The following is a 57,671-nucleotide window of genomic DNA, read 5'->3' on the forward strand; positions in this document are numbered from 1 at the left end:
TCGTACGGTTTCACAAAGTCACGAGCTTCGCCGTTGTTTTGTAAGTTCCAACCTGCATTCAATACATCGCCCACGGTTGCGGCGTTGTTTGGATTAATGTACTTATCACCATTTTTATCCGTTGTATTTGGTGCTGCCGCATTGGTCGTTGGTGCTTGAGTATTTGCTTTTGCACCATCTAAGTTACCTGCTACATTAGATAATGTTGTTGGTGCTGTTGTACCCTCTGGGCCATTAACAGAAGTAATGACTTTATCTTTTGCAATTTCAGTTCCTTTTCCATCTGGCTCAGAATAATATTTAACTTCTTTACTACCATCTGGTTTTACTACAGTTTTAGGATATACTTTTGTTCCCTCTGCGGTTGTATAACTTACAGGTTGCTCAGGCATTTCTTGAGCCTCTGCTTTCACAGTGATAGTACGAATGCCATTCTCTGTTTTACCAGATACAGTAACGCCACCTTCTCCAACAAACTTCACTTCATCAGCATTTTTTACTTGATCTGTATACGCTTTTGTTAAATCGCCTGTTGTTTTGTCCGAAGATACAACCCAACCCATATTACGTAAATCACCTACAGTAGCCGCTGTAGTATCAGGAACAGCTGGAGTACCTGTAGCTGGTTTACTTAAATTCACAAGGCCGTCTTTTGGTTTTCCTTCTGCATAATTCGTCAAACCAGATGTAACATTTTTAATTGTTTTACCACCATTATCTAAGCCATCTTTTGTCAAAGATACTGGGTTTGCTGGCGCATCTTTTGGAGTGATTGTCATGCCATCACTATTGATTACAGTTTTATCACCAGCTTGGTTTTTAAATTCAGCACTTGTTAAGCCACTTAATACTGGGTTTAGGGAATAGATAAACTCTTTACCAGCTTGTTTAATCGCTAAATTATTGCCTGCTTTGAAAGTTACTTTCTCTCCAGCTTTGATTAACTCTTCAGCGTTACCTTCTACTGTACCAGTGCCATCTTTATCTGCTGTCGCTTTCCAACCCATTTCTGTTAAAGCATTCACCAATTGATCCGCAGTGACCAATTTACCACCAGTTGTATTAGCTGTTGGCACTCCATTTGTTGTTGTAATCGTACCTGTTTTTGGAGTTAATGTGATGGTATCTCCAGATGCAGCTACATCTAACAATGTGCCATCGCTAGATTTAACAGTGAAAGCGATTCCATCTTCTTTATTTAACGCTTGTTTCTTAGTTTCAGTAGCCGTATCAGTGCCATTTTGTCCTTTTAACTGAATTGTATTATTTGCCACTTTATGGAATTGACTACCGTTAATAGCATCTTTAGAGTTTGCAGAAATGTCTCCATCTTTTACATTTGTAATTTTTACAGGTTCTTTACCATCTTTATCAGATACTTTGATAGAACCATCAGTTGCTTTAGCAAATTTAGGCCCTTCGCTACCACCTATTTGTACAGTGTCGAAAGATACATTATCTTTTGTAGCAAATGTAAATTTGCCAGCATTTTGTGTAATCTTGATGTTTTTATCTGCCTCAAAAGTTACTTTGTCACCAGCTTTTACCAATTGGTTAGTAGCTTCTTTACCTAATTCACCAGCAGTTGTTGCTGCTGATGTAGCTGTCCAAGCCGCGTTATTCACAGCATTTACAACCGTATCTACCGTTGCGATTTTACCTGCGTCATCAGTATTGACCGCTACGGTTCCAGCTTTATCTCCTGAGTCAACAGGATTAATTGTACCGGTATTAACTTTTAAGCCGTTGGCATCGGTTGTAAGGGTGTTATCTGCAGCTTTTACCTTGATTTTATTGTCGTTGGTTTTTTCCAAACCATCGCCAAGGTTTGCGCTGTATTTGATTGTACTGGTTTTGCCGTCTGTATTTGTAACAGATACACTTGTGCCGTCGCCGTCAACAAAATTAACAGTGTCATAAGCGGTAACAAAATCTTTTGCTGTACCTTTCTCTTGCAAGTTCCAGCCTGCATTCAACACATCGCCCACGGTTGCAGCGTTGTTTTTGATGTCATTTACATTATTCGGTTTGTCTGCTTTAGTTGTCGGCTCAGTTGTACCTGTTTTCGCACCATCAAGGTTGCCAGCTACGTTGGTAATCGGATTGCCGCCGTTGTTTAAGCCATTTTCAGTCAATGAAACGGGTTTCTTACCTGTAGAGGTTGCCGGAGTAATGGTTACGCCTGCATTAGTGAGCATGGTTGTCGGCGCATTTGCATCTGTGCCTTTAAACTCTGCGCTGGTTAAGTTACTCAATACTGGATTCAAAGAATATGTGAATTTAGAAGTAACATGAGTCCCTGTTTTACGATTAGGGTTATCAGGATCTTCATAGGCATCTCTAGTCGCATCTTCTTGATTTAATACCAAGTTATCGCCTACACGAATTTTCACTTCATCATTAAGACGAACTTTATCTACTTTACCTGTAGCCGTACCTGGATTTTCTCTTGTCGTTGTTTTACCATCGGCACTATGTACTTCAGTTCCTGCTGTTGCTTCAGTACCTTTTAGTTTCAACACACCAGAACTGTCCTTATCTTTCTCAGCTTCTACTGCCCAACCACTGGACATACGTTTTGTAACAGAGTTTAGCTGAGAACCGTTGATCGCATCTGTAGAATCATCTGCAATACGACCCGCCGCCACGTTTTTCAACTGACGTTCTGCCCCTGGTGTACCAAAAGATACTACGTCACCTTCAGATGTATTCGTACCACCAGCCCAATAGAATGTATAGGCTACTTTTTTACTATCAAATGGTACAATATGGCCCTCTTCATCATAGGAAATATCTGTTTGACGAGTACCAATAGATTTGTCATCTGCTCTAGAACCTGTACCGATAGCCACCCCATTTTGTAGTTCGGAAACAGCTCCTGTTCCTAGGGCAACACCACCTAATTTTGTGACACGTGCCCCAGTACCAATAGCCGTACCTAAATCTCCAGTAGATAAGGAATGAATCCCCATGGAAATAGAACCATGACCGTTTTTATTAGCAGCTAAAGAATAATCTAATTTATCAATATTTAAAGTAGCGCCATTCGTTAACTCACCATAGGCTTGTTGAATAGTACCCGTTGCATTTTCCATTTCTACAGAACGGATGGTACGTTCAACTTGTTCTCCACCAATGGTCTCTATTTTTTTAGTGGTTTTGATGACCGTACGTTTTTGTGCGTCTTTTTTCTCTTTTTGATAACTTACTTTTTGACTAGCTACCTTGGTAATTTCCGATCCACCAATCATGATGGAGGAGTCACCTTGCGCCTGTGTACCAAGACCCATAGCAATAGCGCCTTGTTCCCCAGACGCTTTCGCCCCTTGACCAACTGCAATATCAGCCTCTTTTGTTGCTTGTGCCCCTTGACCGACTGCAACAGAAGAGGTTGTCGCATTAGAATGATCACCAACCGCTACCGCAGATTTATCAGCATTTGCTTTATAACCTGCAGCCACAGCTGATTCTTCTGCTTTCGCTGCTGTACCTGCTGCTACTGCATACTTACCATTAGCCAAAGCTCCCATACCTATTGCAACTGCTGCTTCTGCATTTGCTTGAATTTGCGAACCGGCACCAATTGCTGTTGCACCAAATGCACCTTTACGCACTAAAGCATTCGTACCGATAGCCGTACCTAATGGTGTACCCGAGTGAGCTTGTGCCCCTAATACTACTGAACCATCTTGTGCATAAGTTGCTTTATATTTTTTATCTAAAGGAGTACCAACAAGACGTGCATAAGCACCACTAATTGTGTCATTAGATATGTTTGCGTCTTGATTATGATCTTCTGTTTCTGTAACCTTAAAATTTTCTTTAGTTGATTTGTAATACTTTTTATCTGCAAATTGAGTGATATCATTTCCACCTAAAGCTATCGCACCCATACCAGCAATTGTTTGGGCCCCGATTGCCACAGATTGGTCTCCTATAGCACGTGCATTACGACCCAACGCTGTGGCTTCATTAATATCTACATTTGTATATCCGTTTGTTCCACCAGCTATTCTTTGGAAATCAGTATTAACATCTTTAACACCAAACGCTTTTTTTAGCACTTCATCATTAGTGTCAACATCTGTCGCATTTCCCGCAGGCATTTTATTAGGATCTAAACTTCTAAATCCTGCTCCAGCACCGGCTCCTACTGCCACAGAAGAATTGATAGAAATCGCACTGTCTCTATTAACTCCTGTAAAAGCACCAGTACCAATAGCTACACCGCCTGCATCGTCACCACTACGATTTAAAACGCCCTTATTACTCCCAGAAACCGCTCCAGCTCCAATAGCTACACTATGACCTGAACCTTGATCTCGAGTTTCAGCTTCTCTACCGAAAGCAATATCATTAACCTTTCTTGCTTTACTAGAGTGACCAAGAGCCATTGACTTTTCAGCACTTGCATTGCTTCCCCATCCGAGGGCATAACTATCGTTACCCGTCGCATTCGATCCGGTTCCCAATGCTACAGATGTAGCACCAGTTGCTTTTGTGTTAGAACCTAAAGCAATACTATTATTACCGCTTGCAGCAGATGTATTCCCTATAGAAATAGAATTCACACCGGTTGCTTGACTTTTATAACCTACTGCCACTGCTTGCTTATCAGTTGCCTGAGCCAGCACCCCAACAGCAACTGACTGGTCACTAGTAGATTTAGAGTCAATACCTAGGGCAATTGCACTATCTCCTGTGGCTTGTGCTTTTCTACCTACCGCTACTGCATTGTTCTGAGTAGCCTTAGATTCTTTACCTACAGCAACGGCATTATTTCCTGAAGCATTTGACGATTGCCCCCAAGCGACATTGGTATCACTACCTGTGCCCGGTTCATTGACGACAGCATAAGCCGAATGACCGCTTAATAACGCCAATGCGACTGCTGAAGATTTAATAAAATTGCCTGAAAATTTGACCGCACTTTTTTGTGCATTTGATGCACTTTGTTTTTTATGTGCTTTGGTTAATTCTGAAACCGCCACCCAAGATTGCGTTGCTTGGCTCCAAACGATACGGAAGATTTTATTCATAAATGTCTCTCTAACGATGTTAAAAATACCCTCAATCTCTTATTCAATTAATAAAAGAACTTGGGCGTAAATAAAGTGGAAAAATTATACAGATTTAGTCATGAAATTCAATTTAAAAATACAATCTTTACGATAATTTACATTTATCAAGTGTAATGAGAAACAAAGGCAAACGTTTGCTTTTTTTTGCGCAAGAAGTAAGCCAAAAGTGCGGTGAGTTTTAGAGAAGTTTTTATTGGGAAAAAGCAAATAGGCTTATCAAAAAACAAAGGCCGCGACATGCGGCCAATTTTTTTAGAATTCTTTTGAAATCAAACTTTCGGCTAATTGCAAATCAAGTGTGGAATCAATATCAATGGAACGATAAGTTGGCATTAAATAAAAACGCATTGGCGCAATAAAAAAGCGTTTTTCTTCAAAGAGACTTTCGATGTCATTAATATAAATTGCGCCATTTGCACGATAAGATTTCGGTAATTTTTGGCGAGGGGCTTCAAAATCCGTTAATTCGTGAATAGGCTGAACTTCGGTGCCTTCTAAAGTGAAGGATTTATAAGGATGATGCTCACATTCGCAAGCGGAAACCACTGATTTATATTTGCCGCCAAGGAAAATTTCCATCGCATTACGAATATCTAAAGCATTGCGCAATGGGCTGGTTGGTTGCAAAAGTGCGGCGGTGCCTTGTGAAATATTGAGTGTTTCTAAGCAATGCAAAATCGCATCAATGGTGCGTGTATCACTTTGCGCTAAACTTTCAGGGCGTGCCACTGCTTTTGCGCCGTATTTTGTGGCTTCTTTTAAAATATTTTCACCGTCTGATGTCACCACAATTTGATCAAACATGCCCGATTCTTGCGCCGCTAAAATCGCTCGCCCGACCAAAGAAACGCCACCCACAAGCTGTAAATTTTTGTCTTTAATTCCTTTAGAACCTGCTCTCGCAGGAATAATTGCAATTCTTGTCATTATTTGCACCCTCTGTGATAAAAGTGCTGACTATTCTAGAATCTTTCCCTTGTTTTAGCAAAAACTAATCTTTAATATGGCAGCACATTTTTATTTAAAAAAGAGGAAATAAAATGACTCAACTTACTCGTGAACAAGTTCTTGAACTCTTTCATCAACGCAGCTCAACACGTTATTACGACCCTGCAAAAAAAATCAGTGATGAAGATTTTGAATGTATTTTAGAGTGCGGTCGATTATCGCCGAGTTCTGTAGGCTCTGAACCTTGGAAATTTTTAGTGATTCAAAATAAAACCTTACGCGAAAAAATGAAACCTTTTAGCTGGGGAATGATGAATCAGCTTGATCATTGTAGTCACCTTGTGGTGATGTTAGCAAAGAAAAATGCCCGTTATGACAGTCCATTTTTTGTGGATGTGATGACGCGCAAAGGCTTGAACGCAGAGCAACAACAAGCCGCCTTCGCAAAATACAAAGCCTTGCAAGAAGAAGATATGAAATTGCTGGAAAGCGACCGCACTTTATTTGATTGGTGCAGTAAACAAACTTATATCGCCCTTGCCAATATGCTTACTGGCGCTGCAGCCCTTGGCATCGATTCTTGCCCAATCGAAGGTTTTCATTACGATAAAATGAATGAATGCCTCGCCGAAGAAGGATTATTTGATCCTCAAGAATATGCGGTTTCTGTCGCCGCAACTTTCGGCTACCGCTCACGCGATATTGCGAAAAAATCCCGTAAAGGGTTGGATGAAGTGGTGAAATGGGTGAAGTAAATAAAAATTGCCCTAGCAAAAAAACTAGGGCAATTTTTAGTCTCTTAAAATCGCTTCAACAATGTCTTGAACTTCAAATAAAACATAATCTGGTACAGATTCAACTTTTTTCGCGTCTCTACCTCGAAAGTCAATTATTCTGGCTTGATATGCAACAACCACACCTTGTGTCTTACAGCCTGTCCCACTTAGCGTTACCGCAAAACCATTTTCTCTAGCAGGCGCCGCATTTCCTTGTGTAATCGGTGCTATCATCATAAATCCCAAATTATGAAATTTATTATCGCTTAATACTAATGCAGGACGTTTCTCACCCTGTAATTCATTTCCTACAACGGGATTCAAGCAAACCGTGATAATATCACCTCTTTCAAATTGTTGTTTAGCCATCAAATTTCCTGCCCTGCCGGCTCAAGTAAATCCCATTCTTGAATAACGGGTAATTGTTTTGATGAGGTCATTGCAAGACGTTCATCTAAGGTTAATCTTTTTCTTTTTTTCGGATTATTAGGCACAACAATCACTTTAATTGTATTGTCGCTGATTTTTTCTAGTTCCAAAAAATCCCCCATATCTAAATTCATAGAATCGGTAAAGTCCTTAGGTAAACGGATTGCTTTACTATTTCCCCACTGTTTTACTTGTAATCTCATATTCATCGTTATATAGCTGACAAAAGTTTATTTTTAATAAAAAATAAGTCAAAAATCAGCCTCTCCTTGTAATAATTAACCATCGATAAAAATGTATCACTTAATGATACCTTGCTAGTGTAGCTTTATATTTGTTTATGTCAAATAAAAGGATCATTTCATCATATTCAAGGTAAATTAGATGAAAATAAATTTTAAGGGCTGCACATGCAGCCCTATCTTTTTTTCGATTATTTCACTTCTTTAAATAAAATCTCACTTGGAATTACCGAACCTTGCCAATAAAGTTCTGTAGAGACTTTTTCGGCAAGTTGTAGGAATGCTTGTGAAATTTCATTTTCAGGCACTCGCACAACAGTTGGGTTGCCTGCATCTAAATCTTCACGGATACGAATGTGTAAAGGAAGTTGACCTAATACTTTCACATTGTATTTTTCAGCCATTTTCTCTGCACCGCCTGTGCCAAAAATCGCTTCGTGGTGACCGCACTCGCTACAAATGTGCATCGACATATTTTCCACAATACCTAATACTGGCACGGATACTCGCTCAAACATTGAAATACCCTTCACTGCATCAAGCAAAGCAATATCTTGTGGGGTTGTCACAACCACTGCACCCGTTACAGGGATTTGTTGTGATAAGGTAAGTTGAATATCACCAGTGCCCGGAGGCATATCGATAACAAGATAATCTAAACTATCCCATAGGGTTTCATTTAATAATTGGCTTAATGCGCTACTCGCCATTGGACCACGCCAAATTGTTGCGCTATCTTCATTCATTAAAAAGCCAATGGAATTTGCAGATAAACCATGTGCTTTAATTGGGGTAATGTGTTGATTATCTGGCGAAGTTGGACGTTGATCCGCTGCGCCTAACATATGTGGAATAGAAGGGCCATAAATATCCGCATCTAAAATTCCAACACGTGCGCCTTGTGCTTGTAATGCTAAAGCTAGATTAACCGAAACCGATGATTTCCCTACGCCGCCTTTACCAGAACTCACCGCAATAATATTTTTCACACCTTTTACGGCTGGTTGATTATTTGCACGTTTAAGTGTGGCGATTTGATAAGTCACCGCCCATTTAATTGCTTTGCAATCTGTCGCTTTCAACAACGCATCTGAAACCGCTTGTTTTAACTGTTCTACACCAGAATTCCATGCAAAAGGTAATTTCAATTCAATGCGTAAAGTATCACCGCCCTTTTCCACTTTTTTCAAAGTATTAAGCGCAATCAGATCCTTTTGCAGGGTTGGATGCTGAAATTGTTGGATAATCTGCTGAACTTGATTTTGCTGCTCGGCAGTCAAATTATCAGAAAAGTAGGTTGCCATAATAACTTCCTGTTTAGTAGAGTAAATTTGTCGGGCATATTTAATCACGGAAAGTGCGGTATGTTAAGTTAAAGTTTTTCAAACTAGAAAAAAAGCCCTGTATCGGGTAAGATGTCCACAATTTTTATATGCTAAAAAAGAGAATAATAAATGACAACTCAACCCCGTAAAATTTTAGTCACTTGCGCCTTGCCTTATGCCAATGGGGCAATTCATTTAGGCCATATGTTAGAACATATCCAAGCGGATATTTGGGTGCGTTTTCAACGTATGCGTGGCAATAAAATCCATTTTGTCTGTGCAGACGATGCACACGGCACACCTATTATGCTGAATGCTGATAAACTTGGCATTACACCCGAAGAATTAATTGCCAAAGCAAAAGCCGATCACGTGCGTGATTTTGCAGGTTTTAATATTAGTTTTGATAACTACCATTCCACTCACAGCGAAGAAAACAAAGAGCTTACTGCAGAAATTTACAATAAACTCAAAGCCAATGGCTTTATTAAGAGTAAAGTTATTTCTCAGTTATTCGACCCTGAAAAAAATATGTTCTTACCGGATCGTTTTGTGAAAGGCACTTGCCCGAAATGTAAAGCAGAAGATCAATATGGCGATAACTGCGAAGTGTGTGCTTCTACTTATAGCCCAATGGATTTAATTAATCCTCGTTCAGCCGTTTCTGGCGCAACACCTATCGTAAAAGAATCTGAACACTTTTTCTTTGACTTACCCGCTTTTGAAGGCATGTTAAAAGAATGGACACGTTCTGGCTCACTTCAATCTGAAATTGCGAACAAAATGCAAGAATGGTTTGAGAGCGGTTTACAACAATGGGATATTTCACGCGATGCGCCTTATTTCGGTTTTGAAATTCCCGGCGCAAAAGATAAATTCTTCTATGTTTGGTTAGATGCGCCAATCGGCTATATGGCTTCATTCAAAAATCTATGTAATCGTGAAGGCATTGATTTCAATGAATTTTGGGCAGAAGGCAGTGATGCGGAGCTTTATCATTTCATCGGTAAAGACATCGTTTATTTCCACAGTTTATTCTGGCCAGCAATGCTTGAAGGCAGCGGCTACCGTAAACCGACTAATGTATTCACTCACGGCTATGTCACGGTGGATGGAGCGAAGATGTCAAAATCTCGTGGAACTTTCATTCAAGCCAGCACTTATTTAAATCATATCGATCCTGAATGTTTGCGTTATTACTATGCAGCAAAATTAAATGATCGCATTGAAGATTTAGACTTTAATCTTGAAGATTTCGTACAACGTGTCAATACGGATATTGTAAACAAATTAGTGAATTTAGCTTCACGCAATGCAGGCTTTATTGCGAAACGCTTTGAAGGCAAACTTGCGGATAAACTAGAAGATGAAACATTATTTGCAGAATTTACCGCCCAAGCCGAGCAAATCGCCTCTTATTACGAAAGCCGTGAATACAATAAAGCCATTCGTGAAATTATGGCATTAACGGATAAAGCCAATAAATACATTGATGAAAAAGCCCCTTGGGTGATTGCAAAAGAAGAAGGCAAAGAGGCTGAATTGCAAGCCGTATGTTCAATGGGAATTGAGCTTTTCCGCATGTTGATGTCTTACTTAAAACCTGTTCTTCCAAAACTGGCAGAAAGTGCAGAAGCCTTCTTACAAGCTGAATTACGTTGGGATAATATTCATCAACCATTACTTGGCCATACTCTTGCGCCGTTTAAAGCCTTATTCTCTCGTTTAGAGAAAAAACAAATTGATGCCGTTGTGGAAGAAACCAAAGCCTTATTTGCAGCAGCCAATAAGGCAGCAGAAAAAACTGAAGCAAAACCAACCGCACTTTCTGCCGTTGAACCTATTGCTGAAACCATCACTATTGATGATTTCGCTAAACTTGATATGCGTGTAGCAAAAGTATTGAAATGCGAAGCTGTACCAGAATCTAATAAGCTTTTGCGTTTTGAATTAGATCTTGGCGATCATACTCGTCAAGTCTTCTCTGGCATTAAAGCGGCTTACAATAAACCTGAAGAATTAGAAGGTCGTTTTGTGATTATGGTAGCAAACCTTGCACCACGTAAAATGAAATTCGGCGTGTCTGAGGGAATGATTCTATCCGCAGGAACAGGCGGTAGTGACTTATTCTTGTTATCTGCTGATAGCGGTGTCACTGCCGGCATGCAAGTAAAATAATCAATTCAATCTAAATGAGGGCAACATTACGTTGCCCTTTTATTTTCTAGTTGAAAATAGGCGGCTTATAACCTACTATAACACTCAACTATTTATCTGTTTGGAGAATATTATGAAAAACGAATTAATTTGCTATAAACAAATGCCAGTGTGGACAAAAGACAAATTACCACAAATGTTCCAAGAAAAGCACAACACAAAAGTTGGCACTTGGGGGAAATTAACTGTATTAAAAGGTAAGCTCAAATTTTATGAGCTAACCGAAAATGGCGATGTTGTTGCCGAGCATATTTTTACGCCAGAAAGCGACATTCCTTTTGTTGAACCTCAAGCATGGCATCGTGTAGAAGCACTTTCTGATGATTTAGAATGTACCCTAGGTTTCTATTGCAAAAAAGAAGATTATTTCAGTAAAAAATACAACATGACTACCACTCACGGTGATGTAGTGGATGCAGCAAAAATTATCTCGCCTTGTAAAGTATTAGATTTAGGTTGCGGACAAGGGCGTAATTCACTTTATTTAAGTTTATTAGGCTATGATGTGACCTCTTGGGATCACAATGAAAACAGCATTGCCTTTTTAAATGAAACCAAAGAGAAAGAAAATCTTAATATTTCTACCGCACTTTACGACATTAACTCTGCCAACATTCAAGAAAACTATGATTTTATTGTTTCAACGGTGGTGTTTATGTTCTTAAATCGTGAACGTGTGCCGTCAATCATCAAAAATATGCAAGAACACACCAATATTGGCGGGTATAACTTAATCGTTGCCGCCATGTCCACAGATGATGTACCTTGCCCACTTCCGTTCTCTTTCACTTTTGCTGAAAACGAATTGAAAGAATATTACAAAGATTGGGAATTCTTAGAATATAACGAAAATATGGGTGAATTACACAAAACCGATGAAAACGGCAATCGCATTAAAATGAAATTTGCCACCATGTTAGCGAGAAAGAAATAATCTGCTAATTAAAAAATCACCGCACTTTGCCTCAATAAAAAAATATAACTTAGAAAATATCTTTGGCTTTGCGAAGTGCGGTAAATTCTTCAAGTGTTTTTGCTTGTAAAAATGGATTAATTTCTCGCTCAAGTTTTAAAGTGGTAGGCAAACTTGGTTTATTTTCAGCCCGTTGTGTTTCAACAAAAATACGTTGTTTTTCTACCGCACTTTTATCCACCAGCACCGTTTCCGCAAAAGCTAAATTTCCCAATGTATATTCGTGAGCAGGGCAAACAATCGTCTCGTCAGGCAATGTATTCAAACGCTGCAAACCATCAAACATCTGCGCATAATTACCTGTGAAAACACGTCCACAACCTGCAGAAAATAACGCATCACCACAAAATAAATGATTATCCACTAAAAAACTAACGTGCTGTTTAGTGTGTCCACCCGTCGGAATGACATCAATTTGATAATGTGCGGTAAGGATCGTCCCTTCGTTCATAATTTGAGTCGCGCCTTTTTTCTCACATTCTTGCGGCCCATAAATCGGCACTGTTGGATAACGTTTTTTAAATGCCGACACACCTTGTGTATGATCCTCATGTTCGTGAGTAAGCAACACCGCTTCAACCGTTGCGTTTTGCTTATCTAACCATGCAAACAGCTTGTCCGTTTCAGGCAAATCGACAATAATAAGAGGCAGATTTTCTCGTTGATAAAGCCAAATGTAGTTATCATTCAGCGCAGGCAAAGCAAATAACATAATCGTCCTTTTAATTAGTGATGGAAAAATAAATTGATTCCGCTTAAAACATTAGATGCGTTCCACATTCCACCAAATCAACGCCCATTTTTTCTGTCCGTGAGAAATGGGTTCGTTGTTAGCTTGTTTACGATCGTAAAAGGCTTTTAAACCTTGTTTTTCTTTTTCGGAAAGCTCGCCTAAAGAAAATTCCACCGAGGCTAATAAATCCTCGTAGCTTTCACCTTGAAAACAACCCGATTCAGTTTCAATAAAATTCAAATTTGCCTGAATGCCTTTTTGATACAACCGATTGAGTAAATAAATATAAGTGGGGAAACCAATATCTTCTCGGCCAATTGCCTCAAATACGCCCTCATCTAAAAAATGACGTTGTGTGACAGAAGTCAAAAACACACGTTTTTTCGCTTTGGCACAGAGTTTTTCGATCATATCGTCCAAATCGTCCACCAACGTTGAACGAGATGCCAACACTACATCAGCTTGTGGCACATCATCCCAATTATCCGCCCAAGATTTATGAAATGTCGTGAGATGATGCAAACCAAATTTCTGTTTGAATTGCGCCAAGCAATCTAACATTCCATTGCTATAATCCAAGGCATATACGGTTGAGCCTTGTTGTGCGAGTGGCACAGCAAAGGTACCGGGGCCACAGCCAATATCCAACACGGTTTCATCTATTTGCACATTCATAGCTTGCAATAATTGCTGATTATATGCTGAAGGCTTGCCGACTAAATTCTCAGCCATTTTCACAGCTTTTTTATCCCATTTTGTCGGAGGCAAGTTGTAATGATTACAAGCGATTAAGTGTTGTTGATAAAGTTCAGCAAAATTGATGTCGTAAATAGTCATAGTGATTTTTCAATGTGGTTATTTAAATGTTGATGTAAAAGTTCGGGTGAAGTGCGGTAAATTTTCGCCAAGTTTTCTAAGGTTAATAAATGTTTTTTATCGCCTTGTTGAAAGCCAAATTGTTGATCAAGAAAAACAATATTATCCCCTAAAAATGCCGCTTGTTGTGGATTATGCGTGCTAATAATAAGCGCAATATTTTGCTTTTGCAGTTGTTTTATTTTTTCTAACACTCGAATTTGATTACCAAAATCAAGACTGGAAGTCGGTTCGTCCATAATTAAAAGTTTGGCTTGTTGAGCAATCGCACGGGCAATCAACACAAGCTGTTTTTCGCCGCCACTTAATTGATGATAATAACGTTGCGCAAGATGAGCAATTTCTAACTCTTGCAACGCCATTAATGCCAAATCTAAATCAGATTTTTTTGGGGTTTGATACCACTTCAAAAAAGCACTTCTTCCCATCATCACCATATCCTGCACTAAAAAAGGAAATAAATGAGAATGCGCCTGTGGCACATAAGCAATATGTCGAGCCAATTCTGTTGGAGAATAATGAGAAAGCGATTTTCCTTGCCAAAAAACCTCACCACCAATAGGCGGCTGTAACCCCAATAAGGTTTTCAAAAACGTACTTTTGCCTGCGCCATTTGCACCAAGCAAACAACAAATTTGATTTTCCTCTAGGGTAAATTGGATATGTTGAACCAGTGTTTTTCCTTCATAGCCAATATCAAGATTTTGCGTTTCGAGTAACATTATTTTTGCCCTCGCACTAATAAATAAAGGAAAAATGGTGCACCACACGCAGAAGTCAAAATACCAAGTGGTAATTCAATCGGTGCAATCGTGCGAGCTAAAGTATCTGTAAGTAATAAAAAAGATGCACCAAGCAATAAGGACGTCGGCAATAAACGAATAAAATTGGCGCCCACCAACAAGCGTGCGATATGCGGTACCAATAAACCGACCCAGCCAATAATTCCTGTCATTGCAACCGCACTTGCCGTACAAAGTGTGGTGAATACAATTAAAATCCAGCGAGTACGTTTAATCGGTACGCCAAGCGTTTGTGCTTCATCTTCATCAAGAGACAGTAAATTTAACCGCCAACGCAATAAAAAAATGGGAATAATCCCTAGCAACAACATCGGGATCAGTTGAATTAAATCGTGTTGATTAATAGCCGTTAGACTACCAAGTAGCCAAAAAGTGATTGAAGGTAATTGAGTGAAAGGATCGGCAAGAATTTTTAACAAAGAAATGCCTGCGCCAAGCAAAGAACCAATTGCAATTCCAGAAAGCACCAGCACTAAAATAGGATCTTGAGTGCGACTACGCGAGGCAATGAGTGATACGCATAACACAGCTAAAATGCCACCGCTAAAAGCAAAGAGTTGGATATAAACCATTGGCAAATTATAAAAAATTGCCAAACTTGCCCCAAAACCTGCACCCGCTGAAACGCCCAAAATATCTGGCGACACAAGCGGATTTTTAAACATACCTTGATAAGTTGCGCCCGCACAAGCAAGCGCAGCCCCGACAAAACAAGCGACAAAAATACGTGGCAAACGAATTTGCCACAATACTGTTTGTTCCGTGTTTCCTTCACATTGCCCGTTGAACGAACAACTTATTGTCTCCCAAAGTTGGCTAGGCGAAAGCGGATATTTCCCCACATTCAAAGCAAGTAAAATACTGCCAAGCAACAATCCCACTAACAAGACAAAAAACAAACGAGGAGAACGTAAAAGAAAAGCTGATCTCATCATTTTACTTGAAACAACTTAAGCGCTTGCTCGTTGGTTAAGTCAATGTGATAAAACAATTTATAGAAACGTTGCATTTCAGGCACAAAGTCAGCATTCGCCTTACCACTCAACATATGTTGTAACCAACGCACACCTAATAAACGGTTTAAACTCGGTGGTGAATCAATCCAACCAAATGGTGTATGCGGCACAAAGAAAACTTGCTGATTTTTCACCGCACTTAATTCTTTCCATTGCGGATTGTTTTCAAGCGCTTTATAAAACTCATCATATTGGGTGAAAATCATTTGAGGATTCCACAATAAAAGCTGTTCCATTGAAACTTGAGTTAAGCCTTTTTGATCTCCCTCTGCGACATTTTCTAATCCAACCAATTCCATTGTTTCCGTATGAATCGAACCTTTTTGACCGGTTTGCAAGCCGTCCGCATTACGCGCTAAATAGGCTGTTTTATGATGTTGTTTAGCAAAATCGCGTGCTTGTTTAAGGGTTTCTTCCGCATATTTAGCTTGTTCTTCAGCTTGTTTTTCGTTACCAAGCAACTTACCTAACTTACGTAACAAAGCAGGCGTTTCACTTAATCTGCCATCTAATAACAAATAAGGCACTTGAGTTTGAGCAAAAGTGCGGTCAGCTTGATCTTTATAATTCGGCGCAACATTGCCCACATCAATAATCAAGTCAGGTTTTAACGCAACGATTTTTTCTGCAGAAAGCGTACTGCCTTTTCCTGCAATTTTACCGAATGTGGGTAATTTTTTAATCTCGCCTTCAAACAACGCACCTGCTTTTGATTCCATTTTAAAGCCAGCAAAGCCTGCTAATTTTTCAGGTGCAACAGCAAGTAACAACACATCACTCGGATTCCCCGCGCTTAATACTTTTTCAATTTTGGCTGGTTCAGGCAAACTGCCTGCTTGGTAAGTTAAATCTTGAGCACTCACTTGCAAAGCAAAAAGTGCGGTGATAATCGTGAACATTTTTTTCATTTTAGCTCCTTAAAAATGAGAAATAATGGCTAATTTTACAACATCGTTATATTTATTTAAATATAACGTAGTAAAAATAGGCAAAATGGTTCTATAATATTTAACGTTATATATTTTCTTACACAGGTTTATTTCTCAGAAAAGGATAATTCAATGAAATTTGAAGTGATTTATAAATTTTTCTTAGTGTGGGGACTAGCCTTAAGTTTGCTTTTCGTTGTTGCAAGTGGTATTTCAATGTGGCTAGGCTTTCCTTTTAGTCAAGCCTTAGACATTCATCTTTTCTTTGCTGGATTTACTGTATTTGGTTTGTTACTGCATTTTTATAGCCGTAAGAAGAAATGGGTAAAAATCAACACTCAATTTGCCGATCTCATCACACATAATCGCATGCCTTCTTACTGCAATTTAGATCGTTTGATGATGACTTTCGAACATTTTTCTATTCAACAAATCGCTGAACAACTTAATCTTTCTCTCCCGATTTTATTAAATGAATTATCACAAGCTCAAATAAACATAACTGATTCCCACCGCACTTTACGCGAAAACTTTCCTCTCAACGATGAAAAAATTTTCGCCACCATTACGATTGCATTAAAAGTGCGGTTCAATCCAACATTACTTTAACTCTAATCGAAGAAGGATATTAATATGAAAAAAACCTTACTTTGCACCGCCATTGGTTTGGCGTGTTTACCTGCCTATGCAGATAATGTTTTCACTCTTGGTCAAATTGAAGTAATTGGTGAAAATAGCACCGACCTAAGTACCAGCAGAATCGAGCAATCTGATTTACAAAGAAACAATCAAATTCGTGTTTCGGATGTTGCAAAATCCACTCCAGGTATTTTTTTAGAACGTAGTGGCGGGCGTAACGAACACAATTTACTCGTGCGTGGTTTTAATGCGCGACGAGTACCAGTCTTTATTGATGGTATCCCGGTTTATGTTCCCTATGATGGCAATATGGATATTGGTCGTTTTACAACTTTTGATTTATCTCGTATTGATATTTCCAAAGGCGCAAGCTCCGTATTATATGGTGCCAATACCTTAGGTGGTGCAGTAAACCTTATCACTCAAAAACCAACAAAAGAATTAGAAGGCACTATTGGCTATGGCTTTTCCCATGGTAAAAGTGGCAATACGGGAACAAACCAAACTTATTTTAACTTAGGCACTAAACAAGAATTGTTCTACGCACAATTAAGTGGCTCATTCCTCGAAAAACAAGGTGCTCAACTCTCTCGTCATTATCAACAAATCAATCCAAAAGGCGATGACGGCGGCAGAGCTGAAAACTCTATTCAACGAGATAAAAAACTAAGCCTAAAAATGGCATTTACACCAAACAAATCTGATGAATATGCCTTAGTACTTTCTACGCAAAAAGGGAATAAGCAGTCACCACTTTATTCAGGTAAAGATGGTTCTGGAAGATACTGGCGTTGGCCGATATGGGATAAAGATAGTATGTATTTTCTATCCCATACTGAATTTGATGCACACAATCTCTACTTGAATACAAAAGTCTTCTACGATTCATTCAAAAATGATTTGCGCTCTTTTGATGATGAAACATTCACCAAACAGACTAAAAAATATGCTTTCAATAGTTTTTACCGAGACTATTCCTATGGCGCGGGTTTTGACTTAGGCGGTAATTTAACGACAAAAGATAACTTAAAATTTTCTGCCATTGTGAAATATGATGTTCACCGTGCGCATAACAACAATGATCCGATTGAAGTTGATAAAGACCGCACTTATAGTTTTGGCTTAGAAAATGCTTATGCTTTTACTGATCAAACAAAATTGGTCACAGGCGTAAGCTACGACTATCGCCAATCTAATCGTGCAGAACAGTATGAAAAAAAATGTAAAAAAACGGGCAAAAATAACGCAATTTGTCCTTTTGATATGGACAATAAACAGGCGCTTAATTATCAAGTTAAACTCACGCATAACTTTGATAAAAATGACGAGTTTTCACTTAGCTTCGCGAAAAAAACTCGCTTTGCTACAATGAAAGAACGTTACTCTCGTCGCTTTGGCAAAACAGAACCAAACCCATTTTTGAAACCTGAAACAGCTTACCATTATGAAGCCAGTTATATGCGTACTTTCGGTGATTGGTTAAGATTAGATGGTGCATTGTTCTATTCTGAAGTGAAAGATGCGATTGATACAGTGGCAATTACAAATAGTGTCAGTCAAGAGCAAAATGTTGGTAAAGAAATCTTTAGAGGTACTGAACTTGCCGCGTCCATTTTTGCTACTGATAATTTAACTCTTGGTGCAAACTACACCTACACTCAAGCAAAAAATAAAACAAAAAATATTATCGTCACAGATATTCCAAAACATAAATTCTTTGCTTATGTAGATTGGAGAATTGTACCAAGTGTTGCGCTTTATATCAGTCAAGAAGCGGAACACGGTCGCTATTATTTAGATGATGCTAAAACTGTAAAACTTTCAGGTTTTGGTAACACAAATGCTAAAGTGATTTATAACGTCACCAAACAACTTAGCTTAGAAGCGGGTGTGTCAAATATCTTTGATAAAAACTACTACTATCAAGCCGGTTATCCAGAAGAAGGCCGTCTATTCTTCTCAAATATGCGCTATCAATTCTAAGAAAAGTGCGATAGAAAACCCCGAAGTGTTTCGGGGTTTATTTTTGCCGAAAAAATCTTGCCCCGCTATTAAAACTCCCCTATTATTCACCGCACTTTTTTCTCATTTAGGAACAAAAATGACAGAACAAACGTTTATCCCTGGCAAAGATGCCGCATTGGAAGATAGTATTGCAAAATTTCAGCAAAAATTGACCTCACTTGGTTTTAATATTGAAGAGGCATCTTGGTTGAATCCAGTGCCAAATGTGTGGTCTGTGCATATTCGCGATAAAGACTGCCCGCAGTGTTTTTCCAATGGTAAGGGAGCAAGTAAAAAAGCAGCGTTAGCCTCTGCCCTTGGCGAATACTTTGAGCGTCTTTCCACTAATTATTTCTTTGCCGATTTCTATTTAGGACAAGAAATTGCAAACGGCGATTTTGTACATTATCCCAATGAAAAATGGTTCCCGATTGAAGATGATGCTTTACTGCCTAATGGCATTTTAGATGATTATTTATTGGATTATTTTGATCCTAATGCCGAGCTGACGCCTGAATTATTGGTAGATTTACAATCTGGCAATTATGATCGCGGGATCGTGGCGATGCCTTATATTCGTCAATCGGACAAACAAACCGTTTACATTCCACAAAGTATTATTGCCAACCTTTATGTCTCAAATGGCATGTCTGCAGGCAATACGAAATTTGAAGCTCGCGTGCAAGGCTTGTCAGAGGTATTTGAGCGTTATGTGAAAAACAAAATTATCGCTGAAGCGATCAGTCTGCCAGAAATTCCAAAATCTGTGATGGATCGCTATCCTTCTATTCAGGCTTCCATTGCAAAATTAGAGGAAGAAGGTTTCCCAATTTATGCGTTTGATGCTTCACTTGGCGGAAAATACCCTGTTATTTGCGTTGTATTATTAAATCCGAATAACGGCACGTGCTTTGCCTCTTTTGGTGCACATCCAAATTTCCAAGTGGCATTAGAACGTACGGTGACGGAGCTTTTACAAGGTCGTAGTTTGAAAGATTTGGATGTTTTCTCTCCGCCATCTTTCAATAACGATGATGTGGCAGAACACGCTAATTTAGAAACCCACTTTATTGATTCAAGCGGTTTAATTTCTTGGGATTTATTCAAAGAAACGCCTGATTATGAATTTGCTGATTGGGATTTCAGTGGTACAACGCAGGAAGAATACAATAATTTAATGGCGATTTTCCGTGCGGATGAAAAAGAAGTTTATTTAATGGATTACAACCATTTGGATGTCTATGCGTGCCGTATTATTGTGCCAGGAATGTCTGATATTTATCCTGCAGACGATTTAATTTACGCTAACAACAATATGGGAATGGATTGGCGCGAAATTTTACTCGATTTACCAAACTGGCATCACGATGCGGAAACCTATCAAGAATTATTAGATGAATTAGACGGACAAGATATTGATGATGCGACTCGCGTGCGTGAATTTATCGGTATCGTTGCACCGAAAAATAGCGGCTGGACAACCTTACGCGTTGGTGAATTAAAATCTATGCTCCACCTGGCATTAGGCGAATTAGAACAGGCATTAGATTGGGCAAACTGGACGCTGAATATGAATAGTTCTGTATTTACTGTAGAACGTGTGAATTATTACCGCGCATTAATTTCCATCATTGAATTACATTTAGATCAAAATCGCGCCCCAGCACAATATCGTGCAGTGTTTGAGAAAATGTATGGCAAAGATGCAGTTCAACAAGCTTGGGCAGCTGTCTCTGAAGGCGGTAATCCATTCTACAATCTTCCTGCAAGTGATGAAAATTTGGAAAACTTTAAGGAACATCAGGCGTTGCTGGGGGCGTATGGGAAGTTGCAGAAAGCTAAAAGAGCACATCAAAAATAAATGAGGCTTATTTCGTACTTTCAATTCTTGAAAGTATGCCCTACTTTTCTTTGCTTCGCCAAAGAAAAGTAGGCAAAAGAAAAGCGCCCCTGCTTTTCCTTATTTCCTTTGTTTCATACAATTTGCTTAACGAAAATTTTCTGAACTCGTCGTAAACGACTCAAACAGACTAAAATTTCCTACAAATTCTATGAAACAAAGGCGGAAAAGAAGGGAACTCATTTAATTCTACCTACAAATAAAACGACCTATAAAAATCGCCCTAAAACCAACCGCACTTTTTAAATGATCCTCCGATAACTCAGGTCCCATATAAATCGCCTTTGCGACTTTCAATTTTTAGGCAATTTTCGTCTGTTTGAGCAACGCAGTTGCGAGTTCAGAAAATTGCCGTAAAGAAAATTGAAATAAAGCAAAGATCAGCGATTTAACTGGGGGTACTTTTCTTTGCTTACTTTCTTTTGTACAAGCAAAAGAAAGTAAGTCGCCATTAGGCGAAATCCTAATGTAAAAAACATACCTTTATGCTATAATCCGCCACAATTTTTGATCAAAAAAGGAATACCAATGACGGATTCAATCCAATCATCTATCACCCCTGTCAATATCGAAGAAGAACTCAAATCTTCCTACCTTGACTACGCGATGTCGGTTATCGTTGGGCGTGCATTACCTGACGTTCGAGATGGTTTAAAACCTGTTCACCGCCGCGTGTTGTTCTCAATGGATCGTGAAGGCAATACCGCCAATAAAAAATACGTAAAATCAGCTCGTGTTGTGGGTGATGTAATCGGTAAATATCACCCGCATGGTGACTCAGCCGTGTACGATACAATCGTTCGTATGGCGCAACCATTCTCACTTCGCTATATGTTGGTTGATGGGCAAGGTAACTTCGGTTCAATTGATGGTGATGCGCCAGCTGCAATGCGTTATACCGAAGTGCGTATGCAAAAAATTACGCAAGCATTGCTCACGGATTTGGATAAAGAAACCGTCAATTTCTCGCCAAACTATGATGGCGAATTAATGATTCCAGATGTATTGCCGACTCGTATTCCAGCACTTTTAGCAAATGGTTCTTCTGGTATTGCGGTGGGGATGGCAACTAACATTCCCCCTCACAACTTAAATGAAGTATTAAATGGTTGTTTGGCTTATATCGACAACAATGAAATTACCATTGATGAATTAATGCAACATATTCCGGGACCAGACTTCCCAACGGCTGCGTTAATTAATGGTCGTAAAGGGATTGAAGAAGCCTATCGCACTGGTCGTGGCAAAGTGTATGTTCGTGCTCGCGCAACGGTAGAAACCAACGAAAAAGGACGCGAGCAAATTATCGTGTCTGAATTGCCATACCAAGTAAATAAAGCAAAATTAGTCGAGAAAATCGCTGAATTAATTCGCGAGAAAAAAATCGAAGGCATCAGCAATATTACTGACCTTTCAAACAAAGAAGGGATCCGTATTGAAATTGATATTAAACGTGATGCAGTAGGGGAAGTGGTATTAAATCATCTTTACTCCCTCACTCAAATGCAAGTGACCTTTGGTATCAATATGGTGGCATTGGATCACGGTCAGCCACGTTTATTTAATCTTAAAGAAATCATTGAATCGTTCGTTTTACACCGCCGTGAAGTGGTGACACGTCGTTCTATCTTTGAGCTTCGCAAAGCGCGTGAACGTACGCACATTTTGGAAGGTTTAGCGGTTGCTCGTTCTAATATCGATGAAATGATTGCGATCATTCGCAATTCTAAAAACCGTGAAGAGGCCGCAATAGCAATCAGCTCACGTTCTTGGACGTTACATAGCGATATTATTAATCTTCTTGATGTTTCTGCTCGTCCTGATGATTTAGAAGAAAATCTAGGTATTCAAGGTGAACAATATTACTTATCGCCAGCGCAAGTAAACGCAATTCTAGAACTTCGCTTACATCGTTTAACGGGCATTGCCTTTGAAGAAGTTGTAAAAGAATATGAGGAATTATTAGTTAAAATTGCGGATCTTCTCCATATTTTAAGTAGCGCAGAACGCTTAATGGAAGTGATTCGTGAAGAATTGGAAGAAGTGAAAGCACAATTCGGTGATGATCGTTTAACTGAAATTACTGCAGCCTCTGGCGATATTGATTTAGAAGATTTAATCGCACAAGAAGACGTGGTGGTGACGCTTTCTCATGAAGGTTATGTGAAATACCAACCATTGACTGACTATGAAGCACAACGCCGTGGCGGTAAAGGCAAATCTGCAACGAAGATGAAAGAAGAAGATTTCATCGAAAAATTACTGGTGGCAAACACTCACGATACGATCCTATGCTTCTCTAGCCGTGGCCGTTTATATTGGTTGAAAGTATATCAACTTCCGCAAGCAAGCCGTGGCGCACGCGGTCGTCCAATTGTGAATATTCTTCCGTTACAAGAAAACGAACGTATTACTGCAATCTTGCCAGTTTCTGCTTACGAAGAAGATAAATTCGTAGTTATGGCAACTGCTGGCGGTATTGTGAAGAAAATCGCCTTAACCGAATTTAGCCGTCCACGTTCAAACGGTATCATCGCATTGAATTTACGTGATGAAGACGAATTAATCGGCGTGGATATTACTGATGGTAGCAATGAAATTATGTTGTTCTCATCACAAGGTCGCGTGGTACGTTTTGCAGAAAATGCCGTGCGCGCAATGGGGCGTTTAGCAACAGGGGTTCGCGGTATTAAACTCGCTTTAACAAACGATATTTCTGACGATGAAAGTGCGGTAGAAATTGAAGATATTACTGATGACAACGCTGAAGCATCATTAGACTTAAATATCGATAAAGTGGTTTCTCTTGTTGTGCCAAAAGGTGAAGGTGCAATTTTAACCGCAACGCAAAACGGCTACGGAAAACGTACACAATTAAGTGAATACCCAACTAAATCACGTAATACAAAAGGTGTGATTTCGATTAAAGTGAGTGAACGCAATGGTAAAGTCGTTGCCGCAACTCAAGTAGAAGAAACAGACCAAATTATGTTGATCACTGATGCAGGAACCCTTGTTCGCACACGCGTAAGCGAAGTGAGTATTGTAGGTCGTAACACGCAAGGTGTTCGTTTAATTCGTACCGCAGATGATGAACATGTTGTAAGTTTAGAACGTGTTTGTGATGCAGATGAAGATGATTCTTTGGAAGAAAGCAGTTCTGAAGAATAACCTATTATAAAAGAAGAAGTGCGGTGAAATTTCACCGCACTTTTTTATGACTAATTAATTACCCGCCAAACCATCTCTAATTCGTTTTTCAAACTGATCATAATCCACTAAAAACGCATCATGTCCATAATCTGATGGGAATTCGTAAAAATGTAGATCGACTCCACTTTGTTCTAAAAGCTGTTTAGTTTTATAAAGGTCAATCGGTTTAAAAAGTTGATCCGTTGTCACAGAAACCAACGTATAGCGCGCTTTAATGCGTGACAATGCCTCTTTAACATTTTCATACCCTATGCTTGGATCATACATATCCAACGCACGTAACAAATGTAAATAACTATTGGCATCAAAACGTTCTAAAAATTTTTTGCCTTGATAAGAAAGGTAGGATTCAACTTGAAAGTAATCGCCCCAAAAACTGCCATCTGATTTTGTTGCTCTTCCAAAAGCTTTTGCAAGCTGTAAATCAGTGCGGTAAGTCAGCATACCTAGCATACGCGCAATAGATAACCCTTGATCCGGCGGTGTACCCTCATAGTAATCGCCACCATTAAAATTAGGGTCATTAATTACCGATTGACGCATAACATGGTTAAAACCTATTGCTTCAGCACTAAAATAAATCGATGAGCAAAGATTTACGATATTATCCATAAAATCAGGATAATCAATCGCCCATTGATTCGCTTGCATGCCACCAAAAGATCCACCAATAATAGCTTTTAAATGGCTAATACCCAGATGATCAAGCAAGGCTTTTTGTACTTTGACAATATCTTGCACAACGATATTAGGAAATTGGCTACCATAAGGTTTACCCGTTTGCGGATTAATCGATGAAGGCCCGGTTGTACCTTTGCAACCACCTAATACGTTCGAGCTAATAAAAAAATAACGGTCTGTATCCAATGCTAAACCTTTGCCCATAAAATTCTGCCACCAGCCATCGCGGCCGTCATCAAAATAAGGCTCAGCATCGCCAGTCAAAGCGTGGCAAATTAATACCGCATTATTTTTTTCAGCATTGAGCGTACCGTAAGTTTGATACGCAACATTGATATGGGAAAGCTTGCCACCAAGCGTCATGGTTAAAGGCTGTGTGTCAAAAAGCACTACATTTTGCACAGACATTGGAAACCTATTGTAATAATGAGAATGGCACTTAAACTATCAGTAAGTCGATTAGGTTGTCAAGAAATTTTAGCCGTCTAAACGGCTAAATTATCACACATCAATGCAATTCATAAAATCCATCAAATTCCCCTTGAAGTGCGGGGAATTTTTCATTATGTTTACAGGCATGATAATAAAAAAATTACCATCAAAATTAACCGCACTTTTTCGTATATCGCTCTATACAATCTTTGCACTGATTATGCTTTGCTTGCTTGTCGATAAAGGCGTAAGTTTTTATGTGCGTGATAAGGTATTCACGAATATTGATGAACTCCCCCCTCGCGCATATGCTCTTGTTCTGGGCACATCGAAATATATTATTGGTGGAAAACCTAATGCTTATTACGAGTATCGTTTAGCTGCTGCAAAAGAATTGATCCATCATCAAAAAGTCAATTACCTTTTATTAAGTGGCGATAATCGCACGGTCCAATATAATGAACCAAGAGCGATGTTTCGTGATTTACGAAAAATGGGCGTATCTGAAGCCTCTATGTTCCGTGATTTTGCTGGTTTCCGTACGCTAGATTCCGTTATCCGAGCAGATAAAATTTTCCAAGTACAAGCATTTACGATTGTCAGCCAAAAATTTCATTGCGAACGCGCACTTTTAATTGCTAAAGCACATGATATTGATGCGATTTGTTTTGTAGCAAAACAACCTGAATTACATCTATCTACTCGAATAAGAGAAGTTTTTGCACGTATAAAAGCGGTTTTGGATTTGATATTAGGCGTTGAGCCTTATTTTTTGGGAGAGCCAGAACCACTGCCCTCCCCAATAAATAAGGTCAATTGATATTTACTCTACAACCGACCAAAATTCGGCTACGGTGTGGAAAGATCCAAAGACTAAAACAACATCATTTTTTACCGCACTTTTGAGTGCTGTACTTACACCATCCATAACAGAATTATCAGATCTAGCTTGAACATGTGGGAAATGACTTTTCAGTTTATCAGCTAATTCATCGCCTGACTGCCCGCGATAGCCACCTAAGGTTACACAATGCCATTCATCAATAATAGGCGTTAAATGCGCAAATACCCCATTTGCATCTTTGTCTTTGAGCATCCCACATACGGCAATAATTTTGCCCTCTATGCTATGTTTAAGTGCGGTCAATTTTTCAGATAAATATTTTGCGGCATGAGGATTATGCCCCACATCAACGATGATTTTTGGCAAGGTTTCAACTGGTACGCCAAGATAATCCGCTAATTTTTCACGTCTATCTGCTTTTATTGTTTGAAAACGACCAACCAGTTCTACCTCTTGCAGAGATTTTCGCAAAGTCTGTTCTGAAATATCGAAAGGTAAACATTGAACGGCTGCAAGAGCCGTTGCGGCATTCGCCAATGGAATCTGACAAAACGGCAAATTTTCTAACTGCACTTTTTTATTTTGCCATTGCCAATTTTCAGCATTTTGCTCAAATGACCAATCCACATCACGACGAGCAACTTGGCAATGTAATTTTTCAGCCTGATCTAACATTGTTTGCGGAACATTAGGTTCGCCAATCACGACAGGGCAATTTTCGCGGAAAATTCCTGCTTTTTCAAAAGCAATGGCCTCTCTGCTATCCCCAAGAAAATCGGTGTGATCAATATCGATGCTAGTAATCACAGCAAGATGGCTATCCACAATATTGGTCGCATCTAAACGGCCGCCCAAACCGACTTCTAAAATCACCACATCTAATTTCGCTTGCTTAAATAAATGCAAGGCAGAAAGGGTGCTAAATTCAAAATAAGTCAGCGATTCTGTTTTGTTTTCATCAATAAAAGCAAAAGAGGCAGTATGCGCTTCATCGGGTAAATCTTGATTTTGAATGCGTACTCGCTCGTTATAACGTAGTAAATGAGGCGAAGAATACACGCCCACACGTAATCCGTGATTAAGCAGAATCGTTTCTAACAAACGGCAAGTTGTGCCTTTACCATTCGTCCCCCCCACAGTTATCACATAAGGTGCGGGATGAAGTAAATTTAATTTTTCTGCCACGGATTGAATACGATCTAAACCAAGATCAATAGGTTTAAAATGGCTTTTTTCTAAATAAGAAAGCCACTCAGCGAGTGGCGAAGTGGCTTTTAGTTGCATATTATTCATCTTCTGAAATAAGTTCAGGTTCTACAAAAGGAGAAGGTTGATTCGTTAATTTACTCAGTACACTTGCTAAAGTTTTACGCATTTCTGAACGTTTTACGATCATATCAATTGCCCCTTTCTCAAGTAAAAACTCACTACGTTGAAAACCTTCTGGGAGTTTTTCACGCACCGTTTGCTCAATAACACGCGGCCCCGCAAACCCAATTAAAGCTTTTGGCTCGGCAATATTTAAATCACCTAACATCGCAAAACTTGCTGATACGCCACCTAAGGTCGGATCCGTTAATACCGAAATAAACGGCACACCTTTTTCACGCATTTGGGCAAGCACTGCACTGGTTTTTGCCATTTGCATTAAAGAGAACAATGCTTCCTGCATACGTGCACCACCACTTGCAGAGAAACACACAAACGGACAATTCATTTCTATTGCTTTTTCAGCCGCTTTAACAAATTTTGCACCAACTACAGAACCCATTGAACCGCCCATAAAAGCAAAGTTCGATGCAGCCACAACAATTGGCATATTATAAAGCGTACCAGTCATGGTAATTAACGCATCTTTTTCACCCGTTTCTTTTTGCGCCGCACTGATACGATCTTTATATTTCTTTAAATCTTTAAATTTTAAAATATCTTTTGGTTCTAAATCTGCCGCAATTTCTTGGCTTGAACCTTCGTCCAATAATTTTAATAAACGCTCACGTGCATCAATACGCATATGATGACCGCATTTCGGGCAAACATAAAGATTACGTTTGAGTTCTTCACTATAAAGTACTTGTTCACAAGAAGTACATTTTGTCCACACGCCTTCCGGCACATTTGCTTTTCGAGTAGAAGAAGACGGACTTTTACTAAAAATTCGGTTAATCCAGCTCATTTTTTGACCTTTTTACTGACTAGAAAATTCTGCATATTAGACCATAAATTTGCAGAATTTGCTACTTGTAAGGCGTTTTTGTACTGCTCCGATTTCCTTTAGAAACGTTCAATAAATACGAGAAATAAATCCATGATTGAACATTTTTTTTATTTCTTTGTCTCATAGACCACGTTATCTGAAATCTATTTTGGAGTATTTTATGAAAAAAACACGTTTTGTATTAAGCAGTATTGCTCTCGGATTAAGTGTCTTGAGTACACCATTTGTGGCTCAAGCCGATTTACCAAGCTTCATTTCAGAGCAAAATAGTTTGGCACCGATGTTAGAAAAAGTTCAACCTGCAGTGGTGACACTTTCTGTTGAAGGAAAAGCAAAAGTTGATTCACGTTCTCCTTTCCAAGACGATATTCCTGAGGAATTTAAATTCTTCTTCGGCGATCGTTTTGCTGAACAATTTGGTGGACGCAGTGAATCAAAACGTAACTTCCGTGGTTTAGGTTCTGGCGTTATTATCAATGCAAGCAAAGGTTATGTTTTAACAAATAATCATGTTATTGATGGGGCTGATAAAATTACCGTGCAATTACAAGATGGCCGTGAGTTTAAAGCCAAATTAGTGGGTAAAGATGAGCAATCAGATATTGCATTAGTTCAACTTGAAAAACCAAGTAATTTAACAGAAATCAAATTTGCTGATTCAGATAAATTACGCGTAGGCGATTTTACTATTGCAATTGGTAATCCATTTGGTTTAGGTCAAACTGTTACATCAGGCATTGTTTCTGCATTAGGTCGCTCAACTGGCTCTGATAGCGGTGCTTATGAAAACTATATTCAAACCGATGCTGCTGTAAATCGCGGTAATTCAGGTGGTGCATTAGTCAACCTAAATGGAGAACTCATTGGTATCAACACTGCGATTATTTCGCCAAGCGGTGGTAATGCAGGAATTGCCTTTGCGATTCCAAGTAATCAAGCAAATAACTTAGTGCAACAAATTTTAGAATTTGGTGAAGTACGCCGAGGATTGCTGGGTATTAAAGGTGGCGAGCTCAATGCTGATTTAGCTAAAGCCTTTAGTGTGAGCGCACAACAAGGTGCATTTGTGAGTGAAGTATTACCTAAATCAGCTGCTGAAAAAGCTGGCATTAAAGCGGGAGATATTATCACGGCGATGAATGGTCAAAAAATCTCAAGTTTCGCAGAAATGCGTGCAAAAATTGCCACCTCAGGTGCAGGAAAAGAGATTAGTTTAACTTACTTACGCGATGGTAAATCTCACGATGTTAAAGTGAAATTACAAGCAGATGATGGAAATCAACTTTCCTCTAAAACGGAATTACCTGCGTTAGATGGCGCAACATTGAAAAACTATGATGCAAAAGGCATCAAAGGGATTGAAATTACCAAAGTTCAACCGAACTCGCTTGCAGCCCAACGTGGTTTAAAAGCTGGCGATATTATTATTGGTATAAACCGTCAACTGGTTGAAAACACGGCTGAATTAAGTAAAGCGCTTGATGATGAACCATCAGCTGTAGCCTTAAATATTTTACGTGGAGACAACAATTTTTACTTATTAGTACAATAATTCTTCCACCGAAGATATAAACAAAAAGTCCGATCATTATGATCGGACTTCTTTTTTATGAAGCAATTGCTTTCAACAAATCTACCACAAATTCTAACCGCACTTTGTTATCAGATAGGTCTTTCATGAACTTAAATTTCAATGGACCATCAAATCGATACACAATAGGTTCTTTTTGAATTAATTGAATAAATTTATCTGGATTCACTTGTGCTTTTGGTGAAAACTCAATAAAACCGCCTTGTGTTCCGGCATCAATTCGAACAACTTTCAACGGCTCAACCAACAAACGCAATTCTGCAATTTGCAGTAGATTTTTTGTCGCATCAGGCAATAATCCGAATCGATCTATTAACTCAACTTTTAACTCGTCCAATTCTGATTTACTCTCTGCTGCAGCAATACGTTTATAAAAGGATAAACGCATATTCACATCACCTAGATAATCATCTGGCAATAAAGCAGGCACGCGTAATTCAATATCCGCTTGTTGTTGCGTCAATTCTTCTAATGATGGCTCACGCCCTTCTTTTAACGCTTTAACCGCCGCATCCAATAATTCCATATAAAGCGAAAAACCGATGCTTTCAATTTGTCCGCTTTGTTCGTTTCCGAGTAATTCGCCAGCGCCACGAATCTCTAAATCGTGGGTTGCCAAGATAAAACCTGCACCAAGGTTATCAAGATTTTCCAACGCATCTAGACGGCGTTCAGCATCTTTTGTCATCATTTTTGGCGGTGGCGTAAGCAAATAAGCATAAGCCTGATGATGTGAACGCCCGACTCGTCCACGTAATTGATGCAACTGAGCTAATCCAAAATGATCCGCTCGTTCAATAATGATGGTATTTGCCGTTGGCACATCAATACCTGTTTCGATAATGGTTGAACAAACTAAGACGTTATAACGCTGATGATAAAAATCACTCATCACACGTTCTAACTCACGTTCTCGCATTTGTCCATGCCCCACAATCACTCGCGCCTCTGGCACAAGTGCGGTCAGTTTTTCTGCTGTATTTTCAATGCTTGCGACATCATTGTGGAGATAATAAACCTGCCCGCCACGCAAGATTTCACGCAAAATCGCTTCTCGTACAACAAGATCGTCATTCTGTCGGACGAAGGTTTTAATACTTAATCGGCGCGCAGGAGGCGTAGAAATAATGGACAGATCACGAATGCCATTCATCGCCATATTGAGCGTTCGAGGAATTGGCGTTGCTGTTAGCGTAAGAATATCGATATTCGCACGAAGCTGTTTGATTTTCTCTTTTTGCCCTACACCAAAACGGTGTTCTTCATCAATAATCAACAAACCAAGATCGCTAAATTTGACATCTGATTGAATTAATTTATGGGTACCAATCAGTATATCGACTTTGCCTTCTACAAGGTTTTCCAGAATTTGTTTTTGTTCTTTTGCAGTCTTGAAACGCGATAACACTTCTACGTTCACAGGCAAATTCGCAAAACGATCTTTAAAATTCTCATAATGCTGTTGGGCTAACAGTGTGGTTGGCACTAGCACTGCTACTTGCTTATGATTCATCACAGCCAAAAACGCAGCGCGCATTGCCACTTCAGTTTTACCAAAACCTACATCGCCGCAAACAAGGCGATCCATTGCCTTAGGCTGGCACATATCCGAAATTACCGCATTAATTGCCATTTCCTGATCGTAAGTTTCTTCAAAAGGAAAAGTTGCGGCAAATTGTTGAAATTCTTCACGATCATATTTAAAGGCAAAGCCTTTCTTCGCTTCACGTTGTGCGTAAACATCTAATAACTCGGCCGCCACATCACGAATTTTCTCCGCTGCTTTTTGGCGTGATTTCGCCCAAGCCTCGTTACCCAATTTATGTAATGGCGCACTTTCATCAGAGCCACCAACATAGCGGCTAATCAAATGTAATGAAGTCACTGGCACATAAAGTTTCGATTCATTTGCATAATTTAGTAGCAAATATTCTGCTTTAATGCCGCCTGTATCTAAGGTGACCAAACCGCCATAACGCCCCACACCATGATCAAGATGCACAACTGGCTGCCCTATTTTCAGTTCGGCAAGATTGCGCACAAGCGTATCTGGATTAATTGTTTTACGTTTGTCTCTAGAACGTTGTTGAACGCGCTCGCCAAGTAAATTAGCTTCACCAATAATCGCAACAGGAAGCGATTGTTCAATAATAAAACCTTGTTCAAGAGAACTGACTAACAAGCTAAATTTTTCATTTTCAGCCTGCTCTAATGATTGAATTTGTTTTGGCTTGAGTTTTAAGGGTGAAAGCAAATCAAGCAAAGTCTCTCGGCGACCTTCCGTCTCCACAGAAAACAGTACATTTCCTTTAAAATGCTCAATAAATTGACGTAATTGTCCCAATGGTTCTTTTTGCTGGGATTGAATGGTCACTTCTGGTAAAGCGGCAACAGGTAAATTTTTCTGGCGTACCGATGACCGCACTTTTTCCGCTTTAAATGTAATGCGCGGATAAGATTTCAATCGGCGATTGACTTCATCTACATTAAGCCATAATTTTTCAGGCGATAAAAGCGGACGCATGGGATCTACTTTACGTTGTTCATAACGCTGTTTTGCATCTTGATAAAAACGCTCGCCTTGCGTTTGATTGTTTTCCATATCCACAAACAGCGTTTGTTCTGGCAAATAATCAAACAACGTCGTCATTTCAGCAAAGAAAAGTGGCTGCCAATATTCAATGCCAGAAATCAAGGTACCTTTACTGATTTGCTGATAAATATGTTCAGGATCTCGGCGAATTTCACCAAAAGTTTCACGAAATTGCGCACGGAAAAATTCAATCCCTTTGTCATCCGTTGGAAATTCGTGAGCCGGCAAAAGATTAATTGAGTTAATTTCATCAAGAGTACGCTGCGTATCCACATCAAAAGTGCGAATCGAATCAATTTCATCATCAAAAAAATCGAGGCGAAAAGGCACCGCACTTCCCATTGGGAAAAGATCCAACAAAGCTCCACGAACAGCATATTCACCATGTTCTAATACTTGCTCCACAGCACGATAGCCCGCTGCTTCTAATTGTAAGCGCATTTTATCAATGACCAAACGATCACCTTTTTTAATCAGAAGCACATTGTGTTGTAAATATTGTGGCGGGCAAAGGCGTTGCATTAATGTCGAAATCGGCAATAAGAAAATACCTTTTTTCGCATTTTGTAAATGGAAAAGCGCACTTAAACGAGAGGAAATAATTTCTTGATGGGGAGAAAACGTATCATAAGGCAACGTTTCCCAATCAGGAAAAAGACATACATTTTGACTGCTTAATTCCGATAAAACACGTGATAAACGCACCGCACTTCGTGTATCTGGTGTCACCACTACGGTTAAATTTTGATTTTGCTCTGCAATTTCACTAATCGCCAATGCATCTGCGCCGGGTAATACATTGCCTAAAATTTTGTGATCATTGGGTTGGGTAGGAATATCAGGTTGGAAAAAAGCCGTTTTCATAAATATAAATAATGCGCCAATCTTGTATAAAAATTGACGCATAGTGTACTGGAATTTGACTTATTTTTCAATAAATTTACTGTTTAAAAAAACAGTTAATGTTTATTTCTTTAAAGGAGATTCTTCTTTCTTCAAATTACCATTTTCATCTTCTGTTGCTGACATAGGCACGCAACTACAATTAGGTTGATCCAATCCCCATTCTTTAATGAAATTATCATATTTTTCAAGTGCACGCTTAAACCAACATTTTGGCTTCTCAGTTTGTTCTGTCATAAAGTTCCTCGTTCTAAATATTGTTTAATTTCTAAACGTAGCCATTCTACGCCTTTTTTCTTGTTAATGGGAAGTTGTTTTTTTGTTAAATAAGTGGAAATTAATGGGAAATTTTCTTTGCCCGCTAATTTTAATAAACGCCTCATCGCAGGAATGCTCGAAAATAAAGTGCGGTGAAAATTAGCGAAGTTTTTTAAGCTCACCCAATCGAACTCATCAAGCTGCCAATCAAGCTGATTTTGCTCAAGATTTATGGCGAACGGATGAAAAGATAAAGGGATATTACGCTGAAATTGTTTGTGCGCAGTATCAACTAAAGCCAAGCCTTCTTTGGAAATACCTTTAAGGGCTATCGCTGAATAACAACCACTGCTAGCTTCTTGATGCTCACCTAAATGCACCAAAACAAAACCGCACTTTTGCCAAAATTTTACGAGTTCGTCAGTGTAGCCAAAACTCACTGAAAGAAAATCAACTTCTGAATTTTTCATAAATTTCATTAGATTTTGACCAATACCCTGTTTTTGCCAATTTGGCTGAACCGCTATACGAGAAATGCGTAAGGAACGTAATTTACAGGCTTGGGACAGATTTTCATGGAAACATAATGCCTGTGGAACAAGATTCCCTTTCGGACGACGTTTGCCTTGTTGAATTTGAATAATCAACTCATCATCAGCCATATTTCCTTCTTCTAATGCCCAAATTGCACCGAGCCAATTCTGTTGATATTCGGCAAAATAAAAACGTTGATTTTCTCCATCAAGTAAACGGCGAAGATCGAGTGGTGATGTTCGATAATGCGCCAATGTCATTAAGCCATAAAAATCTGCAATATGAGGTGTTTTTTGTAATTCTCGAATTTGATAAGGGAGATGAGGCTGAAAAGGAAATTGCTGAAAATCATCTTCGGCATTTAGCAACAAAAGATCATCAATAAAATGTTCTAACGGATCATTTTCTTGCCAACGTAGGGGCTGTTTAGGCTCAAAATGCTGAAAAGTGCGGTGAATTTTCCGTTTAAATTTTAATTCGAAACCACGCCCCGTTCCTTCGTAGCTATGAATTGTTGTGCTGAAGACAATATGTTGAAAATATTGAGAATATTCTTGCAATAAAGGCAATGGGATCATAGCTGCTTCATCTACGAGCAACCAAGCAGATTGACTAAATTCAGGTTTATTTTGTAATCTAGTAGCCAATTCATCGGGCGCGATAAATTCAATTCCTCCTTCTGAAAATTCGATAACCGAATGCACCGCACTTTTATTCGGTGCAGTGAGATAAACTGGCGCCTGAATTCGGTTAGCAAGCATCCCCAATAATGCGGATTTCCCTCTTCCCCGCTTGGCGGTTAGAAAATAAATATCCTGCTCGGCTTGTAAAATAGTCTCGATAATTTGTTGTTGCGCCAACGTGGCATTTTTGTGATGCTCGTTAAAATAAAAAACAGGAGGAAATTCAACCGCACTTTCCTCTCTTAAAATGGGGAAATGATAGCGTTCAATGCACTGTTTAAAATGATCAATAAAATTAGGCGTGGCGATTGCTGACTGATTTCCATTCCAACGTAAACTATCTTGATCAGGCTGCTGAGATAAATTTTCCCAATCGGACAACACTAAACAAAGTGTGCCGCCCATTTTCAGTGTTCCAGCTGCAATAGCCAGTGCTTCAAGATGAATGCCATTTCGTCCATCAAATAAAATATGTTCAAATTCTTGTCCGAGCAAATTCGTTGCTTTAGAAAAAGCAATGCCGCTGTCACCGATAATCAATACGTTATCAGACACAAGCGGCAAAGTTTTGCTGATTAAAATTTGAAGTTGGCGAGATGGCATCGTTTTATTTTAAATAGGCAATTAACATCGCACCAATAAAACTTACGCAAGCAAGCCAAAAGAAAATGCTTTTGGGTTGAGAAACTTTTTTACTGAAAAATTTCGCTGCAAACACGATATACAAAATCAGTAATGCAAATTTAGCTACCAACCACCATTCAATATTAAAAACAAAGAGATATAAAATGACGACACCAGAAACAATCAACAAGGTATCTGATAAGTGCGGTAAAATTTTTAATAATTTTATCGAACGCCAGTTTTTGTCAGTAAGTTGCATTGCGCCACGAATCACCAACAAGGCAAAACTTAAAAAGGCGAAAAAAATATGTAAATAAACTAGCATAATCACTCCCAAAAAAGTAAGAAAAGTGCGTCAACATCAACCGCACTTTCTCAATCTAAATTACTTCGCAATACGTTTATATTTAATACGATGTGGCTGAGTGGCTGCATCGCCTAAGGTTTTCTTTTTCCACTCTTCGTAGTCTGAGAAGTTACCTTCATAGAACGTGACTTTACCTTCATCACCGTAATCTAAAATATGTGTTGCGATACGGTCTAAGAACCAACGGTCATGGGAAATCACCATTGCACAACCAGGGAATTCTAAGATCGCATTTTCTAACGCACGTAAAGTTTCAACGTCTAAGTCATTGGTTGGTTCGTCCAGTAATAGCACGTTACCACCACGTTGTAGAAGTTTAGCTAAATGTAAACGACCACGTTCACCACCCGATAATTCGCCCACACGTTTTTGTTGATCCACGCCTTTGAAGTTGAAACGGCCCACATACGCACGGCTTGGAATTTCAAAGTTACCGATAGTGAGAATATCTTGTCCGTTAGAGACTTCTTCCCAGACGGTTTTCTTGTCATCCATTGAATCACGGAATTGATCCACCGAAGCAAGTACAACGGTTTCGCCCATTGTCACAGAACCTGAATCTGGTTGTTCTTGACCTGACAACATACGGAATAAAGTTGATTTACCCGCACCATTTGCCCCAATAATCCCAACGATTGCCCCTTTTGGAATACTAAATGATAAATCATCAATTAAAGTGCGGTCACCATAAGATTTGGTTAAGTTTTGCACTTCAATCACTTTATCACCCAAACGTGGACCAGGTGGAATAAAGAGTTCGTTCGTCTCGTTTCGTTTTTGATATTCGCCAGAGGTCAATTCATCAAAACGAGCCATACGCGCCTTGCTTTTCGCTTGGCGACCTTTAGGATTTTGACGCACCCATTCCAACTCTTTCGCAATGGATTTTTGACGCGCATTTTCAGCCGCTTGTTCTTGTTCTAAGCGTTTCTCTTTTTGCTCTAACCAAGAAGAATAGTTGCCTTCCCAAGGAATACCCTCACCTCGGTCAAGCTCTAAGATCCAGCCCGCTACGTTATCTAAGAAATAACGGTCGTGGGTAATTGCGACAACAGTGCCCTCGTAGTCATGTAAGAAACGTTCTAACCACGCCACAGATTCCGCATCTAAGTGGTTAGTTGGTTCGTCTAATAAGAGCATGTCTGGTTTTTCGAGTAATAAGCGACAAAGTGCTACACGGCGACGCTCACCACCAGATAAATGTTCGATTTTAGCATCCCAATCAGGTAAACGTAATGCATCTGCTGCGCGCTCTAATTGGTTATCTAAATTATGACCATCATGCGCTTGAATGATGGCTTCAAGGTTCGCTTGTTCTGCCGCTAATTTATCGAAATCCGCATCGGGATCCGCATAAAGCGCATACACTTCATCTAAACGAGTAAGTGCATTTTTCACTTCAGAAACTGCTTCTTCCACGGCTTCTCGCACGGTTTGTTGCGGTTCTAATTTTGGCTCTTGCGGAAGATACCCAATTTTAATTCCTGGCTGCGGACGCGCTTCCCCTTCAAATTCTTTATCTACGCCCGCCATGATGCGTAAAAGGGTTGATTTACCCGCACCATTTAAACCTAAAACCCCGATCTTAGCGCCAGGGAAAAAGCTTAAAGAAATATCTTTCAAAATATGACGCTTCGGCGGCACTACTTTACCGACACGATGCATCGTATATACAAATTGCGTTGACATATTTATCCTTTATCTAATAAAAAAGTGCGGTCATTTTACTTGAAGTTTCTTTATTTGCCTAACAATAGGCAAATAATAGATAAAAAAAACCACCCGAAACGGGTGGCAGGAAAGTAGTTTAGCTATATTTATGATTATTTTATTTAGGAACTTTATGAATATCAAGCAATTACTTGACGGTGCTATGTTACTGAATATTGAAAGGTAAAGGAAATGCTATTGAGAGTTTTTTTGATTTACATCAACATTTTTGACAGAAAAATTCGTTTTTGCGTGTAGAATAAACAACTTCTAATGCTAACGTTCAAAATAATTAGGATTTTTATGAAAACGTATTCATTATTACTCGGTCTATTTTTTAGTTGTAGTGTTTTAGCTCACCCCCATGCATTTATAGATATGCAAACCACGCCTATCATAGAAAATAATCAACTCACTGGCTTATCAATGAAATGGACGCTTGATGAACCAAGTTCGTCCGCGGTTATTTATGATATGAAACAGGCTAAAACAAAAAATGATCAGCAAAAACTCATCGATGATGTCATGGGAAATGTTGTAAGTGAACATTATTTCAGCTATCTATATGACGCTCAAAACAATAAAATTAAATATTCTTCACACCCCAAAAATTACGGCGTAAAAATCCAAGGATTACAACTGCAATATTATTTTGATGTTCCACTCGCTCATCCACAACAGTTAGAAAAAAATACATTTAGCTTACAAACTTACGATCCCACTTATTATGTGGCGATGACTTACACCTCAAAAAGTGCGGTAGATTTTTCCGCACTTCCGAAAAATTGCCAAGGAAAATTAATTGAACCTAATGTGGATGAAAAAATCCAAGCCTACGCATCTTCACTTGATAAATCCCAAAAGAACGAAGATGATTCCTTAGGTGTGATGTTCGCACAAAAAATAATAATTCAATGTGAGTAGAAATGAAAAAATATAAAACTGGGCTCGTGTTATTAGTGATTGCACTTGCCTTACTTGGCTATTTTTCCCCTTGGTTTTTCTTACATATTGCTGCATGGCAAAAAGATTTTAATCAGCTTATTTCGGAAAATTTACATCAAATTCAAAATAATAGCATCAAGGCAGGCATTACGCTTATTTTTGCCAGCTTTGTTTACGGCGTACTTCATGCCCTCGGGCCAGGACACGGCAAATTTATTATCGCCAGCTATCTTTCCACTCATGAAAACCAATTAAAGCAAAGCACTATCTTGAGTTTACTTTCTTCCTTAATGCAAGGCATTGTCGCGATTACAGCAACAACATTGCTCGTTGTGGTGCTTAATCTATCATCACGTTATTTCAAATTAAGCCAGCTTTGGTTAGAACGAGCCGCCTTGCTATTATTGGTATTTCTCGGTTGTTATTGGATTGGGCAAGGTTTACGTGCCTATCGTAAAAAATCTAAATTAACCATTAAATCCCTAAATCCCCTCCCCCTAGACGAAAAAAGTGCTGTGAAAAATAACCGCATTTTTCAACCAAACACTTGTAGCTGTGGACACCAACATTTGCCAAGCCCCTCGCAAACTGCACAAGCAACCAATCTAAAATCACAATTTCTCGTGATTCTAACAATTGGTATGCGACCATGTAGCGGTGCAATTTTCGTTTTATTTTTAGCTTATATGCTTGATCTTTATTGCTGGGGAATTTTAGCTGTATTGGCTATGTCTTTCGGCACAGGACTTATGCTGTCAGCCTTCGCGGGAGTTGTACGTTATGCGCGAAATACCGCAATTCACTTAGGGCGTTGGTATAGTTCAAAAAATACGAAAGGAAAAAGCGAAAGCATCGTGAAACTAATCGCAGGTGGAATAATGCTATTTTTTGCCTTGAGCTTGTTATACGGCACAACCATCTCAACTGGCGGAAGCAGAATTCTATTTTGAAGTTAAAAATAAAGCCCATCAACATGATGGGCTCAAAATCTTTTGGTTGCTAATTTAGAATTTGTAAAAGGAGACAAACAAACTCTAAACCAAAAGAAAAATTGGCTCCTCCTGCTGGACTTGAACCAGCGACATATGGATTAACAGTCCACCGTTCTACCGACTGAACTAAGGAGGAATAAACTTTGTATCACAAGGAATAGGGCGCGCATTTTAATGGTCGATAATTAGCTTGTCAATGCAAAATTTAAAAAAATTTCATAAAAAACAAAAAATTTTCTCATCTTTTATATACCACCTAATATTTATTTTTCTATCCACAGAGCCTGTGGATAACTTTGTGGATTAACTTTTTAAAATTTTGCGGATCCCTTGTTCTTACAAGGATTATTCGATCTTGATTACAGATTAGCCTAAAATTAAATTTCAATTTAAAATCAACAGGTTAAGTTTTGTCTAGTAAAAAATTAAAGTTTTTTTTATGAATTTGTGACATCTTCCTCTTGACATCGCTAAGTCTGTGTAAAACTTAGATTTTTGCCTGATCAATTTTACACATTAAATATGCTAAAATAGAAATTATTCAAAACTATGAAAAAACCGACCGCACTTTATGTCTGAAAAAATCAACACAAAACCATTCATTCTGCATTCCGACTTTCGTCCTTCTGGCGATCAGCCACAAGCTATCGAAAAATTGGCTGAAAATTTAACAGATGGATTGGCACATCAAACTTTGCTCGGTGTAACAGGATCGGGGAAAACCTTTACTATTGCCAACGTGATCGCCCAATTAAATCGCCCCGCAATGTTACTTGCGCCAAATAAAACCCTTGCAGCCCAGCTTTATGCCGAAATGAAAGCCTTTTTTCCAGAAAATGCGGTGGAATATTTTGTGTCTTACTATGATTATTATCAGCCAGAAGCCTATGTGCCGAGCAGCGATACATTTATTGAAAAAGATGCATCTATTAATGATCAAATCGAACAAATGCGTCTTTCTGCGACGAAATCTTTTCTAGAACGTCGAGACACCATCGTGGTGGCTTCCGTTTCTGCAATTTATGGTTTGGGCGATCCTGATAGCTATTTACAAATGATGTTGCATTTACAACAAGGTGCCATTATCGATCAACGCCAAATTTTAGCGAAGTTAGCAGAATTGCAATATACCCGCAATGATCAAGCATTTCAGCGTGGAACTTTCCGTGTTCGCGGGGAAATTATTGATATTTTTCCTGCGGAATCCGATGATCGTGCGGTGCGTATTGAATTATTTGATGATGAAATTGAACGATTAAGTTTATTTGATCCGCTCACTGGCAGTAGTTTTGGGGCTGTTCCACGTTTTACGATCTACCCTAAGACTCACTATGTTACGCCAAGAGAACGTATTTTAGATGCGATAGAAAACATCAAAAAAGAACTCGTATCACGCCGTGAATACTTCATTAAAGAACATAAACTTTTAGAAGAACAACGCATCAGCCAACGTACCCAATTTGATATTGAAATGATGAATGAATTGGGTTATTGCTCGGGTATTGAAAACTACTCTCGCTATTTATCGGGAAGAAATGAGGGCGAACCACCACCAACATTATTTGATTATATGCCCTCTGATGCTATTTTAATTATTGATGAATCTCATGTGACGGTGCCTCAAATTGGTGGAATGTATCGTGGCGACCGTTCACGTAAAGAAACCTTGGTCGAATATGGTTTCCGTTTGCCATCCGCATTGGATAATCGTCCGTTACGCTTTGAGGAATTTGAACGCTTAGCCCCACAAACCATCTATGTTTCCGCAACCCCTGGGCCTTATGAATTAGAAAAATCAGGCAGTGAAATCATCGATCAAGTGGTTCGTCCGACTGGTTTGCTTGATCCGCTCATTGAAATTCGTCCTGTCTCAATTCAAGTGGATGATTTACTTTCCGAAGCTCGCCAAAGAGCGGATAAAAATGAGCGCGTTTTAGTGACAACACTCACTAAAAAAATGGCGGAAGATTTAACGGATTATTTAGATGAACACGGGATTCGTGTACGTTATCTACATTCGGATATTGATACCGTGGAGCGTGTGGAAATTATCCGTGATTTGCGTTTAGGCGAATTTGATGTATTGGTTGGAATTAACTTATTACGTGAAGGTTTAGATATTCCGGAAGTGTCTCTTGTGGCGATTTTAGATGCTGACAAAGAAGGATTTTTACGCTCCGAACGTTCTTTAATTCAAACCATCGGCCGAGCTGCACGAAACTTAAATGGTAAAGCTATTTTATATGCGGATAGCATCACAAAATCGATGGAAAAAGCTATTACTGAAACCAATCGTCGTCGTGAAAAACAAACAAAATACAATGAAGAACATGGCATTGTGCCACAGGCATTAAATAAGAAAGTCGGTGAATTGTTAGATATTGGGCAAGGTGCAAACCAAAAAGCGAAAGCCAATAAACAACGTGGAAAAATGGCGGCAGAACCAACCGCACTTTATAATGCACCGAAAAATGCCAAAGAATATCAACAACAAATCAAAAAACTGGAACAACAAATGTATAAATTTGCGCAAGATTTGGAATTTGAAAAAGCCGCGGCAATTCGAGATCAATTACATCAATTACGTGAACAATTTGTTTTTGATAACTAAAAGAAACGCCAGCTTAAGCTGGCGTCCCGTTTATTTGTTTTCACCTGAAGAATACAAGCGATTTTTATATAAATAACTGCCTAATAAAGCGTGAGCCAATGCTTCTTTTTTCATTGCATCAGGCACGTCTTTTGGCGTTAAAGTTTCTGAAGCTTTATCATAATGATAACCTTGTGCCGCTTTATTTGGCATTTGAATCACCACATCATTATTGCCTTTCATCATTGCTTGAGTTTGATCGTATTGCATAAAGGCACGATCTGGGTTTACATCTTGCGTTAAATCAAAGCCAATCATTGGATAATTGCCACTGATGCCAGCTAAAGAAAGCAATGTGGTTGGCATATCAATTTGGCTCACAAGACGGCTGTCACGACGTGGCGTAATGCCATCACCAAGAATCAAAGCTGGAATATGGAAATGCTTAATCGGCACAAGACTTGCTCCGCCTACACGAGAATCGTGATCCGCAACAATTAAGAAAATCGTATCTTTCCAATAATTAGACTGTTTTGCCATTTTAAAGAAATGACCTAACGCATAATCCGCATATTTTGCTGCGTTATTACGAGTGGCTTTTGGTTGCTCATAAAGCTCAATCTTGCCATCTGGATATTCAAATGGATCGTGATTGCTGGAACTAAACACTAAACTAAAGAACGGTTTACCTTCATTTTGTAATTTCGTGAAGGTTTCATTGGCTTTATCAAATAAATCCTCATCACTCACACCCCAAGTGCCAGTAAATTTTGGATTTTGGTAATCTTGTTGATCCCAAATATCTTTAAAACCATTGCCGTAGAAAAAGCTCGCCATATTGTCGAAATGCTTTTCACCGCCATAAATAAAGGAAGTGTTATAACCTTGTTTATGTAGTAAATCCGCAATAGTAAAGAAACCACTTTGGGCATTATTAAGTTTTACCACTGCACGAGCTGGTGTTGGCGTAAAACCTGCGGTTGTTGCTTCAATACCACGTACTGAACGCGTACCTGTTGCATAAAGATTTTCAAATAACCACCCTTCTTTTGCAAGCTGATCCACATTTGGAGAAAGTGGTTTGCCACCGAGCGTTCCAATAAATTGAGCGCCGAGACTTTCTTGTAACAAAATCACGATATTTTTAGGTTTACCCTGATAAGTCGCGACATTTTTCGTTAAAGTTGGATATTTATCTGAAATATAATCGCTGTCTGGACGACCACGACTGGCTTTAACAATACGAAACATTTCATCTGCATCCATTTTCCCGTACATTTCTGAAGATTTTTCTTCATCTTTAAATTGCTGTGCGGCATAAATGACGGAATAACCCGAGTTAAGCACCAAAGAATTAACTAACGCATCGGAAGAAAATGCCACCATGGCGGGATTAATACCGCGGTGTTGAAAACTTGAACGCGCCCCAAGGAAGCTCACGACAATAACAAGCAAAGCAATCAGAGGGAGAAGCTTCCAACTGATTGAACGTAAATTTTTGACTGCCCAACCAGAAATTTTCCAATAAATCACAGCGGCTAAAATCGTGAAAACAAGGCTAAAAATCACCGCACTTAAATGCCCTTCCGCAAGCATTGAAAAAACTTCTTTCGGATAAATCAGATATTCGATAAATAAACGATTTGGTCGGTAATCGTAGGTTTCAATAAAGGCAGGTGTGGCAATTTCCATAAAGATAATAAACACGCTGCCAAGCGTTAACCAAATGCGTAAAATTTTTACCCAAACTTTACTGCTATGGAACAATGTTGTGAGCAATGCAGGTACACCAAATAAATAACAGAGAGCAACAACATCCATTCGTACACCTTGCAAAAATAATTGCAACCAGCCATCTACGGCGGATACACGCTCTGATTGCCATACAGCAAGTCCCAAACGGGATAAAGAAAGAATGATGAGATTAATCAACACGATGAAGATGGGGAATAAAGGAGAATGCGCTTTTTTCATTGTAAAAACCACTAACAAAACGGCATACAAGCCGTATTAAATTGAAGAAAGATAGGCAACTGTCTATCGGTCGGTTCCTTTTCGACACGACAAAAGTCTTAAAGTGCGGTCAATTTTCGCATAGTTTTACTTAATCTCAAATGTAAACAATATGCCAAATTCTGTGTAGAACGATTTTAACCAATAACATTCAATAGAATGATAAAAATAAAGCCCCGAGAAAAATCGAGGCTTTGTTAAGTAAACGACGGAAATTTAATAAAAATTCACCGCACTTTTTTGATTACTCTTGTTGTGCTTTCACCGCAGCATAGGCAATCATATTAATAATACGACGAACAGACGCCCCCGGATTAAGAATATGCGCAGATTTGTTCATACCCATTAAGATCGGGCCAACAGTAATTGCCGTAGTGGTGCCGCGCAATAAGCTATAACTAATACGTGATGCGCTCAAATCAGGGAACACTAATAAATTTGCGCTTCCTTTCAATGGGCTATCAGGCATGACTTCTTTACGGTGAGCTTCATTCATCGCTAAATCACCGCGCATTTCACCATCGATCATTAAGTGTGGATTACGCTCTTTTACGATCTGTAACACTTCACGCATTTTTGGTGCACCGAGTGAATTAGAGGAACCAAAATTAGAATGAGAAAGCAATGCAACTGCAGGTTCAATACCGAAACGGTGAATTTCTTCTGCGGCCATTAAGGTGATTTCGGCTAATTCTTCTGTTGTTGGATTACTGTTTACATGAGTATCAGTTAAGAATACGTTACCTGTTGGTAATACAAGGCTATTTAAAGCAGCAGCAGTTTTCACACCATCTTTTAAGCCAATAATATCGCGAATAGATGCAAGGTGTTTTCCGTATGAACCAAATAAACCACATACTAAAGCATCTGCATAACCTAAGCTAAGCAATGTAGAAGCTAATACGGTGGTATTAGAACGCACGACACGTTTTGCGATTGCAGGTGTAATGCCTTTACGTTTAGTAAGTTCGTAATAGTGTTTCCAACATTCTTCATAGCGAGGATTATCTTCGTTATCCACAATTTCAAAATCCACACCCGCAGTTAAACGTAAGCCAAGTTTTTTAATTTTTTCTTCAATCACGCTACGGCGACCAATTAAAATTGGATTTGCCAAGCCCATTGAAATCACTTCTTGGGTGGCATGCAATGCTTTATTTTCTTCCCCTTCCGCTAAAATAATGCGTTGTTTTGCCGCTTTTGCTTGGCTGAAAATAGGGCGCATAAACAAGCTCGTTTTGTAAACAAACTGAGTTAGTTTTTCAACATAAGCATCCCAATTTTGAATTGGACGAGTTGCCACACCAGATTCCATTGCAGCTTTTGCTACCGCTGGTGCGATACGCACAATTAAGCGAGGATCAAATGGACGAGGAATCACATAATCTGCACCAAATGTCGCGCCTTCACCACCGTAAGCAGAAGTTACAACTTCATTTTGCTCTTCTAATGCAAGGTCGGCGATGGCATAAACTGCCGCACGTTTCATTTCTTCATTAATAGTGGTTGCGCCCACATCTAATGCGCCACGGAAAATGAATGGGAAACAAAGCACGTTATTTACTTGGTTTGGATAATCAGATCGGCCTGTACATACAATCGCATCAGGACGAACCGCTTTCGCTTCTGGCGGGGTAATTTCAGGATTTGGGTTAGCTAAAGCAAGAATAATTGGATGCGCAGCCATGGTTTTCACCATATCTTGTGTAAGCGCACCAGCTGCGGAACAACCTAAGAAAATATCTGCATTTGGAATCGCATCGCCAAGTTTACGCCAGCCATTATCTTCAATTGCATAATCTTTTTTGGTTTGATCCATTTTGTCATCACGACCTTTATATACCACGCCTTTCGAGTCGCAAACCGTGATATTTTCACGTTTCATACCTAAAGAAAGCAATAAGTTCAAGCACGCGATAGATGCAGCTCCCGCACCAGAGGCAACAAGTCGAACATCTTCAATTTTTTTACCTACAATACGAAGAGAATTGATGATCGCGGCAGCACTGATGATCGCCGTACCATGTTGGTCATCATGGAATACAGGAATATTCATTCTCTCACGCAATTTTTGTTCAATATAGAAACATTCTGGTGCTTTAATATCTTCTAAATTGATCCCACCGAAAGTCGGCTCTAACGAGGCAATAATATCGACAAGTTTATCGGGATCATGTTCATTCACTTCAATATCAAATACGTTGATACCAGCGAATTTTTTGAACAATACGCCCTTCCCTTCCATTACAGGTTTGCCCGCAAGCGCGCCAATATTACCAAGACCAAGTACCGCTGTACCATTGGAAATCACCGCCACTAAATTTCCACGTGCTGTATATTTGTAAGAGGCGGCAGGATCTTTTTCAATTTCTAAACAAGGCTCTGCCACACCCGGTGAATAAGCTAAAGCCAGATCGCGTTGCGTTGCTAATGATTTTGTTGGGGTAACTTCGATTTTTCCAGGAATTGGGAATTCGTGGAAATCTAAGGCAGCTTGACGTAATTGTTCGCTCATAATAAATGCTCCATTTTATTGAAACAGGATTGAAATATTGCGTCGATTATAGCGGCTTTTTATTAAAAAAATTGTGACAGACTGCAAATTTTCACAAAATCATTACAAAATTTTTTGATGCGTAGCATTAGCTAGACTTTTCATTTTTCAGCAAAAAAGGTAGGATTTTCACAAGAGAATCATTGAGGATAATAAAATGAATCCATTTCAAAAAATTAAAAGTGCGGTGAATAAATGCCAAAGATTTTTTATCAATCGTTCATTACAACGTAAATTGACTAACCAAGGCATGACTGTCATTTCTGCCAATTGCGTGGGGGCTTTTATCTTACATGATTTGCACCAGCCGTTTAATTCCCCTTTTGTGAATCTCTATCTCTCGCCACAGGATTTCTTGCGTTATTTACAAAATATGGATTTCTATCTCACTCAACCTCTCACATTCGTACAAACAGAAAAAAGTTATCCAGTGGGAAAACTTGCCGATCTTGAAATTCATTTTATGCACTATCACAGTGAGCAAGAAGCCAATGAAAAATGGCAACTTCGCACGTCACGAATGAATTTCGATAATCTTTTTATTATGATGACAGATCGAGATGGTGTAACCGAAAAAGACATTCAACTTTTTGATCAACTCCCTTTCAAAAATAAAGTGATTTTTACTCACAAGCCCTGTCCTGCTTTTACATCGGCTTATTATATAAAAGGCTTCGAGAAGCAAAATCAGGTGGGCGATATTTTTGAATTTTCTGGCTGGAATGGGAAAAAATATTACGATCAATTCGATTACGTGAAGTGGTTTAACCAAGCTTAATAGATAAAGGCTGCATTGCAGCCTTTTTTGTTTCGTTCTAAAAGCAAAAACCTGTACAATGCCTAGCGAATTTTAACAAGAGAAAACATAATGAGATTAGATAAATTTATTGCTGAAAATATGGGATTAACTCGTTCTCAAGCAACAAAAGCGATCCGCCAAAGTGCGGTAAAAATCAACGGTGAAATTGTCAAAAGTGGCTCAGTACAAATTTCACAAGAAGACGAAATTTATTTTGAAGATGAATTATTAACTTGGGTCGAAGAAGGCCAGTATTTTATGTTGAATAAACCACAAGGCTGTGTTTGTTCTAATGATGACGGCAACTATCCAACAATTTATCAATTTTTCGATTACCCTTTGGCTGGAAAACTACATAGCGCGGGTCGCTTAGATGTGGATACGACAGGTCTCGTATTGCTTACGGATGATGGACAATGGTCACATCGCATCACTTCGCCAAAACATCATTGTGAAAAAACCTATTTGGTGACATTAGCTGATCCCGTAGAAGAAAATTATGCTGCGGCTTGTGCGGAAGGCATTTTATTACGCGGAGAAAAAGAGCCCACTAAACCAGCAAAATTAGAAATCTTAGATGATTACAATGTGAATCTGACCATTTCTGAAGGTCGCTATCATCAAGTAAAACGTATGTTTGCCGCACTTGGGAATAAAGTTGTTGGGTTACATCGCTGGAAAATTGGGGATGTTGTGTTAGATGAATCCTTAGAAGAAGGCGAATACCGCCCATTAACTCAAAGTGAAATTGAAAAGTTAGTAAAATAATATGAATCAACAAAAATCTACTTTTATCTTTATTCTTACCCTCGGTATTCTCTCCATGCTACCGCCTTTTGGCGTGGATATGTATTTGCCGTCTTTTTTAGAAATTGCGAAAGATCTCGGCGTGAGTCCAGAACAAGTACAACACACGCTCACTTCTTTTGCTTATGGCATGGCGTTTGGTCAGCTTTTCTGGGGGCCTTTTGGTGATAGTTTCGGACGAAAACCGATCATTTTACTCGGTGTCATTGTGGGCGCATTAACAGCTTTAGTACTCACCGAAATAAATTCAGTCGGAAATTTCACCGCTCTTCGTTTTGTGCAAGGTTTCTTTGGTGCCGCACCTGTTGTACTTTCTGGCGCATTATTACGTGATTTATTTAGTAAAGATCAGCTATCCAAAGTGATGTCCACCATCACGTTAGTATTTATGCTTGCCCCTTTAGTTGCGCCAATTATTGGTGGTTACATCGTTAAATTTTTCCATTGGCATGCGATTTTTTACGTTATTTCGCTTGTGGGATTATCAGCCGCTGCATTGGTCTTTTTCATCATTCCAGAAACCCATAAAAAAGAAAATCGTATTCCGCTGCGCTTAAATATTATCGCTCGCAATTTCCTTCTGCTTTGGAAGCAAAAAGAAGTGCTCGGCTATATGTTTGCCGCATCCTTTGGTTTTGGTGGGTTATTTGCTTTTGTGACTGCAGGATCAATTGTCTATATCGGCATTTATGGGGTTCCCGTCGACCAGTTCGGTTACTTCTTCATGATGAATATCGTTACGATGATCTTTGCCTCTTTTTTAAATAGCCGATTTGTCACTAAAGTGGGCGCAGAAACAATGTTACGGATAGCCCTCGCAATTCAATTCCTTTCTGGAATGTGGCTAATTTTGACCGCAATTTTAGATCTCGGTTTTTGGCCAATGGCAATTGGCGTTGCCTTTTTCGTCGGTCCAAACCCGGTGATTTCATCAAATTCAATGGCATCAGCTTTAGAAAGATGTCCTCAAATGGCAGGAACAGCAAATTCTTTGATTGGTAGCGTACGTTTTGCAGTGGGTGCAATTATGGGAAGTTTAGTCGCGTCAATGAAGATGGATACTGCCGCACCAATGCTCTTTACTATGGGGGCATGTGTTGCGATTTCCGTGTTGGCGTATTACTTTCTAACTAGCCGAAATCTTAAAAAATCTGAGAGAAAATAAGATCACAATTCATCATTGTTCCCTCAATATTAGTGAGGGAACATTAATTTCTAACGTTTCGATCCTAAATAAATCGCAAATAAAGTGAGCAATGCACCAAGCCATTGCCAAAGATTAATCGCTTTATCCAAATAGAAATAATCAATCAACAATGCAGCTACTGGCTCCGTGAGTAACAATAATCCAGTAACACTTAGAGAAAGCAAAGGGATTGAATAAGCAATCATGCTCCAAGCAATGCACTGCATTACTGCACCGTAAATGACGACTAATCCCCAATCCTGCCATGTTGTTGGATAAAGATTGTTTGAAAGATGGGACAAGCAGCACTAAAGCACCTGTCAAACTGATAATTAACATCAATGGAAATAATGCCGTTTGCTCTTCTTGATGAACTTTTTTCACCATCACCATAGAACCAGCCAACATTACCGCTGAAATTAAACCAATCACGATGCCATAAATGCCGTCAATATTATGCTGTAATTCTTCGACGGAAATTAACGCGACACCAAGCACAGCTAAAAACAAGCTGAGTATTTGTAGTTTACTTTGACGTTCTGCAAAAAAGACAAAACCAATGGCTGCCAAACAAAAAATTTGCAAGCTATTTAATAAGGTAGAAATGCCAGGACCTACGGCGTAAATACTTTCATGCCAAAAGGCAAGATCAAACGCTAAAAATCCCCCTGAAAGTGCGGCAAAAAATAAGGCTTTTTTACTTTTTGGAAAATGTTGGCGTTTTAGTTTCATTAAAAAATAGAAAATGCCCGATGCAATTAATAATCGCCAAAAAGCAATTGCATAAGCACAGACAGGCACAAACTTAACAATCAAACTACCTAAGCCAAATAAAATACAGCCTACCACCAACATCAAAGAGGCAATATTATTTTGCTTTTCCATTAAGCGAAGAGCATCCATAACGGCAAGCAAACCGCAATAAATAATAGGATAAATAAACTATTGGCAGATAATTTCCACTTTTGGAAACTATGCAGAATCAGAATAGCTGCAATAACAAAATGGCAAACAAAATAAATGATGTAAGCGAAAATACTGTCAGAATTAACCACACTTTCCATGCCATTTAAAAGTAAAAATAAGAACATTGCCAAAGCATTTAAGGACAGCAATATAATCATGGCTAAGGGCAACAATGCAATAAAACCTTGTAAACGATTTCGTGCAATAACAAGCGCAAGATTTGCCAAAATCACTCCAGATAAAATCGGTGCAAACGGGTTATATCCAGCAAAATCACTCGCAGGAAGCACGGTAAAAATCATTAAATAACTCAAGCAACCTAAACCCGCAATTAATGCAGCCATCAATAAAAAGCTGTTACGGATTTTTTCAGTTTTTGGTTGTTTCCAAATAAAATACACGACAGAAAGACCACATACGCTCATCACATTAGTAAGCGTGTGATTATTCTGTAATAGACTTATCACCAACCACACCGCCCAATAAATAGCAAAAGTCAGATTAACTTTGATTAAACGACCACGTTGTCCTGGGCAAATTTCGCCACGATAAAACACCAACAACGAAATTAGCTGTGCAACCAACACACCTACACCTAAATGAGGCATTGTTTGCTTTTCAGATTGCAAAGAAAAAATAAATAGATCGATGCCAAGCACCATTGAGATCGATAATACCGCAAGCAATGCCGCGATATATTTAGAAGATTGTTCTGACATAATTTTGACGTCTGAAAAAATAATGCGCCATTATGCTAAAAATTCATTAAATTTTAAAGTAGAATGAAACCAATTATAACCGCACTTAGGTACATGAATGTTACTTAGTATTTTATATATCATCGGTATCACCGCTGAAGGAATGACAGGTGCACTTGCGGCTGGTCGTGAAAAAATGGATATTTTTGGCGTGATAATTATCGCGTCCGTCACTGCCATTGGCGGCGGCTCTGTGCGTGATGTACTACTCGGGCATTACCCTCTTGGCTGGGTTAAGCACCCGGAATATTTTTTAATGGTGGCAAGTGCTGCGGTGATTACCGTATATGTTGCGCCATTCATTAATCATTTTATGCGCTACTTTCGCACTATTTTCTTGGTGCTTGATGCGATGGGATTAGTGGTGTATTCCATTATTGGCGCACAAATTGCGATGGATATGGGACATGGCCTCACCATTGTAAGCATTGCAGGCTGTATTACAGGGGCCTTTGGCGGGGTTCTACGCGATATGCTATGCAATCGAATTCCTCTCGTGTTCCAAAAAGAACTCTACGCCAGTATTGCGCTATTTGCCACGCTAACTTATTACGCATTAAGCACACTTCAAGTAGAACATACGCTTGCCGTATTACTCACACTTATTAGTAGCTTTACTTTACGCCTTTTAGCCATTCATTTTGAATGGGGTTTGCCGGTGTTTAATTACCAAGAACTCACATCGGAAGAACAAGATAAGCTGCCAAATAAAAAGAAATAAATACAATAAAGGAAATAACTATGTTAGAACAAATGGGTAAACAAGCCAAAGATGCTGCATTTATCTTAGCTCAACTCACCACTGCTGAAAAAAATCGTGCATTATCCATTATTGCAGAACAACTCGAACAACAAGCACCGCTTATCTTAGCCGAAAACGCAAAAGATATTGAACTTGCCAAACAAAATGGATTGTCTGATGCCTTAATTGATCGCCTACTGCTCACACAAGAACGTTTGCAAGGCATTGCTGATGATGTACGCCATGTTATTTCACTTTCAGATCCCGTAGGGAAAATCATAGACGGCGGTACATTGGATAGCGGACTTAAAATCGAACGCGTACGCACTCCGCTCGGCGTCATTGGCACAATTTATGAGGCTCGCCCAAATGTGACCATTGATGTGGCAAGTCTTTGCCTTAAAACCGGTAATGCAGTGATTTTACGCGGCGGTAAGGAAACACAGTTTTCTAACAAGATCTTAATCGAAGTTGTGCAAAATGCTTTGCAGCAAGCCGGCTTACCAAAATTCGCAGTGCAAGCCATTACTGATCCAAACCGTGAACTCGTTATGCAATTATTAAAACTAGATCGCTATGTAGATATGGTTATTCCTCGTGGTGGAGCGGGTTTACATGAATTGTGTAAACAACATTCGACTATTCCTGTTATTGTGGGTGGCGTGGGTGTTTGCCATACTTTCGTTGAAGAAAGTGCGGATCAAAATAAAGCGATTTTTGTTATTGATAACGCTAAAACCCAACGTCCAAGCACCTGTAACACATTGGAGACGTTGTTAGTTCAGCGTTCTATTGCTGAAGAATTTTTACCAAAACTCGTCTCTCACCTTTCCGCTAAAAACGTAAAATATCATGCAAAATCCACCGCACTTAATATATTGAAACAAGCGGGTGCGAATGTCTGCGAAGTGACAGAAAAAGAATTGCGTGAAGAATGGGGATCATTGGATTTGAATGTCGTTGTTGTGGAAGATGTTCATGCCGCTATTGAGCATATCCGCCAATATGGTACGCAACATTCTGAAAGTATTTTAACTTCCTCACAAAATCTAGCCCGTCAATTTATTAATCAAGTCGATGCCGCCGCCGTTTATGTGAATGCAAGCACACGCTTTACTGACGGCGGACAATTTGGATTAGGCGCAGAAGTTGCCGTGAGTACCCAAAAACTCCACGCTCGAGGCCCTATGGGATTAGAAGCATTAACTAGTTATAAATGGGTGTGTGAAGGCGAATACACCGTTCGCAAATAAAATCCAAAGTGCGGTAATTTTTAGAAGAGATTATTTGCATATAAAAAAAGTCCGCGAAATGCGGACTTTTTCATTATCTTTATTTGTCAGATTTACCCAAATTATCAAAGAATTTTTTCACACCGTCCAAAAATCCTGAAGATTTTGGTGCATGTTTACTTAAATCTTTACCTTGTAAACTTTCCTCAAGTTTTTGAAGTAATTCTTTTTGCTCGCTGGTTAAATTAACGGGCGTTTCTACCACAATACGGCAAATTAAATCACCCGCATAACCACTACGTGTAGAGGCGACACCTTTGCCTCGCATGCGGAATAATTTTCCAGTTTGCGTTTCAGCTGGGATTTTAAGCTTCACTCTGCCATCTAAGGTCGGCACTTCAATTTCACCGCCAAGGGCTGCAGTAGCAAAACTAATCGGTACTTCGCAATATAAGTTATTACCATCACGTTCAAAAATGTTATGTTCTCTCACGTGAATCACAACATATAAGTCTCCAGCTGGCGCGCCATTTTCGCCCGCTGCACCTTTGCCAGCTAAACGAAGTTGGTTGCCCGTATCTACGCCTGCAGGAATTTTTACTGAAAGATTTTCTTTCTTATGAACTCGCCCTTCGCCATGACAGCTGCGACAAGGTTTTTCAATTTTCTTACCGCTACCATGACAAGTTGGACAAATACTTTCAGATACAAAGAAACCTTGTTGACGACGAATTCGACCCGAACCGTGACAATGTGGACAAGTTTCCACTTTAGAACCTTTTTCAGCCCCAGAGCCACCACAGCTATCACAATGCGCAAGAGTATTGATTTGAATATCTTTGGTTGTACCTTTTACGGCTTCTTCTAAAGTAATTTCTAAGTCATAACGTAAGTCTTCGCCACGAACAACACGCTGACGACCACGTCCACCACCGCCGAAAATATCGCCAAAAATATCGCCGAACATATCGCCGAAATCAGCACCACTAAAGCCACCACCGAAACCACCTGCGCCACCACCTTGTTCAAAGGCTGCGTGACCATATTGATCGTAGGCTGCGCGTTTTTGATCGTCGCCTAATACTTCATAAGCTTCATTAATTTCTTTGAATTTTTCTTCTGCTTCTTTGCTACCTTGGTTTTTATCGGGGTGATGTTTAGACGCTAAACGTTTATACGCACGTTTAATGTCGTTCTCACTCGCCCCTTTTTGTAAGCCAAGGACTTCGTAGTAATCTTTTTTTGCCATAGTGTTTCCGTATTTTTATTTGCAAATATTTTGTCATTTCTGACCGCTTACATTCGCTATTTTTAGCAATGTGGGCAAATTGAAATGTAAATATCCACTTTTCCATTTGGATAATATTTCTCAAAATCCACTTTATAAGCACGTTTTAATAAGCCTTGCTTTTCTTTATTCCAAATGCGTTGCCACGTTTGAACTACTGATTCATAAGTCGTGGGGAAGATTTCATACCAAGTCAGATCTTCAATTTCAATGGTTGAAAAACTGCCTTCAGGTTTACTTTCTTGAGCAACAGCAACATCATAATAGCCCGTAAAATCCGATTCGTAATTCAGATAAACACCATAATAAGGCTCATTTTGAGGCAATTTTACAAAATTATTCTGCCAAAGCTGTCCAATCTTTTCTGCGGGATTTTCCTTTGTGTTATGCGTACGAATTGTAGCAAGTGGATAAAGTGTAAGTGGCATAACTATTCCTTAAATTTACAAAATTCTGGGTAAATTTGACCGCTTGTAACATACGCCTCTCTTTAGCAAAGAGGGGCGGGGGGGAGATTTGGCAGAAGTAAATTTAGCTCATAAGAAAATTTGATATCGCTATCAAATCTCCCCTAACCCTCTTTTCTAAAGAGGGGACTTCTTATATACACCAAAAGGGCGTGTTTCCACGCCCTTTGTTTATGCTAAGAAGAGCGGTGAATTATTTATTATCTTTCACTTCTTCAAATTCAGCATCTACCACGCCATCATCTTTTGCTGATGATTGTTGTGGTTGCTCGCCACCAGCTTGTTGAGCTTTTGCTTGAGCTGCTTGCATTAATGGTTCAGAGGCTTTAATTACCGCTTCAATTTTCGCTTCGATCTCTGCCTTGTCTTCGCCTTTTGCTGCAGTTTCAAGTTCGCTTACTGCTGCTTCAATTTTCTCTTTGTCTGAAGCAGCTAACGCATCACCTGCTTCGGTAATTTGTTTGCGAGTTGCGTGTGCGATACCATCTGCTTGGTTACGCGCTTGAACTAGCTCTTCAAATTTACGGTCTGCATCTGCGTTTGCTTCTGCATCACGAACCATTTGTTGGATTTCTTCATCAGATAAACCTGAAGATGCTTGAATGCGGATTTGTTGCTCTTTACCTGTGTTTTTATCTTTCGCAGATACGTTGATTACGCCGTTCGCATCGATATCAAATGTTACTTCGATTTGTGGCATACCACGCGGTGCAGGATTAATACCTTCTAGGTTGAATTGACCTAAAGATTTATTGTCTGCCGCACGTTTACGCTCACCTTGAAGAACGTGAATGGTTACCGCACTTTGGTTATCTTCTGCTGTTGAGAATACTTGCGATTTTTTAGTTGGAATCGTGGTATTTTTCTCAATTAAAGTGGTCATCACACCGCCCATGGTTTCGATACCAAGTGATAACGGAGTAACGTCTAATAAAAGAACGTCTTTCACATCACCTTTTAATACACCACCTTGAACTGCTGCACCGATTGCCACCGCTTCATCAGGGTTAACATCTTTACGAGCTTCCTTACCAAAGAACTCTGCAACTTTTTGTTGTACAAGTGGCATACGAGTTTGGCCACCCACAAGAATAATATCGTGAATTTCACTCACGCTTTTACCTGCATCTTTTAATACATCTTTCAAAGACTCAATTGAGCTTGCCACTAAATCTTCTACTAATGCTTCTAATTTTGCACGAGTGATATTTAATGCTAAGTGTTTAGGGCCTGTCGCATCTGCAGTGATGTAAGGTAAGTTTACTTCAGTAGATTGCGCTGATGAAAGTTCAATTTTTGCTTTCTCTGCTGCTTCTTTTACGCGTTGTAATGCCATTGGGTCATTACGTAAATCGATGTTTTGTTCTTTTTTGAACTCATCAATAATGTAATCAATTACACGGTTATCGAAGTCTTCACCACCTAAGTGAGTGTTACCACCTGTTGCCAATACTTCGAAAGTTTGTTCGCCATCAAAGTTATCAATTTCGATGATTGAAATATCGAATGTACCACCACCTAAGTCGTAAACAGCGATCACTTGGTTCTCTTTGCTTGAACCTAAACCGAACGCTAACGCAGCCGCTGTTGGTTCATTGATGATACGTTTAACATCTAAACCTGCGATTTTACCCGCATCAATAGTTGCTTGACGTTGTGCATCGTTAAAGTATGCTGGAACAGTAATTACCGCTTCTGTTACAGATTCACCCAAGAAATCTTCTGCAGTTTTTTTCATTTTCTTCAATACTTCAGCAGAGATTTGCGGTGGTGCTAATTTATCACCTTTTACGTTTACCCAAGCATCACCATTGTCAGCACGAGTAATTTCGAAAGGCATAATCTTAATATCGCGTTGAACTTCTTCGCTTTCAAAACGTCGACCAATTAAACGTTTAATCGCAAACAATGTATTTTTCGGGTTAGTGATTGCTTGACGTTTTGCTGGCTGACCAACTAAAGTTTCATTATCTGTATAAGCAATAATTGAAGGGGTTGTACGTGCACCTTCTGCATTTTCAATTACGCGAGCTTTGTCGCCGTCCATTACTGCTACACAAGAGTTTGTTGTACCTAAGTCAATACCAATAATTTTTCCCATTTTGTACTCCTAGTAAAAATTTTAAAATTCGGGGTAATTTATTACGAGTTTTAAGATGTGGATATTCTTTCGCATTTCAAGAGAAAATTTTAAAAATTTTTTATTTCTTAAAGTGCGGTGATTTCCGTTCTTGTTTTCAAGATAAGTCTCAAATGATGAACTTCAAGGGGAAAACAAAAATTTTCAGGCAAGAAAAAGGGATTTGTGATAAATTTGGCGAAAATTTTTACTTTAAAACAGGAAAGAAATAAATGAAAAAATCAAAAATTGCTGCAGGCGTAGTCGTTGCTCTTGCTGCCGTTTGGTGTACAGGTGCATGGTTTACAGGGAAAAAAGCCGAAGAAGAATATTTACATCAACTAAAACAGTTAACTCAACTATTTACCAAAACCGATGTATTAGAAGAAAGTAAAATTTTTTATAAAAATATAAAATTTGATAGAGGATTATTTGCATCTCATATTCAAGATCAAATAGAAATCCACAAGGCAAATGAAACGATCATTATTCCTTTATCATCAACACTTTATCACGGGCCTTTGCCGCTTGATCGTGTGGCGAAACTGAATTTCGTTCCAACCATTTTTTCAAGCCAAACCTTGTTAGGAAAAAATGCAACAACTCAGCTATTCTTTGATATCACAAAATCAGAGAAACCGTTACAACTAAATGTCGCAATGAATTATTCA

At 39.2% G+C, this 57,671-nt stretch carries 42 protein-coding genes, 1 tRNA gene and 1 pseudogene (1 of these 44 running past the window's edge); 18 read left to right on the plus strand and 26 right to left on the minus strand.

The window, feature by feature from the left end; all coding sequences use genetic code 11:
- Positions 1–5,039: ESPR-type extended signal peptide-containing protein (locus tag A8M50_RS02870; RefSeq protein ID WP_216818624.1), on the minus strand; the 5,039-nt coding region annotated here is incomplete at its 3' end.
- Positions 5,040–5,333: 294 nt separating this feature from the next.
- A complete protein-coding gene (gene siaB / locus A8M50_RS02875; RefSeq protein ID WP_005646563.1) occupies positions 5,334–6,008 on the minus strand; it encodes a 5-acetyl neuraminic acid cytidyl-transferase in 675 nt (224 codons plus the stop codon).
- Between the two features lie 113 nt (positions 6,009–6,121).
- On the opposite strand from siaB, the gene A8M50_RS02880 reads away from it, so the two are divergent.
- Positions 6,122–6,784, plus strand: a complete 663-nt coding sequence (locus A8M50_RS02880) for an NAD(P)H-dependent oxidoreductase (RefSeq protein ID WP_005646532.1) — start codon at positions 6,122–6,124, stop codon at positions 6,782–6,784.
- 36 nt (positions 6,785–6,820) lie between these two features.
- Here the strand turns inward: A8M50_RS02880 and A8M50_RS02885 are convergent, their stop codons facing one another.
- The 3 genes from A8M50_RS02885 to apbC all read right to left on the minus strand — a co-directional run bounded on the left by A8M50_RS02885 (position 6,821) and on the right by apbC (position 8,780).
- Positions 6,821–7,174 carry a type II toxin-antitoxin system PemK/MazF family toxin gene (locus A8M50_RS02885; protein WP_005646660.1) on the minus strand — a complete coding sequence of 118 codons (354 nt, stop codon included), beginning with the start codon at positions 7,172–7,174 and terminating at the stop codon, positions 6,821–6,823.
- Positions 7,174–7,443: an AbrB/MazE/SpoVT family DNA-binding domain-containing protein gene (locus A8M50_RS02890; protein WP_032826589.1), complete on the minus strand. Its 270-nt coding sequence runs from the start codon at positions 7,441–7,443 to the stop codon at positions 7,174–7,176. The genes A8M50_RS02885 and A8M50_RS02890 overlap by 1 nt, the downstream gene beginning before the upstream one ends.
- A 224-nt stretch (positions 7,444–7,667) precedes the next feature.
- Complete coding sequence (apbC, locus tag A8M50_RS02895) at positions 7,668–8,780, minus strand: iron-sulfur cluster carrier protein ApbC (RefSeq protein ID WP_005646653.1); 1,113 nt, start codon at positions 8,778–8,780, stop codon at positions 7,668–7,670.
- Between the two features lie 150 nt (positions 8,781–8,930).
- On the opposite strand from apbC, the gene metG reads away from it, so the two are divergent.
- Positions 8,931–10,979, plus strand: a complete 2,049-nt coding sequence (gene metG, locus A8M50_RS02900) for a methionine--tRNA ligase (RefSeq protein ID WP_005646612.1) — start codon at positions 8,931–8,933, stop codon at positions 10,977–10,979.
- Between the two features lie 112 nt (positions 10,980–11,091).
- On the plus strand, positions 11,092–11,952 hold the full coding sequence (gene tehB / locus A8M50_RS02905) for an SAM-dependent methyltransferase TehB (protein ID WP_005646637.1): 861 nt from the start codon (positions 11,092–11,094) through the stop codon (positions 11,950–11,952).
- Between the two features lie 49 nt (positions 11,953–12,001).
- Here tehB and gloB read toward each other — a convergent pair whose 3' ends face one another.
- The 5 genes from gloB to A8M50_RS02930 are packed head-to-tail and all read right to left on the minus strand — an operon-like array spanning position 12,002 to position 16,327.
- Positions 12,002–12,703 (minus strand): hydroxyacylglutathione hydrolase, encoded by a 702-nt coding sequence (gene gloB / locus A8M50_RS02910; protein WP_005646679.1) that lies wholly within the window; start codon positions 12,701–12,703, stop codon positions 12,002–12,004.
- A gap of 51 nt (positions 12,704–12,754) precedes the next feature.
- Positions 12,755–13,561, minus strand: a complete 807-nt coding sequence (locus tag A8M50_RS02915) for a methyltransferase domain-containing protein (protein WP_005646671.1) — start codon at positions 13,559–13,561, stop codon at positions 12,755–12,757.
- On the minus strand, positions 13,558–14,322 hold the full coding sequence (locus A8M50_RS02920) for an ABC transporter ATP-binding protein (RefSeq protein ID WP_005646662.1): 765 nt from the start codon (positions 14,320–14,322) through the stop codon (positions 13,558–13,560). Before A8M50_RS02920 ends, A8M50_RS02915 begins: the two co-directional genes overlap by 4 nt.
- Positions 14,322–15,338, minus strand: coding sequence for a FecCD family ABC transporter permease (locus tag A8M50_RS02925; protein WP_005646572.1), 1,017 nt, complete (start codon positions 15,336–15,338; stop codon positions 14,322–14,324). Before A8M50_RS02925 ends, A8M50_RS02920 begins: the two co-directional genes overlap by 1 nt.
- On the minus strand, positions 15,335–16,327 hold the full coding sequence (locus tag A8M50_RS02930; RefSeq protein WP_005646568.1) for an iron ABC transporter substrate-binding protein: 993 nt from the start codon (positions 16,325–16,327) through the stop codon (positions 15,335–15,337). Before A8M50_RS02930 ends, A8M50_RS02925 begins: the two co-directional genes overlap by 4 nt.
- A 153-nt stretch (positions 16,328–16,480) precedes the next feature.
- On the opposite strand from A8M50_RS02930, the gene A8M50_RS02935 reads away from it, so the two are divergent.
- The 4 genes from A8M50_RS02935 (at position 16,481) to gyrA (ending at position 24,062) form a co-directional block, all read left to right on the plus strand.
- Entirely contained in the window at positions 16,481–16,957 is a 477-nt protein-coding gene (locus tag A8M50_RS02935) for a hypothetical protein (protein ID WP_005646623.1), read from the plus strand.
- Positions 16,958–16,981: 24 nt separating this feature from the next.
- Positions 16,982–18,970, plus strand: coding sequence for a TonB-dependent receptor plug domain-containing protein (locus A8M50_RS02940; RefSeq protein WP_005646629.1), 1,989 nt, complete (start codon positions 16,982–16,984; stop codon positions 18,968–18,970).
- A gap of 118 nt (positions 18,971–19,088) precedes the next feature.
- On the plus strand, positions 19,089–20,852 hold the full coding sequence (gene ycaO, locus A8M50_RS02945) for a 30S ribosomal protein S12 methylthiotransferase accessory factor YcaO (RefSeq protein ID WP_032826591.1): 1,764 nt from the start codon (positions 19,089–19,091) through the stop codon (positions 20,850–20,852).
- Between the two features lie 567 nt (positions 20,853–21,419).
- A complete protein-coding gene (gene gyrA, locus A8M50_RS02950; RefSeq protein WP_005646481.1) occupies positions 21,420–24,062 on the plus strand; it encodes a DNA topoisomerase (ATP-hydrolyzing) subunit A in 2,643 nt (880 codons plus the stop codon).
- Positions 24,063–24,116: 54 nt separating this feature from the next.
- Here gyrA and metX read toward each other — a convergent pair whose 3' ends face one another.
- Positions 24,117–25,193: a homoserine O-acetyltransferase MetX gene (metX, locus tag A8M50_RS02955; RefSeq protein ID WP_005646591.1), complete on the minus strand. Its 1,077-nt coding sequence runs from the start codon at positions 25,191–25,193 to the stop codon at positions 24,117–24,119.
- A gap of 157 nt (positions 25,194–25,350) precedes the next feature.
- On the opposite strand from metX, the gene A8M50_RS02960 reads away from it, so the two are divergent.
- Positions 25,351–26,037 carry a SanA/YdcF family protein gene (locus A8M50_RS02960; protein ID WP_005646669.1) on the plus strand — a complete coding sequence of 229 codons (687 nt, stop codon included), beginning with the start codon at positions 25,351–25,353 and terminating at the stop codon, positions 26,035–26,037.
- Positions 26,038–26,040: 3 nt separating this feature from the next.
- Here A8M50_RS02960 and folC read toward each other — a convergent pair whose 3' ends face one another.
- Positions 26,041–27,345, minus strand: a complete 1,305-nt coding sequence (gene folC, locus A8M50_RS02965) for a bifunctional tetrahydrofolate synthase/dihydrofolate synthase (protein WP_005646582.1) — start codon at positions 27,343–27,345, stop codon at positions 26,041–26,043.
- Position 27,346: 1 nt separating this feature from the next.
- The gene (accD, locus tag A8M50_RS02970) at positions 27,347–28,237 is read right to left on the minus strand and encodes an acetyl-CoA carboxylase, carboxyltransferase subunit beta (protein WP_005646488.1); all 891 of its coding nucleotides are present in this window, start codon (positions 28,235–28,237) and stop codon (positions 27,347–27,349) included.
- Between the two features lie 202 nt (positions 28,238–28,439).
- On the opposite strand from accD, the gene A8M50_RS02975 reads away from it, so the two are divergent.
- Entirely contained in the window at positions 28,440–29,831 is a 1,392-nt protein-coding gene (locus A8M50_RS02975; RefSeq protein ID WP_005646613.1) for a DegQ family serine endoprotease, read from the plus strand.
- A gap of 55 nt (positions 29,832–29,886) precedes the next feature.
- Here A8M50_RS02975 and mfd read toward each other — a convergent pair whose 3' ends face one another.
- The 5 genes from mfd to ettA all read right to left on the minus strand — a co-directional run bounded on the left by mfd (position 29,887) and on the right by ettA (position 37,521).
- Positions 29,887–33,327, minus strand: a complete 3,441-nt coding sequence (gene mfd, locus A8M50_RS02980) for a transcription-repair coupling factor (RefSeq protein WP_032826600.1) — start codon at positions 33,325–33,327, stop codon at positions 29,887–29,889.
- Between the two features lie 102 nt (positions 33,328–33,429).
- Positions 33,430–33,603 (minus strand): DUF5363 family protein, encoded by a 174-nt coding sequence (locus A8M50_RS08950; protein ID WP_005646606.1) that lies wholly within the window; start codon positions 33,601–33,603, stop codon positions 33,430–33,432.
- A complete protein-coding gene (locus A8M50_RS02985) occupies positions 33,600–35,444 on the minus strand; it encodes a tRNA(Met) cytidine acetyltransferase TmcA (protein ID WP_005646479.1) in 1,845 nt (614 codons plus the stop codon). Before A8M50_RS02985 ends, A8M50_RS08950 begins: the two co-directional genes overlap by 4 nt.
- A gap of 4 nt (positions 35,445–35,448) precedes the next feature.
- The gene (locus A8M50_RS02990; RefSeq protein ID WP_032826592.1) at positions 35,449–35,790 is read right to left on the minus strand and encodes a SirB2 family protein; all 342 of its coding nucleotides are present in this window, start codon (positions 35,788–35,790) and stop codon (positions 35,449–35,451) included.
- A gap of 60 nt (positions 35,791–35,850) precedes the next feature.
- Entirely contained in the window at positions 35,851–37,521 is a 1,671-nt protein-coding gene (ettA, locus tag A8M50_RS02995; protein WP_005646609.1) for an energy-dependent translational throttle protein EttA, read from the minus strand.
- Positions 37,522–37,845: 324 nt separating this feature from the next.
- On the opposite strand from ettA, the gene zevA reads away from it, so the two are divergent.
- Both zevA and zevB read left to right on the plus strand, forming a co-directional pair.
- On the plus strand, positions 37,846–38,466 hold the full coding sequence (gene zevA / locus A8M50_RS03000) for a zinc transporter binding subunit ZevA (RefSeq protein ID WP_032826593.1): 621 nt from the start codon (positions 37,846–37,848) through the stop codon (positions 38,464–38,466).
- 2 nt (positions 38,467–38,468) lie between these two features.
- Positions 38,469–39,437 carry a zinc transporter permease subunit ZevB gene (zevB, locus tag A8M50_RS03005; RefSeq protein WP_005646611.1) on the plus strand — a complete coding sequence of 323 codons (969 nt, stop codon included), beginning with the start codon at positions 38,469–38,471 and terminating at the stop codon, positions 39,435–39,437.
- 102 nt (positions 39,438–39,539) lie between these two features.
- Here the strand turns inward: zevB and A8M50_RS03010 are convergent.
- Positions 39,540–39,615 (minus strand) — tRNA-Asn (locus A8M50_RS03010).
- 435 nt (positions 39,616–40,050) lie between these two features.
- On the opposite strand from A8M50_RS03010, the gene uvrB reads away from it, so the two are divergent.
- Positions 40,051–42,090, plus strand: coding sequence for an excinuclease ABC subunit UvrB (gene uvrB / locus A8M50_RS03015; protein ID WP_005646675.1), 2,040 nt, complete (start codon positions 40,051–40,053; stop codon positions 42,088–42,090).
- Between the two features lie 30 nt (positions 42,091–42,120).
- On the opposite strand, the gene A8M50_RS03020 is transcribed toward uvrB, so the two are convergent.
- Positions 42,121–44,043 (minus strand): LTA synthase family protein, encoded by a 1,923-nt coding sequence (locus tag A8M50_RS03020; protein ID WP_005646521.1) that lies wholly within the window; start codon positions 44,041–44,043, stop codon positions 42,121–42,123.
- Positions 44,044–44,326: 283 nt separating this feature from the next.
- Positions 44,327–46,597, minus strand: coding sequence for an NADP-dependent malic enzyme (locus A8M50_RS03025; RefSeq protein ID WP_005646657.1), 2,271 nt, complete (start codon positions 46,595–46,597; stop codon positions 44,327–44,329).
- 196 nt (positions 46,598–46,793) lie between these two features.
- On the opposite strand from A8M50_RS03025, the gene A8M50_RS03030 reads away from it, so the two are divergent.
- The 3 genes from A8M50_RS03030 (at position 46,794) to A8M50_RS03040 (ending at position 49,407) form a co-directional block, all read left to right on the plus strand.
- A complete protein-coding gene (locus A8M50_RS03030) occupies positions 46,794–47,414 on the plus strand; it encodes a DUF1919 domain-containing protein (RefSeq protein WP_005646477.1) in 621 nt (206 codons plus the stop codon).
- Between the two features lie 90 nt (positions 47,415–47,504).
- On the plus strand, positions 47,505–48,203 hold the full coding sequence (gene rsuA, locus A8M50_RS03035) for a 16S rRNA pseudouridine(516) synthase RsuA (protein ID WP_005646535.1): 699 nt from the start codon (positions 47,505–47,507) through the stop codon (positions 48,201–48,203).
- Between the two features lies 1 nt (position 48,204).
- Positions 48,205–49,407, plus strand: coding sequence for a Bcr/CflA family multidrug efflux MFS transporter (locus A8M50_RS03040; RefSeq protein ID WP_005646508.1), 1,203 nt, complete (start codon positions 48,205–48,207; stop codon positions 49,405–49,407).
- 50 nt (positions 49,408–49,457) lie between these two features.
- Here A8M50_RS03040 and A8M50_RS03045 read toward each other — a convergent pair.
- Positions 49,458–50,331, minus strand: a pseudogene (locus A8M50_RS03045) (DMT family transporter).
- Positions 50,313–51,113: an HI_1241 family integral membrane domain gene (locus A8M50_RS03050; protein WP_005646555.1), complete on the minus strand. Its 801-nt coding sequence runs from the start codon at positions 51,111–51,113 to the stop codon at positions 50,313–50,315. Before A8M50_RS03050 ends, A8M50_RS03045 begins: the two are co-directional and overlap by 19 nt.
- 97 nt (positions 51,114–51,210) lie before the next feature.
- On the opposite strand from A8M50_RS03050, the gene A8M50_RS03055 reads away from it, so the two are divergent.
- Positions 51,211–51,873: a trimeric intracellular cation channel family protein gene (locus A8M50_RS03055; RefSeq protein ID WP_005646565.1), complete on the plus strand. Its 663-nt coding sequence runs from the start codon at positions 51,211–51,213 to the stop codon at positions 51,871–51,873.
- A 20-nt stretch (positions 51,874–51,893) separates the two neighbouring features.
- Entirely contained in the window at positions 51,894–53,147 is a 1,254-nt protein-coding gene (gene proA / locus A8M50_RS03060; RefSeq protein WP_005646677.1) for a glutamate-5-semialdehyde dehydrogenase, read from the plus strand.
- Between the two features lie 79 nt (positions 53,148–53,226).
- Here proA and dnaJ read toward each other — a convergent pair whose 3' ends face one another.
- The 3 genes from dnaJ to dnaK form a co-directional block, all read right to left on the minus strand.
- Positions 53,227–54,375: a molecular chaperone DnaJ gene (dnaJ, locus tag A8M50_RS03065; RefSeq protein WP_005646659.1), complete on the minus strand. Its 1,149-nt coding sequence runs from the start codon at positions 54,373–54,375 to the stop codon at positions 53,227–53,229.
- A 62-nt stretch (positions 54,376–54,437) separates the two neighbouring features.
- The gene (locus tag A8M50_RS03070) at positions 54,438–54,842 is read right to left on the minus strand and encodes a GyrI-like domain-containing protein (RefSeq protein ID WP_005634784.1); all 405 of its coding nucleotides are present in this window, start codon (positions 54,840–54,842) and stop codon (positions 54,438–54,440) included.
- Between the two features lie 232 nt (positions 54,843–55,074).
- Positions 55,075–56,982: a molecular chaperone DnaK gene (dnaK, locus tag A8M50_RS03075; protein ID WP_005646510.1), complete on the minus strand. Its 1,908-nt coding sequence runs from the start codon at positions 56,980–56,982 to the stop codon at positions 55,075–55,077.
- A gap of 251 nt (positions 56,983–57,233) precedes the next feature.
- Between dnaK and A8M50_RS03080 the strand changes: the two genes are divergently transcribed.
- Positions 57,234–57,671 carry the 5' portion of a YdgA family protein gene (locus A8M50_RS03080; protein WP_005646622.1) on the plus strand. Its footprint extends 1,005 nt past the window's final position, so the window shows 438 of its 1,443 coding nt (coding positions 1–438); the start codon lies at positions 57,234–57,236; the stop codon falls past the right edge of the window.

This window comes from Haemophilus haemolyticus (genome assembly GCF_001679045.1).
GTDB classification, from domain to species: Bacteria; Pseudomonadota; Gammaproteobacteria; order Enterobacterales; family Pasteurellaceae; genus Haemophilus; species Haemophilus haemolyticus.

Excerpts from the sequence above, each read along its gene's own strand:
- A8M50_RS03055 (WP_005646565.1), top strand. The coding sequence starts at position 51,211 with ATGTTACTTAGTATTTTATATATCATCGGTATCACCGCTGAAGGAATG.
- A8M50_RS03070 (WP_005634784.1), bottom strand. The coding sequence starts at position 54,842 with ATGCCACTTACACTTTATCCACTTGCTACAATTCGTACGCATAACACA.
- dnaJ (WP_005646659.1), bottom strand. The coding sequence starts at position 54,375 with ATGGCAAAAAAAGATTACTACGAAGTCCTTGGCTTACAAAAAGGGGCG.
- proA (WP_005646677.1), top strand. The coding sequence starts at position 51,894 with ATGTTAGAACAAATGGGTAAACAAGCCAAAGATGCTGCATTTATCTTA.
- siaB (WP_005646563.1), bottom strand. The coding sequence starts at position 6,008 with ATGACAAGAATTGCAATTATTCCTGCGAGAGCAGGTTCTAAAGGAATT.
- A8M50_RS02935 (WP_005646623.1), top strand. The coding sequence starts at position 16,481 with ATGAAATTTGAAGTGATTTATAAATTTTTCTTAGTGTGGGGACTAGCC.
- gloB (WP_005646679.1), bottom strand. The coding sequence starts at position 12,703 with ATGTTATTTGCTTTGCCTGCGCTGAATGATAACTACATTTGGCTTTAT.
- ettA (WP_005646609.1), bottom strand. The coding sequence starts at position 37,521 with ATGTCAACGCAATTTGTATATACGATGCATCGTGTCGGTAAAGTAGTG.
- mfd (WP_032826600.1), bottom strand. The coding sequence starts at position 33,327 with ATGAAAACGGCTTTTTTCCAACCTGATATTCCTACCCAACCCAATGAT.
- apbC (WP_005646653.1), bottom strand. The coding sequence starts at position 8,780 with ATGGCAACCTACTTTTCTGATAATTTGACTGCCGAGCAGCAAAATCAA.
- rsuA (WP_005646535.1), top strand. The coding sequence starts at position 47,505 with ATGAGATTAGATAAATTTATTGCTGAAAATATGGGATTAACTCGTTCT.
- accD (WP_005646488.1), bottom strand. The coding sequence starts at position 28,237 with ATGAGCTGGATTAACCGAATTTTTAGTAAAAGTCCGTCTTCTTCTACT.
- tehB (WP_005646637.1), top strand. The coding sequence starts at position 11,092 with ATGAAAAACGAATTAATTTGCTATAAACAAATGCCAGTGTGGACAAAA.
- A8M50_RS02940 (WP_005646629.1), top strand. The coding sequence starts at position 16,982 with ATGAAAAAAACCTTACTTTGCACCGCCATTGGTTTGGCGTGTTTACCT.
- dnaK (WP_005646510.1), bottom strand. The coding sequence starts at position 56,982 with ATGGGAAAAATTATTGGTATTGACTTAGGTACAACAAACTCTTGTGTA.
- A8M50_RS08950 (WP_005646606.1), bottom strand. The coding sequence starts at position 33,603 with ATGACAGAACAAACTGAGAAGCCAAAATGTTGGTTTAAGCGTGCACTT.
- A8M50_RS02925 (WP_005646572.1), bottom strand. The coding sequence starts at position 15,338 with ATGATGAGATCAGCTTTTCTTTTACGTTCTCCTCGTTTGTTTTTTGTC.
- A8M50_RS03030 (WP_005646477.1), top strand. The coding sequence starts at position 46,794 with ATGAATCCATTTCAAAAAATTAAAAGTGCGGTGAATAAATGCCAAAGA.
- A8M50_RS02985 (WP_005646479.1), bottom strand. The coding sequence starts at position 35,444 with ATGCCATCTCGCCAACTTCAAATTTTAATCAGCAAAACTTTGCCGCTT.
- ycaO (WP_032826591.1), top strand. The coding sequence starts at position 19,089 with ATGACAGAACAAACGTTTATCCCTGGCAAAGATGCCGCATTGGAAGAT.
- gyrA (WP_005646481.1), top strand. The coding sequence starts at position 21,420 with ATGACGGATTCAATCCAATCATCTATCACCCCTGTCAATATCGAAGAA.
- A8M50_RS02960 (WP_005646669.1), top strand. The coding sequence starts at position 25,351 with ATGTTTACAGGCATGATAATAAAAAAATTACCATCAAAATTAACCGCA.
- A8M50_RS02880 (WP_005646532.1), top strand. The coding sequence starts at position 6,122 with ATGACTCAACTTACTCGTGAACAAGTTCTTGAACTCTTTCATCAACGC.
- metX (WP_005646591.1), bottom strand. The coding sequence starts at position 25,193 with ATGTCTGTGCAAAATGTAGTGCTTTTTGACACACAGCCTTTAACCATG.
- A8M50_RS02990 (WP_032826592.1), bottom strand. The coding sequence starts at position 35,790 with ATGCTAGTTTATTTACATATTTTTTTCGCCTTTTTAAGTTTTGCCTTG.
- A8M50_RS03020 (WP_005646521.1), bottom strand. The coding sequence starts at position 44,043 with ATGAAAAAAGCGCATTCTCCTTTATTCCCCATCTTCATCGTGTTGATT.
- zevA (WP_032826593.1), top strand. The coding sequence starts at position 37,846 with ATGAAAACGTATTCATTATTACTCGGTCTATTTTTTAGTTGTAGTGTT.
- A8M50_RS03040 (WP_005646508.1), top strand. The coding sequence starts at position 48,205 with ATGAATCAACAAAAATCTACTTTTATCTTTATTCTTACCCTCGGTATT.
- zevB (WP_005646611.1), top strand. The coding sequence starts at position 38,469 with ATGAAAAAATATAAAACTGGGCTCGTGTTATTAGTGATTGCACTTGCC.
- A8M50_RS02975 (WP_005646613.1), top strand. The coding sequence starts at position 28,440 with ATGAAAAAAACACGTTTTGTATTAAGCAGTATTGCTCTCGGATTAAGT.
- uvrB (WP_005646675.1), top strand. The coding sequence starts at position 40,051 with ATGTCTGAAAAAATCAACACAAAACCATTCATTCTGCATTCCGACTTT.
- A8M50_RS02885 (WP_005646660.1), bottom strand. The coding sequence starts at position 7,174 with ATGGCTAAACAACAATTTGAAAGAGGTGATATTATCACGGTTTGCTTG.
- A8M50_RS03025 (WP_005646657.1), bottom strand. The coding sequence starts at position 46,597 with ATGAGCGAACAATTACGTCAAGCTGCCTTAGATTTCCACGAATTCCCA.
- A8M50_RS02890 (WP_032826589.1), bottom strand. The coding sequence starts at position 7,443 with ATGAATATGAGATTACAAGTAAAACAGTGGGGAAATAGTAAAGCAATC.
- A8M50_RS02930 (WP_005646568.1), bottom strand. The coding sequence starts at position 16,327 with ATGAAAAAAATGTTCACGATTATCACCGCACTTTTTGCTTTGCAAGTG.
- A8M50_RS02920 (WP_005646662.1), bottom strand. The coding sequence starts at position 14,322 with ATGTTACTCGAAACGCAAAATCTTGATATTGGCTATGAAGGAAAAACA.
- folC (WP_005646582.1), bottom strand. The coding sequence starts at position 27,345 with ATGCAACTAAAAGCCACTTCGCCACTCGCTGAGTGGCTTTCTTATTTA.
- metG (WP_005646612.1), top strand. The coding sequence starts at position 8,931 with ATGACAACTCAACCCCGTAAAATTTTAGTCACTTGCGCCTTGCCTTAT.
- A8M50_RS02915 (WP_005646671.1), bottom strand. The coding sequence starts at position 13,561 with ATGACTATTTACGACATCAATTTTGCTGAACTTTATCAACAACACTTA.
- A8M50_RS03050 (WP_005646555.1), bottom strand. The coding sequence starts at position 51,113 with ATGTCAGAACAATCTTCTAAATATATCGCGGCATTGCTTGCGGTATTA.